The following is a 55,289-nucleotide window of genomic DNA, read 5'->3' on the forward strand; positions in this document are numbered from 1 at the left end:
CCTCGACCTCGTCCGGGGATGCCGAGGCGATACGCGGCAGCAGAGTGGCGCCGACCCTGGTAGCGCTGGCCAGGTCGGCCAACACGTCGAGCGGTACGAGTGGGTTGTGGGCGAGCCTGCGCCGCACTTCGTGGTCACGATCGGCTGCCAGCGCGCGGATCAGGGCGTCGTCGATCGCCGGATTCTCGGCGAGATCGGCTCGAACTCCGGCATTCGCATCCACGGCGAGCCGAGCGCAGACCTCCGATGGTAGATCGGGGCGGCCGGCGAGCGCCCAGCGCAACAGCAGCGAAGGGTGGTCGACGAAGCCGACGACGGCTTCAGTGGGTGTGGCCGGATTCCGAATCGCCATCTGCTGCATATTGTGCCTGGTGGACTCGTGGGAGCCGTCGCAGGAGGCGCCGGACGGCAGATCGCAGTCGAGTCGCGAGCATTGCGGATCGTGCACGAACGGCGCCTCTTCACGGTCGCAGACCAGGCATCGCTGTGCGGGCGGCAGGCCCTCGCCGGTGAGCAGCGCCGTCAGTACGGCCGGTGGCGTCGCCTCGTTGGCCGCCACCGCGCGACGGACCTCGGCATGCGGATGCGCCGCGAGTCTGGTGGCCGTCTCCGGTGTCGTCCACAACGCGAGCTCCGCGACGACCTGTGCGTCCGAGTCGGTGGCCAGCATCTCCACCACATCGAGCGGAAGGCCGGAGCAAGCGGCCAGCTTCTCCCGGCGCTCCACGACTGGATCTTCCGCGAGGAGACGCGCCCACTCCGGGCGTCCGGCACGCTCGGCCAGCAGTGCGAGCGCGACGTCCGGTTGCGTGGCGGGATTAACGTCTGCGGCGGTCAGCAGGCCTGCATACGCAAGCGACACAGCGCTTTCCTCGACACGCGAGCCCAGCACCATCGCCTGCGCGTGGGTGAGGTCGGCCCGATGCGCGAGGTGCGTAGCGATCTCGTCGTCCGCGACCGCGATCAGCCGGTCGACCAGCTCGGACGGCAGACTTACATTGGCGGCAAGCCCGCACAGAACATGGTTCACAGAGGCATCCTGCCTGGAACGTCACCGATTGGCTCCTGGATTTCGATGCCCAGGTGCTATCGGTGGAGAGGTGGCCCGGCCTGCGGCGGCAGGTGCCCGTCTGCTCATTCTCCCCTCGGACGGAAAGGCACGACATTGGCTGCTGCCTCCGCCGAGCTCTCGCTCAGATTGTGGCCCTGACGAGTGAGGACGGCGTTCGCGAGCGCGTCCTGAGTGACCTGGTGCCGAAGCGCCGTGATCTCGGCCCTCTGCGCGGCGACGGTTTCCTTAAGGTCGGACACAGTCTTGCGGAGCCGCTTTTCCGATCCGGGGGTTGCTTCGTCTCAATCCGGACGCGTTCGTAGCCCTGGGTGCTCACCTCGATCAGCCAGGCCCAGTTCTGGGACTGCGACTATTTCCCGGCCACCTACGGCGACGGAACAGTGGCCGATTGCTTGTCGTTGGACATCCCCTCCTGGGGCACCCCGGGCATCCTGTACGGCAGGCCGGCCCGTGAGTGCAGCCGGGCGCAGATTGCAGCCGAAGTCTGGGCGCAGCTGTGCGACGGGCTCAACGGATCTGGTCGAACCCGCCTGCACGAGGGGTTGCTGCATTCCTGGGAGCTGGAGCCGGGGTCGGTGTTGAAGCTCACCGGCCCCTTTGATCGCGTGATCGACCTTCACCTGCCAGTCGGTTGGGTAGTTGCCGGAACAGTCCGCCCTCGTCTGTCAGCTGCAGGCTCCCGCGCTCCCTGAAGAAGGGCCACGGGACACGCCGAGTCCGCCGTTGTTCCCGGCCAGCAGCCGTCCTGGGTTGCACAGTCGTCAGCCGCCCGTCCGTGCCGCGGTGCGCCGCCGCCGTTGCTCGGCCACGTCCGCCACCGGCGAGGAGAGCAGCAGAGTGCGGGTGTAGCTGTGGCTCGGTTGCGAGGTGACCGTCGCGGCGTCGCCCGCCTCGACGATCTCGCCTTGATGAATCACCGCCACTCGGTGGCTCATGAAGCGGATCACGGAGAGGTCGTGGGAGACGAAGAGGTACGAGACCCCCGTCTCCTCCTGGATCTCCAGGAGGAGGTCGAGAACGGTGCGCTGGGTGGTGAGGTCCAGTGCGGACACGGGCTCGTCGCAGATGACCAGCCGGGGGCGCAGGGCCAGTGCGCGGGCGATGGCGACACGTTGGCGCTGGCCGCCGGAGAACTCCCTGGGCAGGCGGTCCGCGGCGTTGGCGGGGAGGTGGACCCGGTCCAGTAGGTCGCCCACCCTGCCCCGGGCGTCCCGGGCGGCGGTGCCCTGGCCGATGAGGGGCTCGGCGAGGGTGTCGCCGATGGTGCGGGCGGGGTTCAGTGAGGTGTAGGGGTCCTGGAAGATCACCTGTAGGTCGCGGCTGAGGGCGCGGCGACGGCGTACGTCGGCCCGTTCGATCCGTTCTCCGTCGAAGGTGATGGAGCCTGAGCGTACGGGGACGAGGCCGAGGACCGCCCGGCCGATGGTGGACTTCCCCGAGCCGGACTCGCCGACCAGGCCCAGCGTTTCGCCCGGACGGACGGTGAGGTCGACGCCCTTGAGGACTTCGGTGTCCGGGGCGCGCCAGCCCTTGCCGGGAAAGGAGACTCTCAGGTCCCGCACGGCGAGCAGGTCGTCCGGAAGGCCGGCGTTCTCCGGGGTGTTCATGTGGTGGCGGTCCTTGCTGCTGGGTGTTGCCAGGGCGCGCGGGCGGGAGCGTCGTCGAGTACGGCGGCGAGCAGGGTGCGGGTGTACGGGTCCTCCGGTCGGCCGAGGACCTGTTCGGTGGTGCCGGTCTCCACGATGCGGCCGGTGTTCATCACCGCCACGCGGTCGCAGATGTCGGCGACGACTCCGAGGTTGTGCGTGACCAGGAGCACGCCGAGTCCGCGTTCCCTCTGGAGGCGGCGCAGCAGGCCGAGCACTTCGGCCTGGACCCGTACGTCGAGTGCGGTGGTGGGTTCGTCGGCGATGAGGAGTTCGGGGTCGCAGGACATTGCGCCGGCGATGAGGACGCGCTGGGCCATGCCGCCGGAGATCTCGTGCGGGTAGAGGCCCAGGGTGCGTTCCGGGTCGGGTATCTCCACGAGGCGCAGGAGTTCCAGGGCGCGGGCGGTTGCCGCCTTGCGGGAGAGTCCGCGGTGGTGGCGGACGGGTTCCATGAGCTGGCTGCCGATGGTGAACGCCGGGTCGAGATTGCTCATCGGTTCCTGCGGGATGTAGCCCACGGTTCTCCCGCGCAGGGCACGGTGGTCGCGTTCGCCCAGGCCGACCGTCTCCCGGCCGTCGACGGTGATGCTGCCGTGGGTGATGCGGCCGCCCTCGGGCAGGATGCCGAGGATCGAGAAGGCGGTCTGGCTCTTGCCGGAGCCGCTTTCGCCGACGAGTCCGACGATCTCGCCGGGGTGCACGTCGAGGTCGACGCCGTGCACGACCTCCGTGTCCGTGCCGTCGGGCTGTGCGTAGGCGACGGCCAGGCCGCGTACGGAGAGGAGGGGGGCGCGGGGCGGGGCAGGCCGGCCGGGGTCCCTCGAAGGCGCGGCCGCCGGTGCTGCGTGCCGGCGGTGTGCGGAGCGCGGCCGGGGGGCCTGTTCCTCCAGTGCGTCCCGCACGGCGACCGCCAGGAGGACGAGGGCGCAGTTGGTGAGGCCGAGGGCGAGTCCCGGCCACAGGATGAGCTGGGGTGCGCGCTGGATGTTCTGGAATGCCTCGTTGAGCATGGAGCCCCAGGTGGCCGCCGGTCCGCTGCCGACGCCGAGGAATTCGAGACCGGCCTGGAGTGCGATGGCGATGCCGGAGACGAGGGCCACCTGGATGATGATGGGGCCGCGCACGACGGTGAGGACGTGCCGGGCGACGATGCGGGTGTCGGACAGGCCGGAGACCTTCGCCGCGTCCACGTACAACTCGCTCCGTACGTGGGCGACGATGCCGCGTACCAGGCGGAAGAAGCTGGGCGCCACCAGGACACCGAGCACGGTCATCAGGACCCAGACCTTGGGGCCGAGGATGGCGCGGGAGGCCAGCAGGACGACCATGGCGGGCAGTGCCATGACGAGGTTGACGGCCCAGTTGGCGACGGCGTCGAACCGGCCGCCGTGGTAGCCGGCGAAGAGTCCGGACGGCACGCCGAGTGCCAGGGCGATGGCGAGGGCGAGCAGAGCGCCGCCGAGCGTGGTGCGCCCCCCGTACAGCAAGCGGGACAGGATGTCGCGCCCTGCCGAGTCCGTGCCGAGCGGGTGTCCGGCGCTCGGGTCGGCGAACGCGTCGGCGAGCGAGGAGGCGTCGGGTGCCTGCGGTGCGATGAATGGCGCCAGGAGGATGGCGAGGACGAGGATCAGCAGCAGGGCCGCGGACACTCCGCCCAGGGGGTTGCCCAGCACCCTTCGGATGGCGCCGCCGGTCCGGCGGGGGTGTGACTGGCTCGCCTTGCCGCCGGGTGGCGGGGCGGCGGTAGGGCCGGGGGCCGTGGCCGTCGTGAGGTTTTCGCTCATGCGACCCTCGCCTTGGGGTTGAGCCAGCCGATCAGGACGTCGACCAGCAGGTTGATCAGGACGACGCCGACCACGGTGAGCATGACGAGCGCCATGATCACGGGGATGTCGCCGCGGGTGGTGTAGGTGACGGTCATGCTGCCGATGCCGGGGAGGCCGAAGATCTGCTCGACGAGTACGGCCCCGCCGAGCAGTCCTACGAACTGCATGCCGAGCACGGACAGCGCGGGTGCGGAGGCGTTGCGGAGCACGTGCTTGAACACGATCCGGGAGGCCGGCAGTCCGCGCGCCCGCAGGGTGCGTACGTAGTCCTGCCTCAGGACGTCGATGACCGCGCCGCGCACCTGCTGGGAGACGCCCGCGACGGACGCCACGGACAGGGACAGGACGGGGAGGGTCACGGTCGACAGCCAACCGCTGGGCGAGTCGGTGAAGGCGGTGTAGCCGATGGCGGGGAACCAGTCCAGCCGGACCGCGAAGACGAGTACCAGGACGAGGGTCAGCAGGAACCCCGGCAGGGCGTACCCCAGCACGCCGAGTACCTGGACGAACCGGTCGACCGCTCCGCGACGCACGCCTGCCCACACGCCGAGGACGAAGGCGAGGACAGTGGTGACGGCCGTGACGCCGAGCATCAGGCTCGCCGTGACCGGCAACCGGTTGCCGACGGCCTGGCCCACGTCCTCACTCGTGAACCAGGAGGTGCCGAGATCCCCCCGGACGGCGTGCGACAACCAGCTCCCGTACTGCTGCAGCACCGGGCTGTCGAGGCCGAGCGAGGCGTTCTTGGCGTCGACGGCGTCCTGGGTGGCGCCCGTCCCGAGCAACTGCCGTCCCACGTCGATGTGCGGGATGGACAGGAGCAGGTAGGAGAGGAAGGAGATGACGATCAGGAGCACGGCGCCCGAGACGATCCTGCGGGCGATGAAATTCAGCATGACACTCGGTATCCGTCGGAGCGGGGCGCTACTTGGCCGGCGCGTAGTTGTAGATCGAGGGGACGGCCATGCCGGACTGCGGGGTGATCGTCACGGTCCCGTCCGAGACGTGGAGGTAGCTCATCCGGTAGAAGGGCACGAACCAGCCTTCCTGCACGAGGTGCCGGTTGAGCTCCTGCGCGGCCGTTGTGGCTTCGGCCTCGGTCCCCGTCTGGATGCGGGGCAGCAGCTTCTGGATGGTCGCGTCCGTGGTGCCGAACATGTTGAACGCACCCGGTGTGACCAGGTCGTTGGCCGCCGCCCAGTCGGAGGCGGGCTGGCCGATGTTCATGACCATGCCGGAGTAGGCCCGGTCCTTGAACACCTTCTGGACCGCCGATGCGCCGTCCAGGTCGTCCCACACGAGCTTCACGCCGATGGCCTTGAAATCCGTCTGGAGCGACGTGGCCAGTGCGTCGTTGACGATCGCCTGGATCCGGGGAAGCTTCAGGGTGAATCCGTCCTCGTACCCGGCCTCCTGGAGCAGGGCCTTACCCTTGGCCGGGTCGTGGGAGTAGTACGAGTCCAGCTTCTTGTCGTATCCCAGGGTCTCGGGGCCGAAGACCTGGTCGGTGGTCTCGCCGCGGCCCTGGCGTATCTTTCCGAGCATCGTGTCGCGGTCGACGGCGTAGTTGAGCGCCTGCCGTACGCGGGGGTCCCGCAGGGCCGGCGTCAGCTTGCCGCCCCGGTCGAAGAGCAGCAGGCCCTGGAAGTCGATCTCCTGCTTCTGCGTTCTGACCTGGGGGTCGGCCTCGATGGCCACCTGCTGGTCCGCCGTCTGCAGCAGCGCCGCGTCGACCTGCCCGGTCTTGAGGCCGTTGGAGATGGCGGTCTCGTTGTCGAAGAAGCTGAGGGTGATGTTCCTGTACGGGAGCTCCTTGCCCCAGTAGTCGGGGTTGCGCTCGTAGGACCACTTGGTGCCGACCGTCGTCCTGGCCTTGTCCAGGCGGTACGGACCCGTGCCGTCCGGTGTCGTCCTGAGGCTGTCGCCCTCGGCGAACCGCTCGGGGTTCGCCATCAGGCCGGGCGCATCGCTCAGGTAGAACTCCAGAGCCGGGTTGGCCTGCTTGAGCTTCAGCGTGACGTGGGAGGCGTCGACGACATCGACCGCCTCCAGGTCACTCAGCCACTTCGCGGAGGCTCCGCCGCCCTTCCGGAAGCGCTCCAGGTTGGCCTTGACGGCAGCACCGTCGAAGACGCTCCCGTCGGCGAACTTGACGTCCTCGCGCAGAGTCAGGGCGAGCTCGGTGCGGGTAGCGTCGTACTTCCAGGCGGTCGCCAGCATCGGGCTGAAGCTGCCGTCCGGCTCGCGCTTGATGAGGGTGTCGTACACCGTCTGGAAGAACGGCAGGGCACTCCCGGTGGCCACGGCGGGGTCGAGGCTCTGCGGGAGAGTCATCGTCGCGATGTTCAGTGTCGAGGATCCGGCGCCCCCGGCCCCGTTCCCGCCGCCTCCGCAACCCGCGAGGGCGAGTGATGCCGCCACGCAGGCGGCCGCCGTCGCGATTCGGGCTGTTCTGCTCATGTCTTTCACTCCGTCTGGAGAGCCGGGGAGTGTCCGCCCCGGGGAAGATTGCGGGTGAGCCTACACACGGAATTAACCACTTGGTAGGTTTTTGGTCTGCCGAAGCAACCGGTCGGTAAGGTCCGCCGGCCGAGCCCCCGGGTCGCGCCACAGAAAGGTCCCTCGCCTGCGGGCGCCGCACGCCGAGGCCGTAGCGTGACCCCACGAGATGCCCACGCGGCAACCGCATGACGCCGCCGGGCAACGACCGACTGCCGCAGGAGACCGCCGCGTTGAACGACCACAAGCCAGGCGTGCCGCACCGGCAGTCGAAGGGCGAACGCACTCGTGCCCGGATCCTCGGATCGGCGGCCGAACTCTTCGCCCGGTCCGGCTTCCATTCCGTTTCGCTGCGCGACATCGCCGCCCACGCCGGGCTCACCCACGCCGGTCTGCTGCATCACTTCCCCGGCAAGGAGGCACTGCTTCTCGAGGTGCTGAGTTTCCGGGACGAGGTCGACGCGCGACTGCTCTTCCCCGGCGTCCTCGGACCGGACGCGCCGGCAGCGGAGCCCGCCGAACGGCTTCGCCGGCTGGTCGAGGTCGTCGTCCGCAACACCAGGACGCCGGGACTCGTCGCCCTGTACGCGAAGCTGGCGGCGGAGGCGTCCGATCCGGAGCACCCCGCCCACCAGTACTTCGTGAAGCGCTACCGCGTCCTGCGCCGCGAGATGACCGAGCTCCTGGAGTCGCTGTTCGCGGCGGCGGGACCGGAGGCCACGGCGGACCCGGCGGCCGTGGCCCAGCAGTGGCTCGCCCTGATGGACGGGCTGCAGACGCAGTGGCTGCTGGAGCCGGACACCGTCGACATGGCGGGACAGGTCCGCGCCTTCCTCCGGATGCACGGTCTGCGCCCGGAGCGCGACGAAGCCGGAACGGACGTCAGCCGTTGAGGGTGGCGAGAACCGCATCGGCCATGCTCCTGTGCCCGGTCGCGTTCGGGTGGAATCCCGCACCCTCGGCGGAGTCCGCCGGCTCGATCCAGCGGTCTCCGGCCGGCCGGCAGGCATCGTGCCCGACGGACGGCCCGTAGGTGTCGACGTAGTCGGCGCCGTAGGCATCGGCCTGCTGCGCCAGCATGGTGTTGAGGTGCTTCTCCTTGTCCCGGACCCATCCGAAGTCCCCCACGGCCAGCGGGATCGTCGCCCGGCAGGACGTGCCGTCGTCCGGCAGGAGCGAGGGGTAGCCGACCAGCAGGACCCGGGCCTGCGGCGAACGGGCGTGTATCTCGTTCAGCACGGCGTCGATCTTCGGCGCCGTCGCCTTGATCCGGGAGCCGATCTCGTCCGTGCCGAACAGGGTGAAGCTCTGCTTGCACGGTGAGCCGTACGGAGACAGATAACCCACCAGCACACAGCGGGTGATGACGCCGGCCAGGTCGAGGTCGTTGCCGCCGACCCCCAGGGTGACCAGCGTGGTGTCGGGGCGCAGGGCGTCGAGCTGGGGCGGCGCCGACTCCTGTGGACCGGCCATGTGGGTGGTGTCGGCACCGGCGCACGTCACGTCGGTGAAGACGTCGACGCCGACCGCGCTCGCGACGAGCGACGGGTAGTTCCGGTCGGAACGGCCGCAGACCGCATCCGTCTGCTGCCCGATCCCCGGGCCGGAGCTGTACGAGTCGCCGAGCGCAACGTAGTGCTCCCCCTGCGCGGCCCGCTCACCGGCCGGGGCTGCGAAGGCGGGCGTCGCGGCCCCGGCCAACAGGGCCGCGGTGACCGCTACGGCGAAGGCCGACCGTGAGACGCGGGCGCCCACGGGCCGGGGACCCGGAGCGGGACGCACCGCCTCCGGATGCGCAGCGGTGAATGACCGACCGGATACGGGCATGACCGTTCCTCGATTCGTGACAGTGCGGAGCGGGCGGCTCGGTCAGCGGAAGAGAAATCATCGGAGCTGGCCGCCCGAGATTGAAAACCGTACGGTGATCGGTTTCTGATCGTCAAGGGTCCCGCGATGCTGAGTTCCGAGCCGGTGCACGACCCCCGGCCCCTCGCATGCGGACTCTTGACACTGAAAACCGATCACCATACGTTTTTGGGTCGCACGGTGTCTCGCTTGCCCCGATTCGCGGAACTGACGGGTCACGCCGGCGCCCCGTGCATGCCGCAGCGGTCGCCGGCCGCCTCTCTCCTGGGGCTCGCGCCGCCGCCCCGCCTCTACGAAAGCCTGATAGGTACGCCGTATGCCTCAGCAGAACCCGCTCCCCCCGTCGTCCGTCGCCGCTCTCTCCCTCGCCGAGAAGACCTCGCTCACCAGCGGCTCCGGAGACTTCGTCACCCAGGGGTGTGCGGCGGCCTCCGCTCCCGCCGTCGTACTGTCCGACGGGCCGCACGGCCTGCGCCTGCCCAAGGAGAGCGGTGACGGTGGCCAGCTCGATCTGCACAGCGCCGCCCCCGCGACCTGTTTCCCGCCCGCCGTCGCCCTCGCCAGCAGCTGGAACCCGGAACTCGCCGAGCAGGTGGCCGGCGCGATCGCGGCCGAAGCCACGGCGCACGGCGTCGGCCTCGTGCTCGGACCCGGCATCAACATCAAGCGGTCACCCCTGTGCGGACGCAACTTCGAGTACTTCTCCGAGGATCCGCTGGTGTCCTCCGAACTCGGCGGCGCCATGGTGCGCGGACTGCAGAACGCCGGCGTGGGCGCGGCCCTCAAGCACTACGCGGCCAACAACCAGGAGACGGACCGGATGCGGGTGAGCGCCGACGTCGACGAGCGCCCGCTGCGGGAGATCTATCTCCGCGCCTTCGAACGCGTCGTCCGCCGCGACCGCCCATGGTCGGTCATGGCCTCGTACAACGGTGTGAACGGCGTCCCCGTCTCGGAAAACGCCCGGCTGCTGACCGACATCCTGCGCGGCGAGTGGGGCTTCGACGGGATCGTCATGTCCGACTGGGGAGCGGTACGCGACCGGGTCGCCGCCCTGCGTGCGGGACTCGACCTCCAGATGCCCGGTACCGGCGGACGGACGGATCTGGAGGTGGCGGCCGCCGTCGAGTCGGGCGCATTGGACGAGGCGGTCCTCGATCTCGCCGTCGACCGGATCGTGCGGTTCGCGCAGCGCACGACGGACCCGGTCCGCTCCCCCGGAGATATCGACGTGGACGGTCACCACCGTCTGGCCGGCACGGTGGCCGACCAGTGCGTCGTGCTCCTGAAGAACGACGCGGCGCTGCTGCCGCTGGATCCGGCCGGCGGCAGTGTCGCGGTGATCGGTGAACTCGCCCGCACCCCGCGGTTCCAGGGAGCCGGCAGCTCGCAGGTGACACCGACCCGGCTCGACGTACCCCTGGACAGCCTGCGCGCACTGGCTACCGGCGCCGATGTACGCTTCGCCGCCGGGTACGCGCTCGCAGGCACCATGCCCGAGGCCGTCGGCTCCGAGGCACGGCTGTCGGAAGAAGCGGTGCGGTTGGCTTCGGGCAGCGAGACGGTGGTCATGTTCCTCGGGCTGCCCCCGCAGGACGAGTCGGAGGGGTTCGACCGCGATCACCTGGACCTTCCGGCCGCCCAGACCGAACTGCTGGAACGGGTGCTGGCGGTCAACCCCCGCGTCGTGGTGGTGCTCTCCAACGGTGGTGTGGTGCGCACGGCGCCGTGGCAGGAGCGGGTGCCCGCCCTCGTCGAGGGATGGCTCCTCGGTCAGGCGGGCGGCGGCGCACTGGCCCGGGTACTGTTCGGCGCGGTCAACCCGTCCGGCAAGCTCGCGGAGACCGTGCCGCTGCGGCTGGAGGACTCCCCCAGCCATCCGTCGTTCCCCGGGGAGGAGGGCAGGTCCCGCTACGGCGAGGGAATCTTTGTCGGATACCGCGGCTACGACGCGCGTCGTAGCGAGGTCGCCTTCCCCTTCGGTCACGGCCTGTCCTACACGGCGTTCGCCTACGGCGGCCTGCGGGTGGAGGAGGACGGTGAGGTGCTCCGCGTCGGCCTGAGCGTCACCAACACCGGTTCCCGGGCCGGCCGTGAGATCGTCCAGATCTACGCCGGCGGGCCGGCGGGCTCACGGGTGCTCCGCCCCGTACGCGAACTGCGCGGCTTCGTCACGCTGTTCCTGGATCCCGGCGAGAGCCGCGACGTGGTCGTGGAGCTGACGCGGCACGACCTCGCGTACTTCAGTGAGCGGGAGGGCGGGTGGAAGGTCGAGGGCGGCCGCTACCGCATCGAGGCAGGCGCCTCCTCGCGCGACATCCGCGGCTGCGTCGAGGTGGACGTCGAAGGTGATCCGTCCACGATCCGTCTGACCGGACGCAACACCCTCGCGGAGTGGCTCGGACACCCGGTGGGCGGGCCGCTGCTGAGGGAGTGGTTCGCCCGGGCCCGTGCGGACGCGTCCCAGGAGGGTCAGGGTGCCCTGGCGGATCCGGTGATGCGGCGGTTCCTCGCGGACGTACCCCTCGACGTGATCTGCGAGTTCCCGCAGAGTCCCGTACCGCCTGCGAGCCTGGGCGAACTGGTCGACGCGGTCGAGGCACGTACGGCCGAGGGCCGTGAACGGCGGGGAGCCTGACATGACGGGGGCAGCGGCGGTCAGCGGACGGGTGGCTCCCGGTTGGGAGGCGGTACGGGACGCCTTCGCCCGGGGTCAGGCGGACGACCCCGGTGCGGCGCAGCTGGCCGTCCACCACCACGGGCGGCTGGTGGTGGACCTCGCGTCGGCCGGCGTGAGGAGGGCCGGCGCCCCGCCGTACGGAACGGACTCGCTCGGCGTGCTGATGTCGGTCACGAAGGGCATGGTCGCCGTCTGCGCCCATCTGCTGAGCGAGCGTGGCGCGCTGGACCTCGACGCGCCCGTGGCCCGCTACTGGCCGGAGTTCGCCACCGCTGGAAAGGGCGCGACGACGGTGGCCGACCTCCTCACCCACCGCGCCGGGCTGCCGGCCTTCACCTCCGGCCCGGCAGGTGTCGGGCTGCCCGGGCTTCTCGACTGGAACAGCCGCGTCCGGGAGCTGGCGGCGATGCGGCCGCTGTGGATCCCCGGGTCCGCTTTCCTCTATCACTCCCTCACCTACGGGCATCTGGCCGGTGAGGTCGTCCGCCGGGTGGCCGGGGTAAGTGTCGGGGCGTTCTTGGCCGCCGAGGTGGCGGGCCCGCTCGGGCTCGACCTGTGGATCGGGTTGCCGCTGGAGGAGGAACACCGGTTCGTTCCCCAGTTCTCCGTCCGTCCGGAGCCCACGGCGGAGCAGATCCGCGGCTTCCTCGCGGGCCTCGGGCTCTCCCCGGCCGACCCGCTCTCCCTTGCGCTCCGCGCGTCGGCGGCGGAACTGGCCGCCGCCACCGAAGGACTGTCGACCCGGCAGGGGCGGGCGGCGGAGCTGCCGGGCGCCGGCGGCATCGGCAACGCCCGTTCCCTGTCCAGGCTGTACGCCGCGCTCATCGGGACGGTCGACGGTCTGCGGCTGCTGTCCCCCCGGACCGTCGACCGGGCCCGCACCTCGCGCAACGAGCATCTGGCACCGCCGCCCCCTCTGGGCGGCGGCGACGGATCGGGCCGTTCCCGCTTCGGACTCGGCTTCGAGCTGCCCCGTCCCGGTCTGCCCATGCTGGGCGAGGGCTCGTTCGGTCACGCCGGGGCGGGCGGACGGCTGGGCATGGCGCGCCCCGAGAGCGGTCTCGCCGTGGGTTACACCTGTACGGCGATGTCCTGGGAACCAGCGGCCGGCCCCGATCCCCGCTGGGCGGACTGGACCGAGGCCGTGGTGACCGCAGCCTCGGCGGCGGGCTGACCCCGGCAACGGCACGGTGGAGGCCACGCCTCCCGGGAGCGGTGCCGCGGGGCCCTGCGCCGGAGGGGGCGGGCCGGTCGGCTCCGGCGCTGCCCAGCCTCGTGTCCCGGCTCCTCGTGTTCCGGCTCCTCGTGTTCCGACGGCTCGGTGGCGGCCGGCTATGTGGCTGCCGGTTCAGGTCTCGTCGGGCTCCTGGCGCGGGTCGAGGATCCGCATGAGGTCCTCGATGGGCTGTTCCATGTCCGTCGACCGGTCGATCAGCCATTGCATCTGGATACCGTCCGCCACGGCGATGAGGAGTACGGCCAGCCGCTCCGGGGGGACGAGGGTACTGATCCGTCCTTCGTCCACCCGCGCCCGGACGAAGTCCGCCACGCGATCCCTCAGCACCGGGTAGCGCTCCGCGAAGTGGGCGTGGGCGGGATGCGCCGGGTCGCTGGCGGCCGCGGCCATGGACACGAACAGTTCGACCAGGCCCGGTGTCTTCGCGCTCTCCCGGATGATCTCGCGATAGCTCTTCGGATCGTCGCGTTCCACCTGGCGCACCCGCGCCGTCTCGTCCCGCATGCGCAGGACCTGCGTGAGCAGATCCTCCTTCGAGTCGAAGTAGTGCATCAGCCCCGGCAGGCTGAGATTGCTCCTGGCCGCCACCTTGCGCAATGACGTGCCCCGGTACCCCTCCGACGCGAAGATCTCCAGTGCCGCGTGCAGGATCTCGCTGCGCTTGGCCTCGCCCTTCTCGTACGGGCCCCGTTTCGCCATGCCGGTTACCTTAACGCCCCGACAGGACAGCGGCCGATCCCGGCGCCGGAGGGGCCGGCAACCTGCGGGCCCGTGACAGGGCGCCGAGCCAGCGTGCCGATTCCTTGGGCGTGCGGACGAACGTGGTCCGGTCGACCGCGATGAGCCCGAACGTGGGCCGGTAGGTGCCCCACTCGTAGTTGTCCAGCGCGCTCCAGTGCAGGTATCCGCGGACGTCGACGCCGTCGTTCATCGCCTCTCCCAGGCTCGTGAGCGCGGCGGCCGTGTAGGCGATGCGCTGCTCGTCGTCCTCGGTGGCGATGCCGTTCTCCGTGACGATGAGGGGGACGTGCGGGCCCACGACCCGCGCCGTATGCCGGACCGCCTCGCCGAGCGCCTGGGGGTAGACCTCCCAGCCGGTCAGTGTCGTCTCGGCGCCGGCGGGCGGCGGGAGTGCCCCGTCCACGTCCATGCGGTGACGTGTGTACGCCTGGACGCCGATCCAGTCGTCCTCCCGGGCGGCTTCGAGGAACACGTCCTCGCGCAGCCACGCGTAGGCGGCCGTCGCCTCCTCGGCGCCGGGCTCGGCCTGGTAGACCTGGTTGGCGACCGTCCAGCCGACCCGCAGGTGCGGGACCTCGGCCTTCAGGACCACGGTCGCGGCCCGGTGGGCCCGGACGAGCGCCTGCACCACCGCGGAATCGGGTTCCAGCGCGGCCGGGTCGACGGCAGCCGCTCCCCCTTCCCGAGCGGCGCGGGAACCGGGCGCCACGCTGTCCCACCCGTGCTCTACGGCATGCGCCTTCAGGGCGTACATCAGTGCCATGATGTTCGGCTCGTTGATGGTGGCCACGTAACGGACACCTTCGCGCAGGATCTCGGCGGCCGTCCGAGCGTAGTCCGCGAACAGGTCGGGCGCTTCCGGGGCCGCCCAGCCCCCGAGGTCGCTGAACCACTGCGGCGAGGTGAAGTGGTGGAGCGTCACCACCGGGGTCAGACCCCGCTCCAGCGCGCCGCGCACCATGGCCCTGTAGTGCTCGAGGGCGGCCCGGGAGATCATGCCGCGGCGCGGTTCGATCCGTGCCCACTCGATGCTGAACCGGTAGGCGTCGAAGCCCAGTTCACGCAGCAGGTCCATGTCCTGCGGCCACCGGTGGAAGCTGTCCGCCGCGTCCCCGCTGGGCTCGGCCACGAAACCGCCGGGACGGTTCTCCAGGGTCCACCAGTCACTGGAGACGTTGTTTCCCTCGATCTGGTGGGCCGAGGTCGAGGCGCCCATGAGGAAGCCTTCCGGCAGGGCGGGACCGGGTCCGGCCTCGTGTGCCATCGGGGTTCTCCTTTCGCTCGGAGACAGGGCTCGCCCACTCCGCAAAAAGCGTTCATTGATCGGTTTTCGTGTTAGCGTACAGGTGGCAGCGGTACGGGAGAAGAGGCGGCCGGTCCGGACTCGCCCCGAGGCCGCATCGAACCCCAGGGGGCCGAGCGCCGAACCTGACAACGCCGCTCCGGCTCCCTGGCCCCGCACGCGACAGGGAGAAGCCCATGAACGCAGTCATCCCCCGCACCTTCGCCAATCCGGCTTCTCGTGGCGGCGGCGATGCACTGCGCACCGCGGGCACCTGGCGGGTCGCGACGGCCGATCCCGCACTGGAAGAGCTCGCCGAAACCCTGCGGGCGCTGCTCTCACCGCACCTGCCCGGGCGCCCGCTGCCCGCGGGGGGCGACGCCCTCGCGGCCCACGCGCTGACCCTCGCCCTCGACGACGACCTTCCGGCTCCTCCGCGCGCGGTCGTGGGCGTCGCCCCGGACGGCGGTGCCCACCCGGCCGACGAGACGTACCGGCTCAGGGTCACCGCCGACGGCATCGAGTGCCTGGCCCGCACACCCCAAGGGGTGTTCCGGGCCGCTACATCGGCTGTCCAGCTGATCGCCACGGCCGGAGCACGTGGTGAGCTCCCCGCCCAGGAGGTGACGGACGCCCCGCGGTACGCCTGGCGCGGCCTCATGGTCGACCCGGCCCGCACCTTCCTCACCCCGGACGAGTTGCGTCGCATCATCGACCTCGCGGCGCTCTACAAACTCAACGTGCTGCACCTGCATCTCACCGACAACGAGGGTTGGCGCATCGAACTGCCGGCCACCCCCCGGCTGACGGAGAACGTCCCGGACGGGCCGGCGCGCCAGTTCTACACCGTGGCCGAGTTTCTCTCGCTTCAGGAGTACGCGGCCCGGCGCTTCGTCACCGTGGTCCCCGAGATCGATCTACCGGGCCACTGCCGGACACTGAGAGAGGCGGTGCCAGGACTCGGGGAGGCACCGGCGCCGCCCGGACTCGAGGGCCGCTTCCCGTTCGTCCCACCGCTGGACCTGACCGACGGGGCGACCCACGCCGCGGTCGCCCAGGTCCTCGCGGAGGTCTGCGACCTGACGGCCGGCCCCTTCGTGCACATCGGTGCGGACGAGGCGTTCGGCGCGACGGCGGAGAGCTTCGCCGCATCCGTACGCGCACTGCGCACGATGGTCCGCAGTTTCGGCAAGAGACCGATCGCCTGGCAGGAGTCCGCACGCGCCGGCGCCGGACCGCAGGACATCGTCCAGCACTGGGTGGACGTCGCCATGATGGACTTGCCCGACACCGAGGAGGAACTCGCCGGCCGCCCCGAACTCGTGGCCGCGGGCCACTCCATGGACTTCGTCAAGGCGCTCAAGAACTTCTTCGCCCCCACGGACCACGACCTGCGGCGGGCCGTCGAGGCCGGTGGGAAGGTCCTGCTGTCGCCCCAGTCCCACCTGTACCTGGACCGTCCCTACGCTGCCGAGTTCGCACCGCCCGAGCAGGCCGAGGCCGCCGGGCGTCTCGGTTTCGGTAACTACCGCCCCCTGGGCGTCCAACACGCCGCGGCCTGGGACCCCACCGCGTACCCGATTCCCGACACATGCGTCGCGGGGGTGGAGGCTACCGTGTTCGCCGAGCAGTTCGAGGGCTTCGACGACGTCACCGTACTGCTGCTGCCCCGACTGGCCTCGGTGGCGGAGGCCGCATGGTGCGGGCGGGCCCCTCGGTGGACTGAGTACCGCGAACGCCTGGCCCACCACGGGCGGCTGTGGAACCAGCGGAACCTGGCCTACTTCGCCAGCACCGAAGTTCCCTGGACCGAGTAGCCGAGGCACGAGCCCTCACACTCCGCTCCCCTCAGCACAGCCGAAAGAGCGGCGGGAGTCCTCTGGGACTTCCTGCTGCATCAGCTGGCATGGCCATGAAACAGTTAAAGCACCAGCTGCGCATGTCAGTGCCCGGCAGCCACTCATTGCGGCAGGTCACAGAACACCGTCCTCGACGACGTGATCAACTCCAGCCACCACAACCACAGCGTGCAAACCGGGCCCTGCACCCCTACCTGCGCTGACACCAGCACCCGCCACCCCGACATCCTCGCGGCGCAGCGTCGCGAACGTGCCCGCGTCCGAAGTGAGAAGGACATTCGCTGGGGCGGACGTTGCTTGCCGTCGCAACCTGAACGATCTGGCGAATCCATGCGGTCGCGGCCGAACGTGCAGCGGAGCACCGGACAGACGAATCACTCGCGCATACGGCCCGACGCGGGCGAGGCGAGCATCGCTTTGAGGATGCGTTGCAGCTCAACGCGGTCCTGGGGGGTGACCCTCTCCAACCTCCGGTCGTACTCCGCCGCGAGAGCTGCAAGCGCTCGATCGCGTGCTTGCGTGCCCTCAGCGGTCAGTACAAGCCGATGACGCCGCAAGTCCGCCTCGTCGATCTCGCGGCGGACAAAGCCCTTGGCGACGAGGTTGCGAACGTAGACGGTCACGCTCGCCTTGGGCAGCAGCAGCGCAGTGGCGATCTCAGCCGGGTACGGCGATGCCTCCACCTCGGCCAGGACGAAGAACTCCTTCGTCTCCAACCCGAGCTCGGCCAGCTCCCCCGTGCAGGCATCCATCACAACACCCAGCAGCCGCTGGTTCAACGTCCACAGCTGCGCCCCGTCGACTGACATGCGCCCCCTCCATTCATGTAGTACAGTTTCGTATTAGTTGCAGAACGTACAATATCTTTTTTGTACTGGACTCCTATGGAACAACAATCTCGCGAAGGAAGCCAGGCGTGCTTCAGCACCTCACGATCCCGCGCGGTCCCATCAACCTCGCCGCGGACCTCCACCTGCCCGACAACGCCGACAGCAGCGCACCGCTGCGCGCCGTGGTGCTCTCCACCCCAGGCAGCAGCGTGAAGGAGCAGATCGGCGCCGACTACGCCTCCCGTCTGGCCGCCCGCGGCATCGCGGCGCTCGTCTTCGACCCCGCCCATCAGGGCCGGAGCGAGGGCGAGCCCCGTGACCTCGAAGACCCCTACCGCCGAGGTGAGGACATCTCCTACGCCATCGACGTGCTCACCACGACCCCTGGCATCGACCCGCAGCGCATCGGCGTCCTCGGCATCTGCGCCGGTGGAGGCTACGCCGTGCACACCGCCCGCACGGACCACCGCATCAAAGCGGTCGGCACGGTCGCCCCCGTCAACATCGGCGCCTCATTCCGCAGCTTCCAGCCCGACGGTCCGGCCGCAGCACTCGACGCCCTCGCGGACTCACGCACCGAAGACGCCCGCTCGGGCGGGACGACCCGCGTGAACTGGCTGCCCGACACCCTCGAGGACGCCACGGCAGCGGGCCTGACCGACATCGACACCACTCAGGCCGTCACCTACTACCGCACCGAGCGCGGCGGTAACGAACACTCCACGAACCGGCGCCTCTTGCGCAGCGACTCCCTCCTGCTGGGCTACGACGCGTTCCACCTGGCCGATCAGCTCATGACCCAGCCACTCCAGGTCATCCTCGCCGGACGCATCGGCAACACCGGTTCCTACGACACCGGCATGCAGCTGTGGAAGCTGGCCCCCGACCCCGTCGACCTCATGGTGATCGACGGCGCCGGCCACTACGAGATGTACGACGAACCCGAACACGTCGACAGTGCCGTCGAACGACTCACCAGCTTCTATGCGAACAACCTGTAAGACATCCGAACCGGCGAACCTGTGCGGTCACAGCACACCGAGGAACAGCTCCGGCAAGGAGTCAACGACGCGACGGACCAGATGGGGCAAGCGCGTCGCACCGGCGAGAACGTTCCGCAGGTCAGGACCCGGAAGTGACGCGCGGGCAGTGGGGCTGTGTGGCCGCCCCCGTAGGCGGCCTGGCCACCGGTGTGATCGGGTCTGTACTTCTTTCTGCCGCCTGGCGGGCGTGCGACGTCGGAGTCAGCATCACCGGCCGCTCCGCGTAGCGCACGGCGTTGGTCACCGCCTCGCACTACCGGCCCCCCACCCGGTCGAGCACGCAGACGGACGCGAAGTGGCTCGACACCGTGCTCCCTACCACCCGCGGAGAAGCGCGCGGGCTGTTCGCGCCCTACCTGCACAGATGGCCCAGGTGCGCCCCTTGGCTCGGCACACACCCGCCTACGCCCGGAGGGTCGAAGCTGAACACTGCCGGCGCCGCCTGGCCAACGCCGCCCACTTCCTCACGCACACCGCCGCCGACACCTCGCACCGCACCCCCAGCGCGTGGCCGCCACCCTCACTGAAGCCGACACCGTTGCCACCGTGGGGACGCCATCGCCGCCCGGTTTCCCCCCGCGTCCCGGATTCCTGCCCCGCACGGCCGCTCCCGCGCCAGCCAGGCCCAAGCCCCGCCCGACAGGCTCACCCCGCACGAGTCCGCCGCCACTTGCAGCACCTCCGCACCAAGGCCGCCTGCCCAGCCGGAGCACCGAAAAGCGCCCGACCCGGCCCAGGACGTCCACCTGGCGGCAGAAACGACCAACCCACTGCCCGCCATGACGTACACACAGTTGACAGACCAGGCTCCGCGAAGCCACTCACGAAGAAGTCAACGACCCCGCGTCCACGCCGCACAGGTTAAAGATCAAGTTAGGCTTCCGCGCTGACATGCACTTGTACTGGGATCACTCCAAGGTGCACGGTAAACCAGATACACAACCTTGGCTGAGGACCGCCGATCTCGGCCGGCTTGATCTTGATCCGCGTCGTGAACTCGACCTTCTCCTGTGGCGAGTCCTCGACCCGTTTCGTCGTCTCCAGGAGGATCGCCTCGGCCAAATTGCGGCCGAAGGACTCAAAGTTCTGCACACCCGCCATGTGGTTCTCGATGTAGGCCTTGTCGAGCATGACCATCGCGCTGCTCCTTGTCGGTTATACGGCTGGTGGGGCGAGGTGAGGGTTACTGTTCGCCCGTGAAGATGTGGACCCACATTTCGATGCCTCCGACGACCATGCGTACGTGAAGGCAGAGTCGCGGCTCCGGGCCGCCGTAGTCGATCTCCACGGGTGTGACAGTCACTGTTGCCTCGAGCTCCACCTCGCCCTTGGGTGACCCGTCGACCTGAGCGAGAGCCGTGCGGAGCCCGCTCTCGACAACGTTCCTCCCGAAGGACTGGTAGTTCTGCACGGTCGGCATGTGGTTTTCGATGTATGCCTTGTCGAGCATGACCATGGACGCGACCTCCTTATTCGACTGGGAGCCTTTTCAGCGCTCCCAGAAGCGGTCCCCGCCGTCCAGCCTGATACAAGGGCTAGAGGGTGGCATCAGGTGCGCGGCTGTTCGGTGCTCAGGTGAACCCAACCGGCACCTGCAACGTCACCGCGGGGGCGCGCAGTGACAGCCCAGGGCGGCACTGAAGACGATCCGGCTACCCGTATCGGGCTGGGCCCGACCGCGGGTTCATCCGTTGCAGCCGTGGCTACGAGGTCGTCCGTCGCGACGCCACTCGTGAGAGCGATCCGCCCGAGCACCCGTCCGTGGCGGCGGCGCGGCATGATGTGCAGTGCCGGACCGGTGATCACTCCTCGCCGGTCCGGCTATCTCCCCTGCTCCGCAGGAGCGGGCTCAATGAAACCGGTGCGACCCTCCGAGGGCGGCTGACAGCATGAGCGAATGACCGAGCACACACGACGACGGGTTGTCCTCGCCGTCGGCTGATCAGCCCCCGGTGGCCCGTGGTGCTGTCGCGTGCGCGGCAGCACCACGGGCCACCGAGGCCGGGTTACCGATCACCCCCGTTGACCCCGACACCGACCGCGACGGGACTTCCCGTGCCGTCCGGATTCCTCAGGGTGGTAAGCGACCCGATGTCCGCCGCGTCCGACGCCGCGGTGCGAGCGCTCGGTGAAAGGTTCAGCGCACTGCCGCCGGGGTTGGTCGGCGCGCTGCCGTCGGGATGGGGCGGGATCACGCAGTTGGACTTGCCGGACTCGAGGGAGCCGTTGACGGCCGTCACGCAGAACTCGTAGTTCCACACGCCCGGGAACAGGAAGCCGACGCCGTAGTGGGTGTCTTCGATGATGTTTTCGTCGGCCTTCGGCGGGGTGGTGCCGCCGTCCTTGATGTTGGAGACCCACAGCCGGTAGCCGGCCGCCGACTTCGCGCCGTTCCAGTCCAGTTCCACCGTGGTGGGATCGACGGTGGTCACCCGCAGGCCGGTCGGGGTGGCAGGGATGCCGCCGCCGACCGTCACCGGCCGGGCCAGTGCGGGCAGCCCGCCGCCGGCGGCGTTCCAGGTGGCCGCCGCGACGAGGTAGCGGTGACCCGGTTTCAGCCCGTAGACCTTGACGCTGTTGCCGCGGAAGCCGGTGCCGGTGAGCCAGGCGCCGGGCGTGTCCTTGTCGAAGAGGATCAATTCGTACCGGTCGATGGTGGTGGGGTAGTCAGGTGGTGCGATTTCGAGCTCGATGCCGTCCTGTCCGATGGGCCGGCTGGCCAGGATCCGCGGCGGCGGCGCGGTCTTCGGGTGGGCGACCGCGCTGACCGTGCCGGACCAGGGGCCCTCGACGTTGTCACCGCCGACGGTGCGCACCTGGTACTCCCACTGGATGCCGTCGACGGTCCAGGTGGTGTCGGTCCGGTTGCTGTTGACGCGGCCCTCGCCCCAGGTCGTCTGGCCGGCGATTCGCGACCGCACGTCGTAGCCGAAGGCCCCGTACACCGGGTTCCAGGTGACGGTCACGCCCTGGGGGCTGGACTCGGCCTTCAGGCCGGTCGGCACGGGTGTCGGCCGGACCGGCAGGTTCTCGGGCGGGAAGGGGATCGGGCTCCGGCCCAGGCCGTACCGGTCGTGCAGGGTCTGCTCGAAGGCGATGGCGAGCTGGTACTCGCCGAAGGCGTTGGGGTGCAGGCCGTCATAGGCGGCCGGGCAGGCGGCGGGGGCGCAGGAGTACTTTTTCTGCCAGTCGACGACCTCCACCTGGGAGATGGATTTGCTCCACCGGGGGGCCGCGTTCGCGAGCAGCCGGTTGAAGTTGTCGGTCTTGGTGATCAGGTCGTCCCGGCCGCCGATCTTCGACCGGTGCGGCACGGTGGCCACCGCGAAGTCGACCCCCGGCCGGGCCGCGCGGGCCTGGTCGATGATGGTCTCGACGCTGTCCAGGGTGCCGTTCTCGTCGCTGACGAACCAGCCCATGTCGTTGAAGCCGGCCGCGAGCAGGACAAGGTCCGGCTTGTAGGTCTCGACCTGCCGGCGGATGTCGTCCTTGATCTGTGCGGCCTGTCTGCCCCAGTGCGCGTAGTGGTCGCTGTCGAAGGCGACCCCGGCCGCGTAGCCGCCGTCGACGCGGATGCCCTGGTCCGCCGGCTTCTCACCGACGAAGAGCGGCGGTTTCGGCGGGGAGGGCTGGTCAGGGGTGAACGTGCCGTGGTAGGGGCCCACGAAGTCGACCGAGATGTTGTTCTCCTGGGACCACTGCCACAACCGGTAGCGCCAGGTGTAGTCGCCCTCGTGGCCCTGGCTGATCGAGTCGCCGACCACCATCACCCGGATCGTCGACGGCCAGGCGGTGGCTCGCCCGCCCTGGAACACTCGTTCGATGGCCGACCTCAACCCCTGCGCGAAGCCGGTAGTGAACAGGCTGCTGACGTACGCCAACGGGTTCGGCCACGAGCCGAGCCGGGTACTGAGGTTCCGCGCGGTCTTCCCCACCGCTTCGACCACCCAGACCAACCCCTTCGAGGCCCATGCCACCAGCCTCTCGCGTTCCAACGCGCCCCACCCGGCCGCCGCGCTCCCCACGAATACGGCGATCGCCTCCTCCCAGACGTCCGCGCTGCCCAGCGACCGCCCGTCGAAGGCGGAGTTCATCAGGTCACCGGTGAGCCCGCCCAGTCCAGCAGAGATGGCCGTGCAGATCGGTACGACGAGAGGCGCGGCGGGACCGAAGGAGATTTCGCACACCTCATAGGCCACTAGCCACACCGCGTAGCCGACCGCGAGGGCGATCAACTTCTGCCACCAGTTCGCCGAAGCGTTCACCTCGCCCGCGGGTATGACGATGATGAGGCTGTCGCCGACGACCTGGATACTGCCGTCGAACCGGGCGTCGTTGTGCCGGTCGTAGAAGTCCACGCTGTTCTTCTGCGCCTGCAAGTCGAACGACTCGCTGAGCGTGAGCCCCTTGTCCTTGTCGGCACGCACCGCGTCGACAATCTGCGACATCTGCCGCCGCCACGCGTCCGGCCGCTGCGCGGTGTTGAAATCGATGGCGGCCACCATGTCGGTGTCACTGCCCGCCAGCGGCCGCAGCGATCCCGCGTCACGGGCGCACCCCATCCGCAACGCCGCCGTGCTCTCCGCGATCGACTGGCTGGCGAAGTTCGATCCAGCCGTGGCACACGCCTCCCCCGCCGCCTCGGCCGGTTCCGCCGTCCCTGCCGTCATCAGCGTCACTGCTAAGACGAGCGCGGTCAGCCACCCGGGTCTTCTCATGAACGTCCCCTCAATCAGCGCGGTCAACATCCGCGAACCTGAAAATCCTACGGATTCGGCATCCCCCAGGGCGTCACCCCACAGTGGACATCCGCGTGTAGCTCGCGCGGGGGACAGCACGCCGGTGGTCCACCTGTGAGGTTGCTGTTCGTGAGGAACGCGGTGACGTCGGCGGGTGTGCGGAACCTGACTGTCGTGGGTCGAACGGCGCAGCCGTGGTGGGCGGGGAGGGGCTGGGCCTGGCGAACAGCCCTGGTGATGGTGCTGCCGTTGACGCCGAGGTGCTTGGCGATCAGGTCTCGTGTTCCGAGTTTGCGCAGGTAGAAGACGGTGACCAGGACTCGGTCGGCGGTGGTCAGCTTGTGATTGGCGTCGGCTCCGCGAAGATGCCGAACGCCTGACCCGCGAGCGACGAGCGTCGCGGGCGCGTTTGGAGTCCGGCAGGGCTGAGCAGCCTGAGCCGTGAGCCGTTTCGACCCGACGGGTGGTCGGACCGGCAGCCCTGGCTGCGGGCATGAGGATAGCTCCTGGTAGACGGGTTCACTCCGCCAGGAGCTTTCGCGTATCTGCCTGCCGTCCGGTGTCGATCTGTCCATCCGCGTCCTGCAACACCTCTCCGGCCTCCTCGCGGATCACCGCCGGCGCATCGGCTCCCGATGGCGTCGCCTGGCTTGTGGCCGGCAGGCCTTGCTTGTCCGGGCTCACCTGCGCTGCGGCGACACCTACGCCCGCCTCGCAGCAGGATTCCGCATCGGTGTCGCAACATGGGCCACGAGACGCACGCCGTTCTCAGCATGACCATCCACCGCTCACAGTGCTGCAAGCGCTGCATGCTCCACCCAGACGAAGCCGATCCGGAAACGATGTTCTGGGACTCCCTGTTCTGAACAATCGGGCTACGACTCGCGTATAGGAGTTGTCCACAGGGCCAACTACAGTGCACGTCACAGCCGCGTGTTGTGACCGAGCACCGCATCTGTCCATGAGCACTGAACTCGTCACGCTGCGCATTCGAATAGGCGGGCAAGGCGGCCCTCATCGAGGCTGAGCGGGTGGGGTCACACACGCGTGATTGGTGGACCGAAAGGGTTTGGCACGCAGGTCACGTTCGACGATGATCACCTCATGACGACCAGAAAGGGCCATGCCCTGTAGGCGCTCCGCTTCCCTCTCCACCGCACGCGCACCGCCGACTGCCGCTCACCCCAGCGTCCGAACGCCGTGACCGCCCACCCAGGAGAGCCCGCCCGTGCAGAAGACCGCCCTCGTTCCCTACGCCCATCTCCCCCGAACGCACCACGACCGCCACGTCCTGACCAGTACCGTCGACGTCTTCGGCGTCGCCCACTGGCTGCTTGCCGACCGCGCTCCGCAGCCCGGCCGCGATGTCCTGCCCATCGACGCGCTGGTCGTCTCCATCCACCCGGGCGGCAACGTCGAACTCACCGAGCTGAGCGCCCTGCGGGCCCGCTGGCCGCACCTGGACCGCATGCCCGACGGCGGGTTCGTCGTCGCAGCCTCCCGCGCCCCCCGGTACCAGGACGCGGAACAGGTCCAAGTCTTCGACACGCTCGGCCGCGAGACCTTGTCCTTCTCCGTCGGGGACGCCATCGAGCACCTGCTCGTGGACGAGGCCGGCCACATCTGGGTAGGGCACTTCGACGAGAACCCGGCCGGAATACGCCGCTGGAGTCCCACAGGCCATATCGACTGGACGTCAGACGGTGCAGGCATCCCCGGCCTCTTCGACTGCTACGCCCTGAACGTGTCGGGCACCACCGCCTGGGCGTGCCCGTACACGGACTTCCCACTCGTCGAGATACGCCCCGACCGGCCCGTGCAGGTGTGGGCGAATCGTGTACGGGGCGCCAAGGCGGTGGCCGTCCACGACGAGCGGGTCGCCTTCTACGGCGGCTACGGCGAGGAACTGGACCGGCTCGCCCACGGAGAGCTCACCGAAACATCCGTCGAGCCAACGGACGTCGGCCTGCTCACCCTGCCCGACGGACCCCTCCCCGGCCGCCGCCGGGTCGTCGGCCGAGGAAGCAGGATCTACGTCCAGGCCCAGCCGTTCACCGCGTGGGGCGTTTTCGACCTCGCAGGCTGAATACCCAGAGGCTGGTCGACCATTTCCACCCGGTCACAACCATCGGACGACCCATCCGGCAAGGAGCTTGCCGCAGCGCGTACCAGCAAGGGTCAGACGGTCCTCGAGCAGTTGACCGACATCATCGGCGGGCAGGTGCGCAGCGATCATCTGCTGCGTTGTTCCCCTCAGCTCGGGCGGTACCACAGGCAGACGCACCAGCTTGCGCTCAGCGTCACCGTGGGGCCGAGTCCCTGCATCGGAGTTGTCCATCCGGGCCAGGTACCGCGTTCGGTCACAGCGAGCTGTTACTGGGTGCTGTAGATGGCCCAACGGGCCAAGTGCGCGCTCATCGACCACTCGACAGACGCAGCTCCCGACGCCGAGGGCTTCACCCCGGCGAGCGGTACCTGGGCCGTGTTCCGCTGCCGATCTTCGCCCGGCCTGTCGCTCCTCCCCCAAGTTCCGGCTGGTGTCCCTGTAGCGTCCGTTCCATGGTCACCCTCGATGCGCTCGTCCGCCTCTGCCCGCCGCCGGCCAATCCGCCACCCGCGGTGGACTGGGCGCAAGCCGAGCGCGCCCTCGGGCTGGCTCTGCCCGCCGACTGCAAGCAGCTCGTCGAGATATACGGCGACGGCATCTTCGACGAGACGATCTGGCTACTCGTCCCCGACTCCGCCCACGACGACTGTGACCTGCACGCGCAGACGACGGAACGGCGCCAGATCCTGGCCGACCTGTGGGCGTTCGAGGACAAGCCCGCCGGCCTGCAGGAGGCGGGGGCGAGGATCCTGCCGTGGGCATTCGAGGAGGGCACGGGAGCGTTCCTGCACGATCCCTGTTTGCCCAGGCCGCCCCGGGCCCCCGGCTGCTGTTCCCGGGCCTTGTCGCAGGGAAGCGCATCTCGACCCACGCCATGACGCAGAAGCCTTACCGCCACGGAGTTTTGTTCCGCGCGGCCGGCAACTCCGCCCTCGCCGCGCTCGCCGCCGACCTCCCCAGCCCCATCCTCGCCGACCTGACCGGCATGCACCGCCACACCGCGATCCGCTGGGTAACCTACGCCCGACGCGACTGAGCTGAGTACCTCGCGGCACCCGCCGAGGACCAACAGGAAGACAGACGATGACCGACCCGACCGGACGCAACGACGGGCGCACAGCCCAAGAAGTGCTCGACTACCTGGTCACGCACTTGAACGGCGCCCTACGTCGCCCGGGAACGTACGGCGGTGAGATCGCCATCAGGCTCTACCTTGACGCTGTGGCATTCGCGGACGCCTCCGAGCAGGAATGGCAGCAGGAACTGCAGGACCTGCAAACCCGCCGAGGATTCTCCGCCACCGGCGTGCGCGGCGCCTTTCAAGATCTCTGGGGTGATGCACACGAGGGCGCTGTGGCCTCGGTCTACGCCGAGACCGCATACCGCAAGGGATGGCTGCAACTCGACCGGACCCTCACCTCGGCCGAGCACCACGAGATGCGTCGCGTCAGCGAGACCTGGTGCCGCAAGGACCGTCTCCTCAGCGACGTCGTCACGGCGTTCGGTCCGCCCTCGGTCCTCTTCGGGGGAAGCAACCCCAACTACCCCAAGACGTTGGCCTATGCGACCGGCCAACGCAACGACACCTTGCTCTGCTTCCATCTCTGGAACAGCTTCGCGGCGGATCAAAGCTCGTCATTGGCCTCCGTCCATGCCGAACCCGTCCTCTGGGCCTTCCGGTACGGCGGCACCCTGTTCACGGACAGCTTCACCTTCACCCCGGAGGGATCTGCCCGCCGCTTGCCAGACGCCAGCCGCACCGAACCCGAGAGCAGGAGAGGGAGTAGTGCACGGCCGGAATAGCCCCCTCCCGCCAGTAGTCCGGGAGCTCACCCTCGACTGCGCGTCTACCGATAACGGTCCGGGCGGCCGTGTCCGCCACAAGCTGCGCGGCAGGGCCCTCAAGGTCCGCGAGCTCACCGGTGAGGAGGCCGGATGGGTCGTGCAGGCGACCCGCGCCGATTAGAAGCTGCCCAAGAGGGGCTTCGAGCCGTGGGCGCGGGTTACCGTCCGGCTAAGGGATCGGACCGCCAGTGCTCGCAGCTGCTGCAACCGCCTAGGAGCGAGTGCAGCAGCGTGACCGGCAACGAGTCCAGCCCGGCACGGAGTGCCGGGTCAATTCGACTCTCCCTCGCGTCGGCGGTTGTGACCCGCCGTGGCGGAGATGGCGTTGTCGATGAGGAAGGCGGCGGCGGTGGGGAAGGCGTCGACGTCGAGGACCCGGGTGCGGGCCGCGGTGCCGTCGATGAGCAGGGCGAGCTGCTCGCCGAGCTGTTCGGGGTCGGCGGCACCGGCTTCGCGGGCGGTGTCGGCGAGCCGCGCGACGACGGCCTTCTTGTAGTCGCGTGCGTACTGGGACGCGGGGTGTCGGGGGTCGTGTAGTTTCACGGCGGCGGCGATGTACGGGCACAGGGGTGTGCCTGGGGAGATGTCGAAGGCGGCGAGGAGCCGTTCGCGGGGTGTGAGGTCGGTGCGGTCGAACACGCCGGAAAGAACGGCGGGGTCGAACCGGCGCAGGTACTCGGCGACGAATTCGTGCTTGCCGGTGAAGTGCTGGTAGGCCGTGCACTTGGATACCTCGGCCGCCGCGCAGAGCTCGTTCATGCCGGTGCGGTTGATGCCCTGCTCGCGGAACAACTGCTGGGACGCGTTGATGATGCGCCCCGGTCACGGCGGCTGCCTGGTGGGCGGCTGGTCCTCTCTACCCTCGGCCATCACATGAACGGCGCTCCGCCGGTAAGAGGGTGAGCCGGCCGCCGTTCCATCCCGCCTCGCAGACAGTTCCCCCAGCACCATGCAGCAGTGGGTGCTCGACACGCCGGTCTGGGAGAAGCTGCTGGACAGGTGCGGGTTCGACCTCGCTGGTTCGGATGCCGTCGTTGACGCAGGCCCCGGCGGCGGAGCCCCGATGACCACCCGGATCTTCGTCGCTAGCAGGCGGGCAGAGCCGTTTCTCTAATCCGTGCAGAGAGTGGATCGGTCGTGCAGAACATGGCCGTGGCCCCCTCTCGTCACCAGAGGCTGCCACGGCCCACTGCCCCTTGATCAGTTGCTGATGTGGGCGATGAAGGCGGTTCAGGGGGTCCCCGGACCCGTCAACCCTGACGATCGGCAGGGGTCGCTGTTGCCCTGCGGCTCGGGTAAAGAGATCAGAGCTGGTCGCCCGGGCGGTGACTCGGACGGTGACAGATGCGCCCCCGTGGCTGGGCCCGCTCCTGGAATTGCCCACCGAGAGCACTCTGGTGCTTCTCGGAATGTTGCTGGCCTGGACGCGGTGGACAGCAGTCCGCCGAAAAGATCTGCGAGGTACCGCCGGAGCGGTGTTGACCGGTCTCGCCACCATCGCGGCCTACACGGTGAGCGAAGCAGGTCGTGGACTAGGAGCGGCCTTGCCGCGCGCTGCGCATGAAGGCCGACGTCGTCGTGAAATGCCCCGACGCGGGAGACTGGTCTTTCCCGAGCAACCACGCCACCCTGGCCGCCGGGCCGGCCGTCGGCCTGGCCGTGATTCGGCCGCGACTTGCCGCAGCCGCACTGCCGCCGGCCGGGGCCGCCGCGCTGCTACGCGCGTTGGTGGGGGTCCACCACCCGCACGATGTACTCGCTGGCGCGTTCCTTGGCGCGACTGCGGTGGTGGCCGTATTGCTCACGGTGCTGCCGCCGGCTCAGCGGTGGGCATCCCGGAAGGCTGCGCGGTCAGCGACGTCGGCCACCGCCGATTCGGCGGTCGTCGGCCAGTGCGGTAAGCGGGCCGAACTCCCGAGCAAGCTGGTTCCACGTCAGAACCTCGCCACAGCGGGCCGGGAACTCCTTCGGGTCGAACTCGGGCATGGTCCAGGTGCCAGTGCCCCGGTCTCGCAGCCAGAGGTCCCCGTCACCGTCGACCACGGTCGGCGGAACCGGTACGGGCTCAGCCTGTTCAGTGGGCTCCCAGGTGAGCCGGCCCGGGTGGGAAACGCGGCGCAGCTCGGTGGTGGCCAACCGCGCGGCCAAGTCACGGGTGGACTCTTCGGCGTCCTTGACCGACGTGAGTCGGAACGCGTCGTCAAGTATGGGCAGAGCTGGATTCTTACTGCGCTTTGAACTCATACGCTGGCTACCTCCGGTGGGGGGCGTCACATCCGTTATGGCACCCCGTAGAGGAACACGGTATCCGAGCCGGGAGCCGGACCAGGTACGACCCCTGTCCAGGTGGAGGCGCTGGCACAGCACAGCGATTCCCACCACGACCCAACGTGTGGACCGTCGGCGTCTCTAGCGCTGTGACCGAGAAGGTTCACCGGGTGCGAGAGCTGTGAGGGACCGGACGAACGGTTGAGACGATCGCGCCGTGACCATCCACCTTCATGACTTCAATGGCGAGCACTCCCTGACGTTGGATGCTGGAAGCCTCCGATGCCGCAGTAGTAGCCTTCGGGCACCAGCCGAACGGGTGCTTCTGGGAGGCTCTCGTGCGGTTTGCCTGGCCGGATACTGCCGAGCACGTCGATTGCGACAGCGAGGCCGGCATGTTCTGCGCGGTCGGCAAATCGAGCGACGCCGCGCGAGCGTCGTCACGAGCCCCGAGGCAGTCCGCCGTGCGGGCTTTGCGCGCTTGAGATCTCATGCCTCGGAGAAGCCGTTTCCCGAGCAGTTCGACGCATTGTTCGCGGTCAACGCCAAGGCCTCGCTCTTCATCACCCAGCGGGCGCGCGCGCTGATGCCCGACGGGGGCGGATCATCAACACCTCCTCCGGAACGACCCGGATGGCCAATCCTTCGCAGACACAACGCGCGATGACCGAGGGCGCCCGCGAACAACTCACGAGGGGTTTCGCGCGGCACCTCACCCCCGTCGCCGAGCGCATCACAGGCGTACGTCTGACTCCTGCGCTCTTCGCCTCGGCGGAGTACACCTGTGCCCGGGTGCCGGATCCGTTCGGGTAGTTCCGGGCAGACACATTGGCCGCGCAGGTGACAGTAGAGACCGCCTGTCGGTGGGCTTCGAGGTCGACGAGGAGGCAGCTGCCTCGCGGGCAGCAGAGAGCAGTCGTGTGGTACGCGTCGGCTCGACAGCAGGCGTGCAGCGATAGTCAGGTCAGCCCGAGGGGTGCTGCTCTCAACGGTTGGCCGTTGAGTTCCTCGCAGCCGTCTTCGTCCCACCAAAGGTCACCTTGGGTGGTGAGATAGGGGTACAGCCCGCGCACGTCCCCGCCTTCGTGAAGCGCCTGCGCGACTGAGTGGAGAAGGCTTGCCAGATCAGGCCAGGAGTCGGTGAAGTCGCCACCCCCGCTGTGGCCTGCCCAGCCGATGCGGCCGGTGTCCGGGCTGGGACGTTGGTCGATCACCTGCGCAGCACCATCGGCGCTCTCGGCCCACGGAACCCAGAGAGGGTGCCACCAGGGCTCGTCGTCCCAGGGGCGAGGGGTCAGGCCGTCGTTCTCCGCCGCGACATCCATGCAGGTTTGCCAACGGGTCACGATGCCGCTCAGTGTGAGGGGTGACTGCTCTGGCAGAAAGGCCGTCCAGGCGCTCACCCCGTCATGGCACTGCAGAGACTCAGCAAGATCACCGGGCAGCGGGGTGCCGAGAAGCTGCTCCGCATGCTGCATGTCGCTTCGTTTCGCAGGAGGATTGAGCAGTGCGAATTCGGACGCAGAGTGGATTGCCAGCCAGGTGTCGATCCGGCGCCACGATTCCGAGGGGGGCGAGATCTGCTGTGCCATGACGCCATCCTGCCCCACGTCTGTGACGAGACAGACCAGGGCCCTGCTCCCGATGAAGCGACGTGCGCGAACCCGGGCGCCTCAACGGCTTGCCGGTAGGGTGCCAGGTGGCAGCGCAGATCGGAGCTCACCGCGCAGGTGCCCAAGCCCTTGCATGTCTGGCGAATCGGAGTGTCGCGGTGCGCCCGGCCAGGAGCCTGCCGGCCGGGTCGGCTCCCGCCCACACGAGGTACACCACGGCGTCGGCCTGGTCGCTGTTGTCGCAGCGGGTGATCAGCGCCTGAATACGGACCCGGGGTAGGCGGCCGCGGAAGGCGAGTCGGGGAAGTAGCCGGGCCACTTGGACCGACCTGCGCCGGTGAGTCCGGCCCTCCACACGGCGCGTCCCAGGGCGATCAGCTGTTCTTCGTCGGCCGGGTCAAGGTCGGCGGGGACTGCTTGTTCCAGGGCATCTTGGACGAGTGGGTCGCCGGGGGGGCCGCTCCCGGCTCCGGCAGGGCCCGCGCGGCGGCCGGAAATGGCGGGCGTAGACGGTCTCCCACCGCCCGAACCGCTCCGACAGACCCCGCCATTGCACACCCGTCCGCACCCGGCCGCACCCGGCCGAGAATCCAACACCCGCGCACGTCAGAAGATCCGAAAAACAGTCCCTGGTGCAAGCTCTCTACTGTGGCGATCTCGCAGCTGACAAGCCTGCCCGCCCCCTGACGACAGCAGAAGACGAAGCGCCCGTGATCCGTCGGCGCTGGACTCCTGCTGTCAGTTCGCCTCCGGCCCGAACCGACGCTTGTACGCCGACGGTGTGATGCCGGTCTCGCGGCGCATCAGCGTGCGCAGATGAGCAGCGGTGCCAAGCCCGCTGCGTCGCGCGACCACCTCGAACCGGGACTCACCTCGCTCGATCAACCGGCACGCCAGAGCAAGCCGTTCCCCCGTCAGCCACGCCAGCGGCGTCGTCCCCAGTTGCGCCTGGAACCGGCGATGCAGAGTCGCCGGACTGACCGCCGCACGCGCCGCAAGACCAGACACGGTGAGCGGTGAGTCCAACCGTTCCTGAGCCCAGGCCAGGACAGGCGCCAAGGATTCGTCCGGCAGATCGGGCATGGGACGCTCCACGAACTGCCGCTGCCCACCGTCCCGGTGCGCCGCGAAGACCAGCCGCCGGCTCACAGAGTTGGCGATCTCCGCGCCGTAGTCGCGGCGGACCACATGCAGCCCAAGATCGAGCGCCGCTGCACTCCCTGCCGCGGTGAGGGTGTCACCGTCATCCACGAACAGCACGTCTGCTTCGAGCTGGACAGAGGGGAAGCGGGCCCGGAAGGAATCCCCCCACTGCCAGTGCACGGTGGCCCGGCGCCCGTCGAGGACTCCGGCCTCGGCCAGCGTAAAGGCGCCGCTGCAGAAGCCGACCAGGCGCGCACCTCGGGCGTGCGCCCGGCGGACGGCATCGAGCACGGCGGGACGGCGGGGCACTTCGATGTCAGGGCGGTTGGGGACAATCAAGGTGTCCGCCTCGTCGGCCGCTTCCAGATCGGCGACTCCCGTCAGGGTGAAGAAGCCGTCTCGCATCAGGGTTCGGGGCTCGGGGGAACAGAGCCTGAAGTCATAGAGAGCACGACCGATCTCTGGTCTGCGTAGACCGAAGACCTCGGTCGCGCAGCCGAGCTCGAAGGGATTCGAGTTCTCGTCCACGATCACGACAACCCGGTGTACGTCCGCCGCGAGAGCTGCGTGCGAGGATTCTTTCGCCATGTGCGATTCCTAGCACTCACGGCGGCCATGCGAAACGGCTCAAGATGATCCCATGAACAGCGTACCCATCCCTCTCAGCAAGGCTCTGGCCTCCTTCGATGCCTTGTGGAGCCCTCGTATCGTCACGCGCGTCAACGACTACGACGTCCGCATCGCCAAGGTCGAGGGCGAACACATCTGGCACGTCCACAACGACACCGACGAGTTCTTCCTGGTACTCGACGGCGAGCTGCACATCTCCCTGCGGGAGCCCGACGGGGAGCGAACGGTCCAGCTCCCACGGGGAGCGGTCTTCACCGTCCCCCGCGGCACAGAGCACAAGCCCCACGCTCCCTCCGGCGCCGCCATCCTCATGTTCGAGCCCGCCGGGACACCGACCGTAGGCGATCGCCACGACGACATCCCGGAGCACGTCGACTCAACAACCGGACACGCACTCAGCACCTGACCCGACAGGCTTCGGACACGCCACTGCTCATCTCACCAGCCTGCCGCCCGGGTCGGTCACGTTTCACCGACTGCCCAGCGAGAGCGTCGCCGCACTCAGTCCTCGCCAGTGTCCGGATCGTGCAGAGAGCGCATTCTGCCAAGCAGGTCGGGGAGCTCGAAGGAGTACCGGCCGAGCACGTTGATGTGGTGGCGCACGAACAGCGAGAGCCGGACGAAGGCTGCTCGTCGGGCGTGTCGTGGGGCGTCGACCCAGCGACATCACGCATCCGTAGTCACACCGCGACCGGCATCCTTGCCCCGGCATACCCGGCTCATGGCGTCGACTGTCGGTCAGTAGAGGATGAGTCGCCAACGCTCGGCCCAAAACAGCCGCTCCCCGCCCGAAACGCGTACCTGGACACGGTCTTCTTCCACCTGCCAAACGGTGCCGTAGAGCGTGGCGCCGGGGAGATCCACCCTGACGATGTCGTAGACCTCCAAATCGCCCTCGACAGGCCGGTTCCACACATTCGTGCATTGCTCGCAGAGGTAGCCGACCACATCGCAGCCCTCAACAGTTATTGGGACGCCCGGGCGGAATGCTTCAAAGAAGCACCGAGGACACGGGTCAGCAGTGTGAGGGCCTACTGATCGGGACATGGCCCGATCCTGCTGCACAACGACGAAGCACGGCAACCTCCATTTCAGGTGACATCAACGGCGGTGAGAACAGACGTTGGCTGACGAACCGCCCTCTGAGTACGCTCCACGCGAAACCGGGGCCTGACCTGCGGTTGAGCGGGCAGCGGGCGTGACGTGCGCGCCTGATGGTGGAGGGGATGGTGGGCGCGCCCTGAACGGTGTCTGATCGCCCTGCGGTGCCCCTCGGGCCGCCGCAGTCCTGTGAAGCCGGCGCAGCGCCGGCCCGCCTTCCCTGAGACCACGCCCGCCCACCGCCACCGCACCACGCATGGCCAGGCAGCCAGGTAGACGAGGGTCAAGGCGGCAGGATCGTCGGTTGCGCCGCCGGTTCCGGGGGAGCTGAACGCGCCGGGCGGTGGGTCGGGAGTGCGGGACGGCCTGGGTGGCCGAGGTGGACCGGCGGTCGGACGCCGTCTACTGCTCGTGGCGGTGCCTCATATGGGCCTGTACGTGCCGAGTTCTTGGTACTCAGAACCCGTCGCCCCATCCGAAGGTGACGTTGTACGCGCGCTGGAGTGCGTGTCGGCCATGGTCCCCGTCGGCGTAGGCCCGTACGAGGGCTGCGGAGAACCAGAGCGCAAGGACTCCGCTGACGACGCCCAGAGCAACCAGTTTGCCGTACCAGCTGAGGAGAAGCAGGGCGATGGCCACGATGGCTACGCCGACGTGGGCTCCGCGGGAGTCGAGTGGCGCAGCGTTGCGTCTTCCTCTGCGCACGGCCCGTTCCGCGGCAAGGCGCTCCTCTCGAACAGACTGTGGTTCAGTTTCGTCGAAGCTCATTTCCGCCCCCGGGCCCTGACGCCACATGGATCCGGACCGCAGAGGCAGAGGAGTACGGGTTTCGGTGAACTGGCCGCCGTCGTCGAGGGCGGGTGCGGTCCAGGTGATGGTCCACCTCGCGGTCGCGGCGCCCTGGTACCGGCCGCCCGGCTGGTATGGAGGAGGGCCTCTCGTAGACGTGCCCGTAGTCCGCGACATGGCCTTTCCCCGGAACTTCGCGTACGGCGTGCCGGGGCCGTGGCAGGTGACGGTGGTGCCGTCACGTCCGAGCCTGCAGGGCACCGACGGTCCAGTCGAGGACCGGCCGCAGGCTCTCCGGTTCCGGCCAGCCGTTGATCACAGCGAGCAGTGAGAGGTATCGCTCTCTGCGGGGGTCATTCATACGTTCCAGCCGGGCCTGGAGATGTCTGCGGGACGTGGCGTCGTCAGAGCGGTCGAGGAGATGTGCGCAGCGGTTCATGAGGGCTGTGACGGTCGGGTCGGCCTGGAGCGAGGCCGGTTCGACGCCCGCTGCCACGGCCGGCGTGATCTGGTCACGGACGATCGCAGCCACGTCGTTGTGCCGCGCGGGTGGGCCACCCTGGTCGTACCCGGCCGTCTGCTCCTGGGCCAGGTGGCGTACGAGGGCGCGGAAGTCTGCGTCCTGCGACAGCTCGGCCAGTTCCACCCACGCCTGGACCTGCTCCGTGTCGGGGTTGGCCGGCAGTTCCGGAGTCATCGAGCGCATGGCTCCCGTGAACATGGAGCCGGCACCCACATCTCCGAAGACTGCGCCGAGGAAGTCGCCGACCAGCTGTTGGCGTTCGGTTTCGGAGAGTGTGGCCAGTTTGTGCATCAGATGTGTCTCCTCAGGAGTAGCCCCGCGCCTCGCCACGGCGGTCAGCACCGCACGCCGCAGCCGCAGGATCCGGATCTGGACGTCCAGCGCCTCGGCATGTACCTCGGCAACGTCAGACAGTGGGAGTTCCCGGTCCATGACCTTCCGGATGGCAGCAAGATCCAGTCCCAGGTCGCGCAGGGTCCGCACCAAATCCAGGCGTGCGACGGCATCGCTGTCGTAAAGGCGGTAGCCGGCCGGGCTGCGGTCAGCGGGCGGTATGAGCCCGTAGTCGGAGTAGAACCGGATGGTCTTGACCGTGGTACCAGTGCGCCGGGCCAGCTCGCCGATCGAGTAGAGGGTGCGGGCGTTCATGTTCCCAGCTTCTGGTCTCCCCCTGCTGGAGACTCAAGCTTGTGCGTTCGAGACGGTCGGATTCTCACACTCGGCAGCACACATTCCGGCCTCTCTGCTGAGTTGATCTCGTTGCAGCGGAGCGCAGGTGTCAGCCAGGGCGAGCAATCGGATGCCGAGCTGCTCGACCTGCGCGGTCTCTGATGCGTTCAAGGGCTCGCGGCCGGTGGCCTTACGCGGGAAGCGCGGCGTGCTCCAGACCGATGTGTTGGCGGCCGCTGTCTGCTCTGCGCCGAGAAGCAGCTCCAGTACGGCGTCACCGGCTGACGAGGTGAGCCAGGGTTCGCGTCCGCGTGTATCGGCCAGGTCGAGGCCGTGGACAGCGACTTCGACGGCTCGGGTGAGCAGGAAGTCGGACAAGAGCCTGGCGTCACCATGACGCGTCCAGACGGTACGGCTGGCCGACTGGGCCCGGCACAGCAGGTCGGCTCGTCGCCAGGTCGCGGTGAAGCCATCGGCGGAGGTGGCATCGTCGGCCGGCTCTGCTGTCCGGTCCTGGGCCGGCACGATCCGGGCACTGTTGGCTTGGGGTGAGAAGCGATCGTCCGGGCGGTAGTACTCCGCTGCTCAGATTCCGGCCTCACCCGGGGCCGATGCTTCGAGCATGCCCGGGAGCCAGTGGATCACGACGCACACGTGCCCAAGCAGGTCACCTACGGTCCACGGAGCGCAGCGTGTCGGGAGAACTCCATTCAGCCTCGGACAGGTCTGTCACAGCATCAGTGAGCGCCTCCGCTCCCGACGAAACGCCTCGAGCCCACGGTCCGAATTCATTACAGAGACGCTACCAACCGGGCGCCAACCGGCATCCGGTTGCCTTGACCTGCAGCTCGGCGCGTGGGCTTCTCGACGGCGCAGACTCGTCCGCCCGTATGAGTAGTCCCGTGAGATCGTGTGGCGGAGGAAGACCTGCTGGGGTCGTCACCGAGGGCTTCCAACAGGCTGAGCGGGGGGGGCGACGTCGGTCCGCTGGCAACGACGGATCTGGCGCAGGACTCCAGAGGTCGCTGTCGTCGAAGTGTCAGGCCGTGACTACGCTCGACCGACCGGGCGCGAGGGCGTCCGAAGCCGACGGGTGCTGACCACACGGAGGCTTGGGGAGGAGCGTGGGGGTTTTGTGCACGGGATCGTCGCGGGTGTCGTCGGCGAGTACGCGGGTGACCGGGATTCTGATGGTGGTGGCCGTGAGCGCCACGCTGATCGTGGGCATCCTGCCGTTGCAACCGCGTGCGGAGACACGGGATCTGCGGCTGGCGATGTTCGGTTGCTCGCTGTTGTGCGGAATGATGTGGATGACGGTCTCCGTGCGCTCACGACGTGCGGGCGGCGTCGACCTGGACAAGCCCGTGCGGCCGGGGCGACGTCCCTCCCGCGGCCTGCCCGTCCTCCTTGCCGTCCTGCTCCCGTTGGCGAGTGGTGCGGCGCTGGTTCAGGCAGTCGGCCCGGACGGTGAGCCGGGTCGTTGGGTCTCGGAGGTGTACACGGCCGGAGGGGGCGTCCACGAGGTTCCTGTGAAGAGGATCGTGAGCGAGCCACGGCCGACCGGCGTGAACGTGAATGGCGTCGACGAGTATGAGGTGGACGTCGTCGTGACCCTGTCCTTCGACGACCGCCCCCGAAGGATCACCGTAGAGGGCGTGAGGAGCCTCGAAGTACCGGAGGAGGGGGACACGGTGGCCGTCATGTACTCCCCCGGCCGTCCCGAGCTCGGTGGGCGATATCACGAGGCCGGCTTCTTCCCCGGAGGCGCCGCACTTCTGTGGATCTGGGCGGTGGTCTTGTTCATCGCTGCGTTCGGCTCCGGGATCTTCGACCGCGCCGAGGTCCACTCCGCCCGGAGGTTCCGCGTTGAAGTCCACGGAGTAGCAGCGCTGGTGCTCTGCCTCGGGGTGCTCCTTCTACTGCCCGGCGCGTTCTTCCAGACGTCCACCTGGGCGGGCTGGCTCCTGGCCTTCTTCGCTGCCGGCACTCCCTGGCTGGCCCTGACCTGGGTCATCAAGCGCGTCTGAAGCGTGTTGCGGAAGTCCGGCGTCGGGCAGGTACAGCCGGGTTCTGTTCCCCTGTAGATCATGCGGCCAGGGCGTGCCGCAGCATGAACGCCCTGGACTACTCCTGTGCAGCCGTCGACGGCTGCCACATCCGGGCGTAAAAGGGGGCTCCAAGACCGGACGAGGCACTGTCAACCGGCGTAGAACGGGCGGCAAGCACCAACTGATCACCGATGCCACCGGCATTCCGCTCACTGTCGCCTTGACTGGGGGCAACCGCACTGACGTGACCCAACTCGTTCCGCTGCTCGAAGCCGTTCCGTCGGTGCGGGACAAACGTGGTCGGCCCCGGCGTCGCCCGGACGTCGTGCTCGGTGACCGCGGGTACGACCACGACAAGTACCGCCGTCTCGTGTGTGGGCTTGGGGTGAGACCGGTGATCGCCCGCCGCGGGACCGAGCACGGTTCCGGGCTCGGTCCCGCGGCTGGGCCGTGGAGCGCGCCTTCACCCAAGGGCCCTGGCTCCGCCGCCTGCGGATCCGGTGGGAGATCCGCGACGACATCACGAAGCCTTCCTCAAGCTCGCCTCCTGCATCATCTGCTGGCGGCGCCTGACGAAGCTCGTGCCTCAGTTGCCGCGGTCCGAGTTGAAGCCGCGGTCTTGAATCACCGGAAGCGTCTTCTCCGCATCGCCTAGCCACGCATCGATCTCTTCGTGGGAGGACCGGATGGCGCTGATCAGCTCCATGAGGGCGTCCAGCTTCTGCCTGCCGACGTTCAGGCGCAGCTCTTCAAGCGAGACTTCCTGGTACGGCATGCTCAGCTGCCACCAGAAGCGCATCAGGTAGCGACACTCCTGCGGTTCTCGGTCATCCGCGAGTCGACTGTGAACGACCGCTTGGACGCACTGCCGCTGGTCGTCATCGCGAAATCCATCCCGCAGGTCAGTCAAAGTCACGGTCGGACAGTACCAACCGTGCTCACCACCAGGCGCTATGAGGTCATTCCGTCAGAGCTCCTACTGGTGCACCAATCTGACGCTACGGTTCGCCCCGCTGTTCGACGTCAAAGTCCACGGCCGGCCGAGTCATCAACCGCCTCGCACCCCTGCTCGCGTTTCAGCCCCGCAAGCGGTTCACCAAGGACACCGTGCTCATCATGGACGGCATCCTGGTCCCCATCCGTGACCACACCACCGCAGAGCGGTCGAAGAACTATCGGGTACTCCACCAACCACCAAGTCGTCATCGACGCCGACCCCCCGCCTGGTCGACGTGGTCGGCCGGCCACTCGACGGGAACCGCAACGACTGCAAGGCATGGGAGAAATCCGGCGCCAAGGCCGCTGTCGGCAAAACAACGGCGATCGCCGACGGCGGCCACCCGGGCATCTCACTCGTCGCCCTGCACCGTCGACAGCGCGGCCAGAGTGCCCTTCCAGACGAGCTTCTTGGCGTCGGTGACGCCGGCCTCGTCGTAGAGCGAGGCCCAGGTTCCCTCGGTAACCGCGCACCGGTCACCCTGCCCCGGCTTCGTGACGGCCACGGCCGGGAGCACCGTCACGCCGGGGTGTCACAACCGTCGTCGTCTTCGTCGATCCAGTGGTGGAATCTGTCGCGTTCGCACCCTGACTGGCTTTCCTCCCCGACTGGCAGCAGCGCGAACGCATTACGAAGTGGGCCTCCCTGCCGCCCGCAGCAGCTCCGGGCACGACCGCGTCCGAGGCGGAGACCACAGGGCTGGCGGGCTTGGACCATGGCATCGCCGAGTTCCTGCACCGGACCGGGGCACGGAGCAGCTGCTGGACCAGCGCGCGTGGATGGAGTGGTGGGGCGGGGGTGTTCACACGTACGCGGTGGCTTTGACGCGTCCCGGTCAGTCCGGCGCTCGTTCTGAAGGAACAGCCAGAGGCCGTCGTCGAGGAACTGCTCTGCTCCCATGGCTGACGCCCGACATGGCCACGGCCGGCCGCCGACCGCCCTGCACGCTCGACGCCCTTTCCCTGGCGAACGACCAGCTGCGGGAGGTCGCGGCTGCGATGCCGAGCCTTCAGAATCCTCTGTACCTATTAGTCTGTACACTGCCTGCATGAGCACTGCCGATCGTCTTATCGAGAGCACCCGCGAGCTGCTGTGGGAACGGGGATACACCGGCACCAGCCCGAAGGCGATCCAGCAGCGGGCCGGCGCCGGACAAGGAAGCATGTACCACCACTTCGCCGGGAAACCGGACTTGGCGCTCGCCGCGATCCGGCGCACCGCCGAGGAGATGCGCGCCAGAGCCGAGGAGCAGTTCTCCACACCGGGGACCGCGGTGGATCGCATCACGGCGTACCTGCGCCGGGAGCGGGACGTTCTCAAGGGTTGCCCGATCGGGCGCCTCACCCAGGACCCGGATGTCATGGCCGACCCTGAGCTGCGGGCCCCCGTCGACGAAACCCTCGCCTGGCTGCGGGAACGCCTTGCCGACTTGCTGGCCGAGGGGCGCGAGCGGGGCGAGCTGGGTGCCGCACTGGACCCGCAGGCGACCGCGGCGACTGTCGTCGCGGTCCTGCAGGGCGGCTACGTCCTGGCTCGCGCTGCCGACTCGGTGCAGCCGTTCGACCAGGCGATCACAGGAGTGCTGGGCCTCCTGGCCGCACGTATCTCCGCCACCCACGAGTAGAGAGGCAACCTGCGCTTCATGCATGTCTCCCGTACGCCGCAGCCCATCGCCGTCGCACCACCCGAGTGGGTTTCCGGCGCGGCATGGGTCGACGAACTCGCCACGCCCAGGGAACCCTCGCGGGTTGCGGATTGACAGTGTTCACTTCGCGCGCGGGCGCTAGCACCGCGGGGCATCGCCATCCCCTCGGCCAGGTTCTGCACGTCACGGAGGGGGCCGGGCTCGTCCGGTGCCGCGGCGGAGAGGCGCACGCCATTCGTGCCGGAGACAGTGTGCGCGTCGCGACGGGCGAGTGGCATCGGCACGGCGCCTCTCCCCGGACCATCATGACGCATCGGGCTGTCCAGGAAGTCACCGAGGACGGTACCGAAGCCGAACGCGGCCCTCATGTCACCGAGGCCGAATACCTCACCGACCTGCTCGCCCACTGATTACCCACGAAGAAAGGCGTCCTCGTCCGTGTACGCGCAGCAATACGAGCTCACCCTGCCCGCCGACTACGACATGACGATCATCCGTAAGCGGGTCGCCGAGGGCGGCCACGTCCTCGACAATCGAGCCGGACTAGGTCTGAAGGCCTATGTCATCCGTGAACGCGGCATCGACGGCTCACCGGTCAACCAGTACGCCCCCTTCTACCTGTGGAACGACATCGGTGCGATGGCTCACTTCCTCGTCGGTGGCGGAGGATTCCAGAACATCGTTCGGGACTTCGGCCGCCCCGTCGCCCGGCATTGGACCGGCATCGCCTGCCATGCCGGCCCTGCCCGCACAGCACCTCCCAAGGCAGCCTCGCGCCGTCTCACCCCGATACCTTCCGACGTGGACCTGGACGGCACCGGACTGGGCCTGTCCGCGCTGATCGGACGGGAAGTCGAACAACTGCAACGGCTTGCCGCACAGGACGGCGTACACACCGCTGCACTGGCCGTCGACCCCCACCATTGGCAGCTGCTGCGGTTCGTGGTGTGGGCGGACTCCTCCACGCTGGACGAAATGGCGACCGAGCGCTACGAGGTGTTGCACCTGTCCGCCCCCGGCCTGGGTGACCTGCCGGAGGGACAGGGCTGGTAGCGCCCCCGCTACCCGCGCTCGCTTCACCTCGACTGTATGGACGGCGAACCGGCCGACGAGGGCCCCAGCGCGCTTAAGTTCTTCGCAGGACGGCCCACTTGGTGGACAATGATGCGATGCCTGGCCGAGCTGAGGCCGTGGCGTGGGACCCGGAATGGCCTGCCCCCGCCGTCTCGTCCTCATGCGGTCGGCGTCCACGGCTGATCGCCACACCGGCTGAGTACGATCACCTGCGCCGGTCTTCATGGCGCCCGAACACCGGCGACAGCCGCACGACAGCTGCTGCCCGCTGAGCGACGGCAGACGGCAGGGCGGCCAAGGCCGTCCTCCAGACACTCGTGGGCTTCCATGCTTGCACGCCGGAGCCCACAGCCGACGAAGAGTAGGGCTTCCCGCCATGCGATACGCACGACGCGCCAAGGGGGCCCTGACCGTCACCGTCGCCACCGTGGCCAGTCACACCCTCATGTCTTTCGGCTACACGTGGGCCCGCCACGCTGCTGGTCGCCGGTGGGCTGTTCTGGGTAGGGCTATCCGGTTACTTCATCGACGACATCGACCGCACGGGCAGATACCGAGCCTGGCTCTGGCTGCATGCGTTCTTCTCTGCACGGGGCTTGCAGGCGCTGACTCCAGCCACCGCGGCTGAGACGGCAACGGAGCTCGACGTCCGTTGAAGATGAAGACTTGTGAGGCGGCACGGGCGCTGTGCGGCAGATGATCGCGTCGCGGCAGACGACCTGCCCAAGGCGGTCGACTGAAAGCTTCGGCCGGCCAGTGAATGCCCGGGTCACCAGGTGCGGGCCGCGAAGCAGGTCGGCGCTCCTGTGCGACTGGGGTCGATCGGCGACCCAGTTCTCTGCCTCGCGTCACCCCCAGTTCGAGCCGTGCTCACCTCGTGCACCAGGCAATCGCCTCGGCCTCAGCACCCCAGCGCGAAACCCAGAACCATCCATCGGGCTGCGGAGTCGAGGCCGCCTACCAGCGCCATGCTGTTTCGTCGTATACCACCGCCCACGGGCGGGGCGGATCGGTCTTCGCGGGCGCGCCCTCGTCGCGGTGCAGGTTCATCGTGCGGTCGCGGTGCAGGATCGACGTTCGGTCGCGGGCGAGCACGTCGGCTGCGAGCTCGGCGAAGTGAGGGGCGGCCGGGTGGGAGGACCGCCCGGCGGACCAGACTGCGCTGGTCCGCCGGGCGAGGGGGCGGTCGGCCAGTGGCCGCCAGACGACGCGGGGCTCCTTGCCGGCCACCGGCCTCTGATCGAAGGCGATGCCGTGCCCCGCGCTGACCAGGGCGAGCAGAAGCTCGGGGCGCGAGGCATGCCGCAGACCAGTGGGATCGAAGCCTCCGGCTCGGCAGGTGTCCAGAATCCGGTCGTACCAGCCCGGAGCCTGCGCGCGTGGAAGGAGCACGAGGTCGTGACCGGCCAGCTCGGCGAGTGCGACCTCCGGAAGCCGGGCCAGCGGTGAGACGCGAGGCAGGACGACGCCGAGCTCTATGAACACCTCCGGACCGAGGTGGAGCCCTGTGACGTCCACAGGCTGGTGGACGATTCCGATGTCGAGCCCGCCGGACGCGATCAGCCGCAATTGCTCGTCGGTGGTGATCTCCTGGAGCTCGACGGACATGCCCGGATAGTGTTCCGCGCATGCGCCGAGCAGCAGGGACAGGGTGGCGACCGTCGTGCCGGGAGGCACGCCCGCGTGCAGGGTGCCCAAGTCCCCTTCACCGGCGCGGCGGGCCAGCGCCCGCAACCGCTCTTCACCGGTCAGCAGTGCGCGGGCTTCGTCCAGCAGCGCTGTGCCTGCGGGCGTCAGTTCGACCTGGCGGCGCGACCGGTCGAACAACGTGGTGCCGAGATCCTCCTCCAGCCTGCGCACCGCCTGACTCAGGGGTGGCTGGGCCATGCCGAGCCGGTCGGCGGCCCGGCTGAAATGCAGCTCTTCGGCAACAGCGACAAAGATGCGCAGGTGGCGCAAGAGATTCACAGCCAGGGACCTTACGGGAGGGGCGAAGTGATGGTCGAGGACCGGATCCGTGAGGTTTTCGCGGGGGCGGGAGCCGAGGGGTTGTTGCACGCGCTTCCCCTCGGTCGAGGGCCGGACTGCGAGGAGGTGGCCCTCAGCACGCGTTCGGCAGGCGACGAGAGGGACGACGGTGAGTGCGCGGCGGCCGACGAGGTGGCCGTCGGCGCTGATCAGCCCGTCGTGATCGCCTCGATCTTCAAGGTATTGCTGGTTTTGGAGTTCGCGCGTCAGGTCGCCGCCGGCCAACTCGACCCCCGTGAGCGGGTTCGCGTGACGGCGGCAGACCGGCTCGGGGGCTGGGGTACGGCCGGTTGTGCGGACGACGTCGAGCTGTCCCTGCGCGACCTGGCCCATTTCGCGCTCACGGTGAGTGACAACTCGGCGGCGGACCTGCTGCTGGCCCAGGTCGGTCTCGACACGGTACGGCTTCTGGTCCAGGAGCTCCGCCTCGAACGGACCAGGATCGTGGGCGGCCCTCGCGATGTGCTGCAATCGATGCTCACCGAGGTCGGCGCTCGCGACGAGGCGGAATTCGCCCTCCGCTACCCGGCTCTCCCGGACGAGCGCAAGAGACGGATGAGCGTGCTCGACCCGTCGCGGACCAACGCCAGCACGCCACGCGAGATCACCCGGCTACTGGGTCTGGTCTGGCGCGACGAGGCGGGCCCTCCACAAGCCTGTGCGCATGTGCGGGGACTGATGTCCCGCCAGGTGTTCCGACACAGACTGGTGTCGGGGTTTCCCGACGAGGTGACGGTCTCGGCGAAGACCGGAACTCTGCCCGGCCTGCACATGGAAGCGGGCGTCGTCCGGTATCCCGACGGCAGCCGCTACGCAGTTTCCGTCTTCGCCCGCACGCGGGAGCTCGCCACATCACGGCCGGCCGTTGACGCGGCGATCGGCGCGACGGCTCGGCTCGCTGTCGAATTCCTACGCAGCCGTGGCAGCTGACGTGGCCTCATACGGCTCCGCCTATGGGACCGCCAACTTTCTGATCTTGGACCGCGGCGGGTGCCTCCTGATCTCATGGCCCCATGAACGACGACGCAGACGCACCGCGCCCGACGCGGCGCATCCAGGGTTTCGGCAGACGCACGGTGCTGCGCGGCGCAGCGTTCGGTGCGGCGGCTCCGCTTCTCGCCTCCTCCGCCCCCGCCGCCGCCGCGAGGACACACAGGGCTTCGCCGACTGGTTCGTCGTCCTTCCGCTGGCTGGGCACGTCCGGCTGGCGCATCGACGTCGAGGGGCGGACGGTGCTCTTCGACCCATACATCACCCGGTTCAAGACGGGCCTGTTCGAAGGGGCCTTCAATCCGTGTACAAAGCTGAGGTCCGATCCGGAGCGGGTACGCGAGAGCATCGGCCGCCCTGAGATCGTGCTGGTCAGCCACTCCCACTGGGACCACATCGCCGACGTACCCCATATCGCCAAGGCCACCGGTGCCCGGGTCGTCGGCACCGAGACCACGTTCCACCTGTTGGTCGCGTTCGGTGTCGACCCCGCGCAGATCTCGGTGGTCAAGGGCGGTGAGGTACTGGACTTCGACGGGATCACGGTCGAGGTCGTGTCGAGCCTGCACAGCCGCAACAAACAGCACACATACTTCGCTCCGGGAACGTTGCACCAGCCACCGCCGGCTGCCCCCCGCACGATTGCCGACCTGCCGGAGGGCGACACGCTCGCTTTCCAGGTAACGGCCGGCAGCGGCGCGCCCTCGGCCTTCCTGATGGGCGCCAGCGACTTCTCCGAGCGGGCGGTCCAAGGACTGAGGCCCGATGTCGCCATGATCGCGGTGCCGTCCAGCGCCTCGACGTCCCGCTACGTGCCCCGGTTGCTGCGAGCGCTCGGGCAGCCCGCTGTTGTCGTACCAGTCCACTGGGACAACTTCGAAGAGCCCCTGAGCGAACCACCGCGCCGTGACCCTGCGATGGACCTGGACGCGTTCGTCGCGCTGGTCGAGGAGGAGTCTTCACTGAGCCGCGTCGTTGTCCCGGACTACCACACCACCTACGGCGGAGACATGCGACCCGAGCCGCGTCGCCAGGAGCACCGGCGGCCGTGAAACGACCGTGGGCGGCGCCCCCGCGAGCGGTCACCGGTTGGCTTCGGCGAGCCGCAGCTCGCGGCGCACAGCCTTTGAGCAGCAGGGGCTTGCACACGCTGTACGACAGCACGAGGTGATTTCTCTTATGGGCGGCCCCACGGAGCAGGGCGGAGACCACGCGGTCGCGGGGCGAGCGTCTTCATTTCAACGGTCTGCCGTGCTGGCGGCCTTGATGCTGGCTGCTTTCACCATCAATACGGCCGAGAACCTGCCGATCGGCCTGTTGGAGCTCATTTCCGAAAGCCTGCGGGTGTCAGTGTCGGCAGTCGGCCTCCTGGTCACCGGATACGGCGTGACCGTCGCCGTCGCATCTGTGCCGCTTGCCCAGGTCACACGGGCCGTGCCCCGACGTCATGTGCTCACCGGGTTGCTGGCCGCGCTGGTCGTGTCGGGCCTGATCGCATCGCTGGCCAACTCCTACTGGCTGCTCTTCGTGGCACGGCTGATGACCGCACTCGCTCAGGCGCTGTTCTGGGCCGTGATGGGACCGACCGCGGTCGGCCTGTTCGCGCCCGAGGTCCGCGGGCGTGTAGTCGGAGCGCTTTCGGCCGCCGGTTCGCTCGCCCTCGTACTCGGTGTTCCCGCCGGGACCTGGCTGGGCCATCAGATCGAATGGCCAGTGCCCTTCGCAGTACTCGCCGGTCTGGGGCTCATCTCCCTCATGACGATCGCTGCCCTGCTGCCGACCTCCCGTCCGGAAGCGGAGCCCGCCGCCTACGGCAGAGATCCCGACGCACGCCGGTTCAAGATCGTGCTGGTAGCCGGGGCGCTGTCGGCCACCGGGGCGTTCGCGGGATTCACCTACCTCGTGAAGTTCCTGCGCGAGGTCAGCGGGTTCGCCCCGAGCACGATCAGCGTCCTGCTCCTGGCTTTCGGCGCTGCCTGCCTGGTCGGGGTGAGCATCACGGGGGCGCTACTGGACCGCTCTCCGCACGCCGCGCTGACCACTGCGGTAGCCACGCAGGCGGTGGGCATGCTCGGCCTGTATGTGGCAGGCTCCGACCAGATCGCCGCGGTGGTGTTTCTGATGCTGATGGGCGGTGCCCTCGGGCCCATTTTCATGACCACTCAGAACGAGATGCTCCGCTGCGCTCCAGGCCGCACGGATATCGCACTCGCAGCGAACTCCGGTGCCTACAACGCCGGAATCGCGGCGGGCGCCGCGCTCGGCGGGCTGGTCCTTCCGCTCGCTGACGTGCGGGGCGCCTTTCTCACAGGCGGGCTGCTGACCGTTGGGGCCTATGCGGTGCTTTGTGGCAAACAGCCGCCGCGTAGCCGATAGACGTGTGTCGAGTGCGATCTTCATTCCCTTGTCCCTGCGGGCGGAAGACAGATGGACCGGCGCTCACTCCTCGCCGGCCCACTGTTCGCCTGCCATGCGGGAGTGGCCGGCCGGACGCTCACCACGCCTTTGGCCTACTCACCATGGCGGGACCATTTCACCGCTCAAACCGACCATGGCAGGTCAGCGGCCTGCCAGTATCCGTTGACGACCCGAACCTCACACACAGGTCGGCGGTGAAATCCGAGGCGCGGGTCTCGGTGAATGTCCCGCCGATGTCGCGGGGGCAGCTCATCTGACGGTCCGAGCCTTTCCACGCGCTCTGACCGCGCGGGAAGAGTTTACCGGCGCCGAGGCTGTCGGTGCTCCTTGCTAGCGTCGCCACCATGGCAAACCGTTCCTATCTCTACTCCGCAGGGTCCATGCCGAACGAGGCGGAGATCCCCAAGCCGATCCGCTGCATATCCGAGCACAACTGGGACATCCCGCTCGCGCACAAGCTCTTGGCTGGACGCGGAACAACGATCGTCCCGTCCTTGATCTGGAATCCTCCGATCGGCATCGCCGCGGACTACGCCGACGGGGCGGCCCTGCTCCGTAGCCTCTTGCGCGCGGTCGGCAAGGGCCTGCAGCAAGACGCCGAGTTCGCCGAATGCGTGGCCAGGACCACCGCCCACCTCGAGAAGCAGCAGGCGAAGTACTTCCTTCTCGAGACCGGGGAGATCATCTCGATGACGGGCGACGATCCGGCAGCGAGCGTGCGGCGTCTGGCGGCCGAGGACATACCCGATGCCGTCGCCAAGGCAGAGGCTGCGATCGCCGGCCAGAACGACGACTGGCTGGCCTCGGTCCGAGCCGACTGGCAGAAGCACTTTGCGTCCTTCTACAGCGATGCCCTCTACTTCTCCTTCCCCGACTCATGAGACCCGCGGCGCGGTCCCGGGCGAGCCCGGCTTGATACGAGAGACAGGCCCTGTGCCCACAGTCGCCCGGGGCCTCCCCTCCGTGCGCACGCGTGCACACCACACGCGCGCAACCCTCCTTCGGGGACACGTCAGGGAGCGGGTTACGGGTACGCCATCTGTTGATGAGCGTCAGCAAGAGCCCGTCGCCGGAGTCGGCGTGATCCTGCTCCAGACGTTGGACAGCCCGCTGCACGGGTGCCGACCCAGCGCTCTGACCCGCAGGTTCACCGGGTCGGGAGCCCGTGCGCTTGCTGATGCTGTAAGTCCCTCCAGGGGTGTGACTGGCACTTCACCACACGGGCCCCTGGCAGAATCTCCGGGTGATACAGAAGAAGCTCGACGCGCTCGCGCAGATGATGGAGGAGTACCGGGCCATGCCGTTCCCGCCCGGGTTCCGCGGCTTGGACGTTGAAGCCCAAGACATGGTCATGCTCGACGCGGACACCGCGGGTTATGTCTACCGCGTCCTCGATGGCCCCCTCCCCGCACCTGCCAGAGGGGGCTTGACCAGGTTGGTGGGGGTTTTCGAGAAGGTCCTCCCGGCGATCGACAGCGAGTACGCGAGCAGGTACTACACGCAGGCACGCGACGTGGCCGCGCTGGCTGCCGAGATCGAAGCCATGCGCGACAAGTAGTCTCCATCGGGGGTTCGCCAGGCTGGCGGTTGTGGCAGTTGGATGTGCAGCGATACCCGATCCGACAGCTGAAGGTGGGTGGCCGAGCCTGTCAGAACTGTCCGAGGCGGTGGCAGTTGGGCGGCCTGCCGCATCAGGACACGACTCCGGACAAGTGGCCGGCCGCCGATCCGGCCGATGCCCCACCCGGACGGTGGGAGCCCGTGTCCTCCGGACCGGATCATGACATCCCGCTGCCGCCGGTCGCCGCGGCCGTGTTGGGTAGGTACGAACGGACCGGCCCCTCCAAGGCAGCTACAGCCCCTACGACGCCTACGCCGCACCGTACTGGGTGGCTCAGCTGCCGCACAGGATCCAGTCAGACAGTGAAGCACGCCAGACTGCTCCGTGACGTCCTGCGCGACGCGCCTGCAGCACCACCGGCTGTCCGTCCTCGACCGGGCTGGACAGCAGGCACCGATTGCGGGCAGCCGGGTCCCGTAGGTCAGTCGGCGGTGCCGGGTTTTGTGCCCCACACGTAAATGCTGTCGTCGACGGCGAGCAGGTCCCACAGCGTGGCGGCGTCGTCAAGGGCGAGGTTGACGCAGCCCGCCGACCCTCCGCCGTCATACAGGTCGCCAGGGCGTCCGTGCAGGGCCTGTCCGCCGTCGAAGAACTGTGCGTACGGCATGGGGGCGTTGTCGTAGATGGTGGAGACGTGGTCTCGGTTGCGCCAGTAGATCTCGTGCCACCCGGGGCGGGTCTCCTGCGCGTCGCGCCCGGTGCGGACCGGTACCGGGCCGAAGTCGACCTTCTTGTCGGTCTGTACCCAGAGGAGTTGGCGGTCCATGTCGATGCAGGTCACGCGGTGGGAGCGGATCGGACAGCGGCCGGCAGCGTTGGGGGCCGGGGTGGCTTCGACGGCGACCGAGGTGCGGTATGTCGCGAGATCGGCGAAGCCGTCCTGTCGGGGCAGGCCGTGCTTGGTCTGGAAGGCCCGGAGGGCACGGCAGTCGGCCTCCGACTGCCGGCCGTCGGCCGCCAGGCCAAGGTGCTTCTCCAGCTGACGCTGGTAGGGGCCGGTCGCTGCCGTGCACGGGCTGCCGCCGCCCGGGGCGGCCGTGGCGGGCATGACCGGGTACAGCAGTGCCATGACTGCTGTGGCGGCCAGGGCACCGGGGAGGCGGTAAGGAAAGCGCACGTGAGGACCTCCTTGCGGAGCGAGTTCTTCCCGCCAGTCGATCAGTCGGCCGCCCGGCCGCCCACCGATGGGCGGCCGGGCGGGTGACGAGGTCACACGTGCGTGGCGCTGTGGAGGCGGTGCTCGCCGTCCTTGCACTTCCCGGCCTTGCACTCCTTACCCTTGCAGGGCTCGCCGCGCTCGTTGTCGATCTCGACGGTGACGCCTTCCTCGTTGTTGGCCTCGGTGATCTCGTACGGCCCGAAGACCGGATCGGCCGGCAGGACGTACCCCTCCGGGACTGCGGTCTCGAGGAGGTAGTACTCGCCGAGCGGCAGGTCCTCGAAGATGCACTCACCCTGCTCGTCGGTGGAGCATCCGGCACCGGTGCGAGTGTCCGGGGATCCTCCAGTGGTCTGAAGTCCGGGGACGTCGTTCGTCTCACGCCACAGCTCGAAGACGGCACCGGACAGCGCGTCACCGTTCTTGGCATCCGTCTTCACCACAGTGAGCTCGCCGGGTTCCGACGGTGCGGGCGTCCGGGAGTTGGTGGCGGTGACGGTGACCCCTTCGTCGGCGTTGGCCTCGGTCAGCACCAGAGGGCCGAAGACTGCGGGATCGGGCAGTTCGTAGCCGTCGGGGGCGACTGTCTCCTGCCAGTAGTAGGTGCCGGTCTCGACCTCTTCCTCGCACGTGCCGTCTGCTCCGGTCGTGCACGGGCCATCGACCTGGGTGTCGGGGTCAGCCCCCGAGGTCTGGAGGCCGGTGGTGCCGTTGGTCTCCTCCCACAACTGGAAGACAGCACCCGCCAGCGCATCCCCGGTCTCGGCGTCGGTCTTCTCCACCTCGACCGTGCCGGTGGCGGGCGGTGTGGGGTCGGTGTCGCAGTTCAGATCGGCGTCGAACGGGAAGTAATGGATCTCCCCGGCGTTCGCGGGCCCGCCAGGGGTGCCGGCGAGTGGTCCCGCGATCAGTTCGCGGGCGATGATGTCGCCTTCGATGTTGGCCGGGTCGAGGTCTGTGAGGCTGGCTCGGGGGGCGTAGACGGTGCCCTCCAGGCTGTCGCCGTCGGCAATGGTGATGTCGGTCGCGTCAGCGAAGTTCCACAGGATGTACGGAGCCTGTTCACCCGACACACCGGCCATGGTCGGCGTGCTCCAGATGAACTCGCTGTCCGTGCCCGTGGTGTCGACGGTGACCAGCAGCGGCGTGTCCGCGGTCGGCGGGTCCAGGAAGGTGAGGATGTCGATGTTGTTCAGCTGCTCGCCGGTCAGCCGCAGCACGTTGGTCTGTCCCTCGGTGAGGGCGATCTTGATGTTGGACCCGGGAGGGATGGTGCCCTGATCGGGCAGTGGTACTTCGTTTCCGTCGAGGAGGGTGACGTTGGCCGCGCAGGTGGCCATGGTGTCGGAGCGGTTGCGGTAGGTGGAGAAGAGGGACGTGAAATCCATCAGCCCGCCCTGGGCGACGGAGGCGGCCGGCTGCTGGGTGGTCAGCCCGATCCGAGGGGTGGAGTTGTAGGCCGCGCCGTCGGCGACCACCTGTGTGTTGACGCTGGCACCGTTGCTGTCCTGGATCAGTGCGTCGCTGCCCGTCATGTCGCCGATCTTGACGTATCCGTCCTGCAGAACGCTCAGCACACCGGTGGGGCTGCTGCCCGCGTAGTCGACGGCACCTCCGACGAGCAGAGCCGTCGGCTCGCTGTCTCCCGGCGCGGTGAACGTTCCGGGTGTGTGGAGCGCGACGTTGTAGCCGTCGCCGTAGGCGAGATCGCCGCCTACCGCGACGGGGCCCTCCGACTCGGTGCTGCCGAGAGTGGCGTCCTCTTCGACGACCACCCCGAAGCCGTTGTTGCCGGCAACCGGGTTCCCGACGGCGACCGGCACACGGGCTGCGGCGCCCGCCGGGCCGCCGGTCAGTACGGCGGCCGCCAGCACCCCGGAACACGCGGCACCGGCCGCTGCTTTGCGGAGAGCTTTGCGTGCCGTGAACGATCTGTACACGCTGAGGGGCTGAGTCACATCTGTCATAGAGGAAAACTAGACATTCACCCCTCCCATGAGTGGGGGCGCACGGCCGTGCCTGCCGGACCGACACCCGAATGGCCAGCAGCCAGCAGCGGCCCAGCAGCACTCCTTGCGGCATGGACGCCGCAGGTCGGCGTCGAGGGTGTGGAGTTGCTGCCGACGGCCCTCCCGCACCGTCGGCCTTGGCCAGGTCACCCGCGCTGTGAAGCGCAAGCTCAGGATGCTGCAGTACAGGCCGGAGGCGGATCACCCCCTCCCGGCTCCCGACGCGCCTCTGACAAGCCGCTGACTCGGGGGGCCACGACCGACACGTGCCTCCGGGGGGGGCGCCACCGGCATCAAGAAGACGTCGAAGACTGCCTGGTTACGGCAATGCGGAGCAAGGCGCCCCCGCTTCAGGATGGTCGTCGCAAGGGCACGGGCGTTGGCCCGGTGCCGGGAGACGGAAACCGTGACACGTCAGGAGGAGAGCCATGGGAGAACTCCTGTACGCCGCTTTCGGCTTCCCCTCGTTGTCGTTCAGTGCGGCCGTGGTCGCCGTGGCGGTGTTCTGGCTGCTGGTGCTGTTCCGCGCCGTGGAGTGCGACGGCTGCTACGGCGCCGTGGACACCGAAGCCCTGCACCTCGGCCCGGTGCCCGGATCGGTGGCGGCCTCCCTGTTCATCGTGGGCAGCTGGATCCTGAGCATGTCGGGCTTCGTGGTTCTCCGTCTCGCCGGTGCGTTCCGGTCGTTCTCCGCTCTGCTCCCGCTCACCTTGCCGGTACTCGCTCCCGTCGTCTCCTCGTGGACGACCCGACGCCTCGCGGGGCCGCTGGTGCAATCTGCCGACGAACCCGGGCCGCATCGGGAGGACCTCACCCACCGGGCTGAGTTCCTCGAACGGGATCGGCTCGCCGCTGTCGGGCGGCGTGCTCTACCTGCGCCGGCACGGCGACGCAGGTAGCCCTCCTCGGGGAGCATCCGCCGTCCGGTGCTCGCCCACCTGTCCCGCAGCCCCGGCCTGCGGCTCCCGCTTCCTTCATCGACACGGGGTTTCTCATGGATGCCATCACCGTGGGCATCGGCGCGCTCGTCGCCGTTGTCCTGCTCGTCACCGTCGTCCTGCTGTTCGTGGTCAGCCGGCTGTTCCGGAAGGTGGAACAGGGCAAGGCTCTGATCGTCTCGAAGATGCGGAAGGTAGACGTCACGTTCACCGGGCAGGTCGTCCTGCCCGTCCTGCACAAGGCCGAGGTCATGGACATCTCGGTGAAGACCATCGAGATCTCCCGGACCGGACGCGACGGCCTGATCTGCCGGGACAACATCCGCGCCGACATCCGCATCTCGTTCTTCGTCCGCGTCAACAAGACCGTCGAGGACGTCATCAAGGTCGCGCAGGCCATCGGCACCGCCCGGGCCAGCGACAAGGAGACCTTGCAGGAGCTGTTCAACGCCAAGTTCTCCGAGGCCCTCAAGACCGTCGGCAAGCAGCTCGACTTCACCGACCTCTACACCAAGCGCGAGGAACTGCGGTTCCGGATCATCGAGATCATCGGCATCGACCTCAACGGCTACAGCCTGGAGGACGCGGCCATCGACTACCTGGAGCAGACCCCGCTCACCCAGCTCGATCCCGGCAACATCCTCGACGCCCAGGGCATCCGCAAGATCACCGAGCTGACCGCCGTGGAGAACGTCCGGACGAACGAGTTCCGCCAGCACGAGCAGAAGGAGATCACCCGGCAGAACGTCGACGCCCGCGAGGCCATCCTGGAACTGGAGCGCCGCCAGGCCGACGCCGAGATCAAGCAGAAGCGCGAGATCGACACCGTACGGGCGCGTGAGGAGGCCGAGACCGCACGGGTCGTCGAGGAGGAGCGGCTGCGGGCCCAGAGCGCCTTCCTGAAGACGGAGGAGCAGCTCGGGATCCAGCGGGAGAACCAGGCCCGCGAGGTGGCGGTCGCGCAGAAGAACCGCGAGCGGGTCATCGCCGTCGAGAACGAGCGGATCGAGAAGGACCGCCTCCTCGAGGTCATCGGCAGGGACCGGGAGACCGAACTGACCCGCATCTCCGCGGAGAAGGAGGTCGAGGCGGAGCGCAGGGACATCGCCGAGGTGATCCGCGAACGGGTGGCGGTGGACCGTACGGTCGCCGAGCAGGAGGAGTCGATCAAGCGGCTGCGGACGGTCGAGGAGGCCGAGCGCACCCGGCAGGCGGTCGTCATCGCGGCCGAGGCCGAGGCTCAGGAGAAGCTGGTCAAGGACATCAAGGCGGCCGAGGCCGCCGAGCAGGCCGCCGTGCACCGGGCCGCCGAGCAGCTCACCCTGGCCGAGGCCCGCAACAAGGCAGCCGACATGGACGCCCGCGCCAAGATCCGCCTCGCCGAGGGAGTGCAGGCCGAGGCCGCCGCCGACGGGCTCGCCGCAGCTCAGGTCCGCGAGAAGGAGGCTGACGCGATCGGGAAGACGGGTCGCGCGGAGGCCGAGGCCACCGAGGCGCGGCTGCGTGCCGAGGCTGTCGGCACTCGCGAGAAGGCCCTTGCCGAGGCGACCGCTATCGGCGAGAAGCTGAAGGCGGAGGCCGCCGGTCTGACGGAGAAGGCGGCGGCTATGGCGGCTCTCGACGAGGCCTCCCGCGCCCATGAGGAGTACCGCCTGCGGCTGGAGACGGAGAAGGAGATCCGGCTCGCCGGCCTCGACGTGCAGCGTCAGGTCGCCGAGGCGCAGGCCACCGTGCTCGCCACCGGCCTGGAGAACGCCGACATCAACATCGTCGGCGGCGAGTCGGTCTTCCTTGACCGGCTCGTGCAGTCCGTCGCGCTCGGCAAGTCCGTCGACGGCTTCATGGACCACTCGGAGACCGCGCAGGCGCTGGCGGGTCCGTGGCTGAACGGGGAGGGATCCTTCACCGAGGACCTCACCAAGGTGCTCGGTTCGCTCTCCAGCGCCGACGTGCAGAACCTCAGCGTCTCCGCGCTGCTCGCGAAGGTCATGAAGTCCGGCGTGCTCGACGCGCACGTCCCCGGCCCGGCCACCGCCGCCCCGGCCGAGACGCCCGCGCTGAACGGCTCGGCCACGAACTGACCGCCCCGGGGGGGAGCGGTCACAGCGGTCCGGTGCCGGCACACGGGGGTGTCGGCACCGGACCCGCAACCATCAGGGGACAAGGAGCGGATTGACATGAGCGCCGGAATGGACCACGACACGTACGCGGTGCTGCGCGACCGCCTTGCGGCGCAGGCGGCCGAGCTGGCCGGGCGTGCCGAGGCGCTCAACACCGCCCGTACCGCCGCCTTCGGATCCGGTGGGCTGTCTCTCACCGGCACCGGCAGCGTCCGCACCGAGGGTGCCGGG

51 protein-coding genes and 6 pseudogenes (2 of these 57 only partly in view) are annotated in these 55,289 nt (G+C 68.8%); 30 read left to right on the forward strand and 27 right to left on the reverse strand.

The window, feature by feature from the left end; genetic code table 11:
- A protein-coding gene (locus ACHFIV_RS12395) for a hypothetical protein (protein WP_398966912.1) crosses the window boundary here: on the reverse strand, positions 1–1,030 show its 5' portion. The gene continues 488 nt to the left of window position 1, outside the view; the window shows 1,030 of its 1,518 coding nt (coding positions 1–1,030); the start codon lies at positions 1,028–1,030; its stop codon lies beyond the left edge, outside the window.
- 350 nt (positions 1,031–1,380) lie between these two features.
- Between ACHFIV_RS12395 and ACHFIV_RS12400 the strand changes: the two genes are divergently transcribed.
- A complete protein-coding gene (locus ACHFIV_RS12400) occupies positions 1,381–1,764 on the forward strand; it encodes a hypothetical protein (RefSeq protein ID WP_398966915.1) in 384 nt (127 codons plus the stop codon).
- Between the two features lie 69 nt (positions 1,765–1,833).
- Here the strand turns inward: ACHFIV_RS12400 and ACHFIV_RS12405 are convergent, their stop codons facing one another.
- Genes ACHFIV_RS12405 through ACHFIV_RS12420 form a run of 4 tightly spaced genes read right to left on the reverse strand, consistent with a single transcriptional unit; the run spans position 1,834 to position 7,007 of the window.
- A complete protein-coding gene (locus ACHFIV_RS12405; RefSeq protein ID WP_398966916.1) occupies positions 1,834–2,679 on the reverse strand; it encodes an ABC transporter ATP-binding protein in 846 nt (281 codons plus the stop codon).
- Entirely contained in the window at positions 2,676–4,505 is a 1,830-nt protein-coding gene (locus tag ACHFIV_RS12410) for a dipeptide/oligopeptide/nickel ABC transporter permease/ATP-binding protein (RefSeq protein ID WP_398966918.1), read from the reverse strand. Before ACHFIV_RS12410 ends, ACHFIV_RS12405 begins: the two co-directional genes overlap by 4 nt.
- On the reverse strand, positions 4,502–5,443 hold the full coding sequence (locus ACHFIV_RS12415; RefSeq protein WP_398966921.1) for an ABC transporter permease: 942 nt from the start codon (positions 5,441–5,443) through the stop codon (positions 4,502–4,504). The genes ACHFIV_RS12410 and ACHFIV_RS12415 overlap by 4 nt, the downstream gene beginning before the upstream one ends.
- Before the next feature lie 28 nt (positions 5,444–5,471).
- Positions 5,472–7,007, reverse strand: a complete 1,536-nt coding sequence (locus tag ACHFIV_RS12420; protein WP_398966923.1) for an ABC transporter substrate-binding protein — start codon at positions 7,005–7,007, stop codon at positions 5,472–5,474.
- Between the two features lie 272 nt (positions 7,008–7,279).
- On the opposite strand from ACHFIV_RS12420, the gene ACHFIV_RS12425 reads away from it, so the two are divergent.
- Positions 7,280–7,939, forward strand: coding sequence for a TetR/AcrR family transcriptional regulator (locus ACHFIV_RS12425; RefSeq protein WP_398966926.1), 660 nt, complete (start codon positions 7,280–7,282; stop codon positions 7,937–7,939).
- Here ACHFIV_RS12425 and ACHFIV_RS12430 read toward each other — a convergent pair.
- Positions 7,929–8,873, reverse strand: coding sequence for an SGNH/GDSL hydrolase family protein (locus ACHFIV_RS12430; protein ID WP_398966929.1), 945 nt, complete (start codon positions 8,871–8,873; stop codon positions 7,929–7,931). The two genes, ACHFIV_RS12425 and ACHFIV_RS12430, sit on opposite strands and share 11 nt — an antisense overlap.
- Before the next feature lie 355 nt (positions 8,874–9,228).
- Here ACHFIV_RS12430 and ACHFIV_RS12435 point away from each other — a divergent pair, with 355 nt between their 5' ends.
- A complete protein-coding gene (locus tag ACHFIV_RS12435; RefSeq protein WP_398966932.1) occupies positions 9,229–11,550 on the forward strand; it encodes a glycoside hydrolase family 3 C-terminal domain-containing protein in 2,322 nt (773 codons plus the stop codon).
- A 1-nt stretch (position 11,551) separates the two neighbouring features.
- Positions 11,552–12,766, forward strand: a complete 1,215-nt coding sequence (locus ACHFIV_RS12440; RefSeq protein WP_398966934.1) for a serine hydrolase domain-containing protein — start codon at positions 11,552–11,554, stop codon at positions 12,764–12,766.
- A gap of 174 nt (positions 12,767–12,940) precedes the next feature.
- Here the strand turns inward: ACHFIV_RS12440 and ACHFIV_RS12445 are convergent, their stop codons facing one another.
- Both ACHFIV_RS12445 and ACHFIV_RS12450 read right to left on the reverse strand, forming a co-directional pair.
- Positions 12,941–13,528, reverse strand: coding sequence for a TetR/AcrR family transcriptional regulator (locus ACHFIV_RS12445; protein WP_398966937.1), 588 nt, complete (start codon positions 13,526–13,528; stop codon positions 12,941–12,943).
- A gap of 10 nt (positions 13,529–13,538) precedes the next feature.
- On the reverse strand, positions 13,539–14,834 hold the full coding sequence (locus ACHFIV_RS12450; protein ID WP_398966940.1) for a glycoside hydrolase family 1 protein: 1,296 nt from the start codon (positions 14,832–14,834) through the stop codon (positions 13,539–13,541).
- Between the two features lie 215 nt (positions 14,835–15,049).
- Here ACHFIV_RS12450 and ACHFIV_RS12455 point away from each other — a divergent pair, with 215 nt between their 5' ends.
- Positions 15,050–16,669 (forward strand): family 20 glycosylhydrolase, encoded by a 1,620-nt coding sequence (locus ACHFIV_RS12455; RefSeq protein WP_398966942.1) that lies wholly within the window; start codon positions 15,050–15,052, stop codon positions 16,667–16,669.
- 416 nt (positions 16,670–17,085) lie between these two features.
- Here the strand turns inward: ACHFIV_RS12455 and ACHFIV_RS12460 are convergent, their stop codons facing one another.
- Positions 17,086–17,520, reverse strand: coding sequence for a MarR family winged helix-turn-helix transcriptional regulator (locus ACHFIV_RS12460; protein WP_398966945.1), 435 nt, complete (start codon positions 17,518–17,520; stop codon positions 17,086–17,088).
- A 107-nt stretch (positions 17,521–17,627) separates the two neighbouring features.
- Here ACHFIV_RS12460 and ACHFIV_RS12465 point away from each other — a divergent pair, with 107 nt between their 5' ends.
- Positions 17,628–18,542 (forward strand): alpha/beta hydrolase, encoded by a 915-nt coding sequence (locus ACHFIV_RS12465; RefSeq protein WP_398966948.1) that lies wholly within the window; start codon positions 17,628–17,630, stop codon positions 18,540–18,542.
- A gap of 640 nt (positions 18,543–19,182) precedes the next feature.
- Positions 19,183–19,449: pseudogene (locus ACHFIV_RS33180) on the forward strand (NF041680 family putative transposase); the annotation flags it as partial.
- Positions 19,450–19,457: 8 nt separating this feature from the next.
- On the opposite strand, the gene ACHFIV_RS12470 reads toward ACHFIV_RS33180, so the two are convergent.
- The 4 genes and pseudogenes from ACHFIV_RS12470 to ACHFIV_RS12485 all read right to left on the reverse strand — a co-directional run.
- Positions 19,458–19,721, reverse strand: a complete 264-nt coding sequence (locus ACHFIV_RS12470) for a hypothetical protein (protein ID WP_398966951.1) — start codon at positions 19,719–19,721, stop codon at positions 19,458–19,460.
- A 46-nt stretch (positions 19,722–19,767) separates the two neighbouring features.
- Positions 19,768–20,040: a hypothetical protein gene (locus tag ACHFIV_RS12475; RefSeq protein ID WP_398966953.1), complete on the reverse strand. Its 273-nt coding sequence runs from the start codon at positions 20,038–20,040 to the stop codon at positions 19,768–19,770.
- Positions 20,041–20,590: 550 nt separating this feature from the next.
- Entirely contained in the window at positions 20,591–23,302 is a 2,712-nt protein-coding gene (locus tag ACHFIV_RS12480; protein ID WP_398966956.1) for a GDSL-type esterase/lipase family protein, read from the reverse strand.
- A gap of 116 nt (positions 23,303–23,418) precedes the next feature.
- Positions 23,419–23,709 (reverse strand): annotated as a pseudogene (locus ACHFIV_RS12485) (transposase family protein); the annotation flags it as partial.
- A 157-nt stretch (positions 23,710–23,866) separates the two neighbouring features.
- On the opposite strand from ACHFIV_RS12485, the pseudogene ACHFIV_RS12490 reads away from it, so the two are divergent.
- The 5 genes and pseudogenes from ACHFIV_RS12490 to ACHFIV_RS12510 all read left to right on the forward strand — a co-directional run.
- Positions 23,867–24,067 (forward strand): annotated as a pseudogene (locus ACHFIV_RS12490) (IS5/IS1182 family transposase); the annotation flags it as partial.
- 484 nt (positions 24,068–24,551) lie between these two features.
- Entirely contained in the window at positions 24,552–25,409 is an 858-nt protein-coding gene (locus ACHFIV_RS12495) for a hypothetical protein (RefSeq protein WP_398966959.1), read from the forward strand.
- 473 nt (positions 25,410–25,882) lie between these two features.
- Complete coding sequence (locus ACHFIV_RS12500; protein WP_398966962.1) at positions 25,883–26,308, forward strand: SMI1/KNR4 family protein; 426 nt, start codon at positions 25,883–25,885, stop codon at positions 26,306–26,308.
- Positions 26,305–26,466, forward strand: a complete 162-nt coding sequence (locus ACHFIV_RS12505; protein ID WP_398966964.1) for a hypothetical protein — start codon at positions 26,305–26,307, stop codon at positions 26,464–26,466. Before ACHFIV_RS12500 ends, ACHFIV_RS12505 begins: the two co-directional genes overlap by 4 nt.
- A gap of 47 nt (positions 26,467–26,513) precedes the next feature.
- Entirely contained in the window at positions 26,514–27,233 is a 720-nt protein-coding gene (locus ACHFIV_RS12510; protein ID WP_398966967.1) for a hypothetical protein, read from the forward strand.
- 312 nt (positions 27,234–27,545) lie between these two features.
- On the opposite strand, the gene ACHFIV_RS12515 is transcribed toward ACHFIV_RS12510, so the two are convergent.
- Positions 27,546–28,067, reverse strand: a complete 522-nt coding sequence (locus tag ACHFIV_RS12515; RefSeq protein WP_398966969.1) for a TetR/AcrR family transcriptional regulator — start codon at positions 28,065–28,067, stop codon at positions 27,546–27,548.
- A gap of 527 nt (positions 28,068–28,594) precedes the next feature.
- Here ACHFIV_RS12515 and ACHFIV_RS33185 point away from each other — a divergent pair.
- Positions 28,595–29,141 (forward strand): annotated as a pseudogene (locus tag ACHFIV_RS33185) (phosphatase PAP2 family protein); the annotation flags it as partial.
- Here ACHFIV_RS33185 and ACHFIV_RS12525 read toward each other — a convergent pair.
- Positions 29,127–29,519 carry a hypothetical protein gene (locus ACHFIV_RS12525; protein ID WP_398966971.1) on the reverse strand — a complete coding sequence of 131 codons (393 nt, stop codon included), beginning with the start codon at positions 29,517–29,519 and terminating at the stop codon, positions 29,127–29,129. The pseudogene ACHFIV_RS33185 and the gene ACHFIV_RS12525 overlap by 15 nt on opposite strands.
- 290 nt (positions 29,520–29,809) lie before the next feature.
- On the opposite strand from ACHFIV_RS12525, the gene ACHFIV_RS12530 reads away from it, so the two are divergent.
- Entirely contained in the window at positions 29,810–30,028 is a 219-nt protein-coding gene (locus ACHFIV_RS12530) for an Imm51 family immunity protein (RefSeq protein ID WP_398966974.1), read from the forward strand.
- Between the two features lie 148 nt (positions 30,029–30,176).
- Complete coding sequence (locus tag ACHFIV_RS12535) at positions 30,177–30,356, forward strand: DUF6461 domain-containing protein (RefSeq protein WP_398966977.1); 180 nt, start codon at positions 30,177–30,179, stop codon at positions 30,354–30,356.
- Between the two features lie 146 nt (positions 30,357–30,502).
- On the opposite strand, the gene ACHFIV_RS12540 is transcribed toward ACHFIV_RS12535, so the two are convergent.
- Both ACHFIV_RS12540 and ACHFIV_RS12545 read right to left on the reverse strand, forming a co-directional pair.
- Positions 30,503–31,135 (reverse strand): SMI1/KNR4 family protein, encoded by a 633-nt coding sequence (locus tag ACHFIV_RS12540; protein WP_398966979.1) that lies wholly within the window; start codon positions 31,133–31,135, stop codon positions 30,503–30,505.
- A gap of 759 nt (positions 31,136–31,894) precedes the next feature.
- Positions 31,895–32,887 (reverse strand): GlxA family transcriptional regulator, encoded by a 993-nt coding sequence (locus ACHFIV_RS12545; RefSeq protein WP_398966982.1) that lies wholly within the window; start codon positions 32,885–32,887, stop codon positions 31,895–31,897.
- A 52-nt stretch (positions 32,888–32,939) separates the two neighbouring features.
- Between ACHFIV_RS12545 and ACHFIV_RS12550 the strand changes: the two genes are divergently transcribed.
- A complete protein-coding gene (locus ACHFIV_RS12550) occupies positions 32,940–33,335 on the forward strand; it encodes a cupin domain-containing protein (RefSeq protein ID WP_398966984.1) in 396 nt (131 codons plus the stop codon).
- Between the two features lie 332 nt (positions 33,336–33,667).
- On the opposite strand, the gene ACHFIV_RS12555 is transcribed toward ACHFIV_RS12550, so the two are convergent.
- From ACHFIV_RS12555 to ACHFIV_RS12575, 5 genes are all read right to left on the reverse strand, one after another.
- Positions 33,668–33,877: a hypothetical protein gene (locus ACHFIV_RS12555; protein ID WP_398966987.1), complete on the reverse strand. Its 210-nt coding sequence runs from the start codon at positions 33,875–33,877 to the stop codon at positions 33,668–33,670.
- 609 nt (positions 33,878–34,486) lie between these two features.
- Entirely contained in the window at positions 34,487–34,735 is a 249-nt protein-coding gene (locus ACHFIV_RS12560) for a hypothetical protein (protein ID WP_398966990.1), read from the reverse strand.
- A gap of 322 nt (positions 34,736–35,057) precedes the next feature.
- A complete protein-coding gene (locus tag ACHFIV_RS12565) occupies positions 35,058–35,990 on the reverse strand; it encodes a MerR family transcriptional regulator (protein WP_398966993.1) in 933 nt (310 codons plus the stop codon).
- 33 nt (positions 35,991–36,023) lie between these two features.
- A complete protein-coding gene (locus ACHFIV_RS12570; RefSeq protein WP_398966995.1) occupies positions 36,024–36,536 on the reverse strand; it encodes a hypothetical protein in 513 nt (170 codons plus the stop codon).
- A gap of 60 nt (positions 36,537–36,596) precedes the next feature.
- The gene (locus tag ACHFIV_RS12575) at positions 36,597–36,725 is read right to left on the reverse strand and encodes a maleylpyruvate isomerase N-terminal domain-containing protein (protein WP_398968178.1); all 129 of its coding nucleotides are present in this window, start codon (positions 36,723–36,725) and stop codon (positions 36,597–36,599) included.
- A 488-nt stretch (positions 36,726–37,213) separates the two neighbouring features.
- Between ACHFIV_RS12575 and ACHFIV_RS12580 the strand changes: the two genes are divergently transcribed.
- Positions 37,214–38,038, forward strand: a complete 825-nt coding sequence (locus ACHFIV_RS12580; protein ID WP_398966998.1) for a hypothetical protein — start codon at positions 37,214–37,216, stop codon at positions 38,036–38,038.
- A 73-nt stretch (positions 38,039–38,111) separates the two neighbouring features.
- Complete coding sequence (locus ACHFIV_RS12585; protein ID WP_398967001.1) at positions 38,112–38,714, forward strand: transposase; 603 nt, start codon at positions 38,112–38,114, stop codon at positions 38,712–38,714.
- Here ACHFIV_RS12585 and ACHFIV_RS12590 read toward each other — a convergent pair.
- Positions 38,646–38,975 carry a hypothetical protein gene (locus tag ACHFIV_RS12590; RefSeq protein ID WP_398967003.1) on the reverse strand — a complete coding sequence of 110 codons (330 nt, stop codon included), beginning with the start codon at positions 38,973–38,975 and terminating at the stop codon, positions 38,646–38,648. The two genes, ACHFIV_RS12585 and ACHFIV_RS12590, sit on opposite strands and share 69 nt — an antisense overlap.
- A 61-nt stretch (positions 38,976–39,036) precedes the next feature.
- Here ACHFIV_RS12590 and ACHFIV_RS12595 point away from each other — a divergent pair.
- Positions 39,037–39,459 (forward strand): annotated as a pseudogene (locus ACHFIV_RS12595) (IS5/IS1182 family transposase); the annotation flags it as partial.
- Here ACHFIV_RS12595 and ACHFIV_RS12600 read toward each other — a convergent pair.
- Positions 39,409–39,561 (reverse strand): hypothetical protein, encoded by a 153-nt coding sequence (locus tag ACHFIV_RS12600; protein WP_398968256.1) that lies wholly within the window; start codon positions 39,559–39,561, stop codon positions 39,409–39,411. The pseudogene ACHFIV_RS12595 and the gene ACHFIV_RS12600 sit on opposite strands and share 51 nt — an antisense overlap.
- 543 nt (positions 39,562–40,104) lie before the next feature.
- Between ACHFIV_RS12600 and ACHFIV_RS12605 the strand changes: the two genes are divergently transcribed.
- The 3 genes and pseudogenes from ACHFIV_RS12605 to ACHFIV_RS12615 all read left to right on the forward strand — a co-directional run bounded on the left by ACHFIV_RS12605 (position 40,105) and on the right by ACHFIV_RS12615 (position 41,754).
- Complete coding sequence (locus ACHFIV_RS12605; protein WP_398967006.1) at positions 40,105–40,680, forward strand: TetR/AcrR family transcriptional regulator; 576 nt, start codon at positions 40,105–40,107, stop codon at positions 40,678–40,680.
- 83 nt (positions 40,681–40,763) lie between these two features.
- Positions 40,764–40,940, forward strand: a pseudogene (locus ACHFIV_RS12610) (cupin domain-containing protein); the annotation flags it as partial.
- Positions 40,941–41,139: 199 nt separating this feature from the next.
- The gene (locus ACHFIV_RS12615) at positions 41,140–41,754 is read left to right on the forward strand and encodes a DUF4865 family protein (protein WP_398967009.1); all 615 of its coding nucleotides are present in this window, start codon (positions 41,140–41,142) and stop codon (positions 41,752–41,754) included.
- Between the two features lie 978 nt (positions 41,755–42,732).
- On the opposite strand, the gene ACHFIV_RS12620 is transcribed toward ACHFIV_RS12615, so the two are convergent.
- Positions 42,733–43,734: a LysR family transcriptional regulator gene (locus ACHFIV_RS12620; protein WP_398968181.1), complete on the reverse strand. Its 1,002-nt coding sequence runs from the start codon at positions 43,732–43,734 to the stop codon at positions 42,733–42,735.
- Positions 43,735–43,773: 39 nt separating this feature from the next.
- On the opposite strand from ACHFIV_RS12620, the gene ACHFIV_RS12625 reads away from it, so the two are divergent.
- From ACHFIV_RS12625 to ACHFIV_RS12645, 5 genes are all read left to right on the forward strand, one after another.
- On the forward strand, positions 43,774–44,733 hold the full coding sequence (locus ACHFIV_RS12625) for a serine hydrolase (RefSeq protein WP_398968183.1): 960 nt from the start codon (positions 43,774–43,776) through the stop codon (positions 44,731–44,733).
- Between the two features lie 83 nt (positions 44,734–44,816).
- Positions 44,817–45,845, forward strand: a complete 1,029-nt coding sequence (locus ACHFIV_RS12630; RefSeq protein ID WP_398967011.1) for an MBL fold metallo-hydrolase — start codon at positions 44,817–44,819, stop codon at positions 45,843–45,845.
- A gap of 214 nt (positions 45,846–46,059) precedes the next feature.
- The gene (locus ACHFIV_RS12635) at positions 46,060–47,169 is read left to right on the forward strand and encodes an MFS transporter (protein ID WP_398968186.1); all 1,110 of its coding nucleotides are present in this window, start codon (positions 46,060–46,062) and stop codon (positions 47,167–47,169) included.
- A gap of 386 nt (positions 47,170–47,555) precedes the next feature.
- Positions 47,556–48,092, forward strand: coding sequence for a DUF7822 domain-containing protein (locus ACHFIV_RS12640; protein WP_398967013.1), 537 nt, complete (start codon positions 47,556–47,558; stop codon positions 48,090–48,092).
- A 362-nt stretch (positions 48,093–48,454) separates the two neighbouring features.
- On the forward strand, positions 48,455–48,769 hold the full coding sequence (locus ACHFIV_RS12645) for a hypothetical protein (RefSeq protein WP_398967015.1): 315 nt from the start codon (positions 48,455–48,457) through the stop codon (positions 48,767–48,769).
- A gap of 484 nt (positions 48,770–49,253) precedes the next feature.
- Here the strand turns inward: ACHFIV_RS12645 and ACHFIV_RS12650 are convergent, their stop codons facing one another.
- Positions 49,254–49,949, reverse strand: a complete 696-nt coding sequence (locus ACHFIV_RS12650) for a L,D-transpeptidase family protein (RefSeq protein ID WP_398967018.1) — start codon at positions 49,947–49,949, stop codon at positions 49,254–49,256.
- 92 nt (positions 49,950–50,041) lie between these two features.
- Entirely contained in the window at positions 50,042–51,958 is a 1,917-nt protein-coding gene (locus ACHFIV_RS12655; RefSeq protein ID WP_398967019.1) for a collagen-binding domain-containing protein, read from the reverse strand.
- Positions 51,959–52,428: 470 nt separating this feature from the next.
- Between ACHFIV_RS12655 and ACHFIV_RS12660 the strand changes: the two genes are divergently transcribed.
- From ACHFIV_RS12660 to ACHFIV_RS12670, 3 genes are all read left to right on the forward strand, one after another.
- Positions 52,429–52,899 carry a hypothetical protein gene (locus tag ACHFIV_RS12660; protein WP_398967022.1) on the forward strand — a complete coding sequence of 157 codons (471 nt, stop codon included), beginning with the start codon at positions 52,429–52,431 and terminating at the stop codon, positions 52,897–52,899.
- 95 nt (positions 52,900–52,994) lie between these two features.
- Positions 52,995–55,019 (forward strand): flotillin family protein, encoded by a 2,025-nt coding sequence (locus ACHFIV_RS12665; RefSeq protein ID WP_398967023.1) that lies wholly within the window; start codon positions 52,995–52,997, stop codon positions 55,017–55,019.
- A gap of 96 nt (positions 55,020–55,115) precedes the next feature.
- Positions 55,116–55,289 carry the beginning of a DNA repair ATPase gene (locus ACHFIV_RS12670; RefSeq protein ID WP_398967026.1) on the forward strand. 4,683 nt of this gene lie beyond the right edge of the window, so 174 of the gene's 4,857 nt are visible here — the first part of the coding sequence; the start codon lies at positions 55,116–55,118; its stop codon lies off the right edge, out of view.

Source organism: Streptomyces sp. ALB3 (genome assembly GCF_044385685.1).
In the GTDB taxonomy this organism is placed as follows: domain Bacteria; phylum Actinomycetota; class Actinomycetes; order Streptomycetales; family Streptomycetaceae; genus Streptomyces.

What these genes read in the sequence shown, in the direction of transcription:
- ACHFIV_RS12405 (WP_398966916.1), bottom strand. Translation starts at nt 2,679, where the DNA reads ATGAACACCCCGGAGAACGCCGGCCTTCCGGACGACCTGCTCGCCGTG.
- ACHFIV_RS12410 (WP_398966918.1), bottom strand. Translation starts at nt 4,505, where the DNA reads ATGAGCGAAAACCTCACGACGGCCACGGCCCCCGGCCCTACCGCCGCC.
- ACHFIV_RS12415 (WP_398966921.1), bottom strand. Translation starts at nt 5,443, where the DNA reads ATGCTGAATTTCATCGCCCGCAGGATCGTCTCGGGCGCCGTGCTCCTG.
- ACHFIV_RS12420 (WP_398966923.1), bottom strand. Translation starts at nt 7,007, where the DNA reads ATGAGCAGAACAGCCCGAATCGCGACGGCGGCCGCCTGCGTGGCGGCA.
- ACHFIV_RS12430 (WP_398966929.1), bottom strand. Translation starts at nt 8,873, where the DNA reads ATGCCCGTATCCGGTCGGTCATTCACCGCTGCGCATCCGGAGGCGGTG.
- ACHFIV_RS12435 (WP_398966932.1), top strand. Translation starts at nt 9,229, where the DNA reads ATGCCTCAGCAGAACCCGCTCCCCCCGTCGTCCGTCGCCGCTCTCTCC.
- ACHFIV_RS12440 (WP_398966934.1), top strand. Translation starts at nt 11,552, where the DNA reads ATGACGGGGGCAGCGGCGGTCAGCGGACGGGTGGCTCCCGGTTGGGAG.
- ACHFIV_RS12445 (WP_398966937.1), bottom strand. Translation starts at nt 13,528, where the DNA reads ATGGCGAAACGGGGCCCGTACGAGAAGGGCGAGGCCAAGCGCAGCGAG.
- ACHFIV_RS12450 (WP_398966940.1), bottom strand. Translation starts at nt 14,834, where the DNA reads ATGGCACACGAGGCCGGACCCGGTCCCGCCCTGCCGGAAGGCTTCCTC.
- ACHFIV_RS12455 (WP_398966942.1), top strand. Translation starts at nt 15,050, where the DNA reads ATGAACGCAGTCATCCCCCGCACCTTCGCCAATCCGGCTTCTCGTGGC.
- ACHFIV_RS12460 (WP_398966945.1), bottom strand. Translation starts at nt 17,520, where the DNA reads ATGTCAGTCGACGGGGCGCAGCTGTGGACGTTGAACCAGCGGCTGCTG.
- ACHFIV_RS12470 (WP_398966951.1), bottom strand. Translation starts at nt 19,721, where the DNA reads ATGGTCATGCTCGACAAGGCCTACATCGAGAACCACATGGCGGGTGTG.
- ACHFIV_RS12475 (WP_398966953.1), bottom strand. Translation starts at nt 20,040, where the DNA reads ATGGTCATGCTCGACAAGGCATACATCGAAAACCACATGCCGACCGTG.
- ACHFIV_RS12480 (WP_398966956.1), bottom strand. Translation starts at nt 23,302, where the DNA reads ATGAGAAGACCCGGGTGGCTGACCGCGCTCGTCTTAGCAGTGACGCTG.
- ACHFIV_RS12500 (WP_398966962.1), top strand. Translation starts at nt 25,883, where the DNA reads ATGGTCACCCTCGATGCGCTCGTCCGCCTCTGCCCGCCGCCGGCCAAT.
- ACHFIV_RS12505 (WP_398966964.1), top strand. Translation starts at nt 26,305, where the DNA reads ATGACGCAGAAGCCTTACCGCCACGGAGTTTTGTTCCGCGCGGCCGGC.
- ACHFIV_RS12510 (WP_398966967.1), top strand. Translation starts at nt 26,514, where the DNA reads ATGACCGACCCGACCGGACGCAACGACGGGCGCACAGCCCAAGAAGTG.
- ACHFIV_RS12525 (WP_398966971.1), bottom strand. Translation starts at nt 29,519, where the DNA reads ATGAGTTCAAAGCGCAGTAAGAATCCAGCTCTGCCCATACTTGACGAC.
- ACHFIV_RS12530 (WP_398966974.1), top strand. Translation starts at nt 29,810, where the DNA reads ATGCTGGAAGCCTCCGATGCCGCAGTAGTAGCCTTCGGGCACCAGCCG.
- ACHFIV_RS12535 (WP_398966977.1), top strand. Translation starts at nt 30,177, where the DNA reads ATGGCCAATCCTTCGCAGACACAACGCGCGATGACCGAGGGCGCCCGC.
- ACHFIV_RS12540 (WP_398966979.1), bottom strand. Translation starts at nt 31,135, where the DNA reads ATGGCACAGCAGATCTCGCCCCCCTCGGAATCGTGGCGCCGGATCGAC.
- ACHFIV_RS12545 (WP_398966982.1), bottom strand. Translation starts at nt 32,887, where the DNA reads ATGGCGAAAGAATCCTCGCACGCAGCTCTCGCGGCGGACGTACACCGG.
- ACHFIV_RS12550 (WP_398966984.1), top strand. Translation starts at nt 32,940, where the DNA reads ATGAACAGCGTACCCATCCCTCTCAGCAAGGCTCTGGCCTCCTTCGAT.
- ACHFIV_RS12565 (WP_398966993.1), bottom strand. Translation starts at nt 35,990, where the DNA reads ATGAACGCCCGCACCCTCTACTCGATCGGCGAGCTGGCCCGGCGCACT.
- ACHFIV_RS12605 (WP_398967006.1), top strand. Translation starts at nt 40,105, where the DNA reads ATGAGCACTGCCGATCGTCTTATCGAGAGCACCCGCGAGCTGCTGTGG.
- ACHFIV_RS12625 (WP_398968183.1), top strand. Translation starts at nt 43,774, where the DNA reads ATGGTCGAGGACCGGATCCGTGAGGTTTTCGCGGGGGCGGGAGCCGAG.
- ACHFIV_RS12630 (WP_398967011.1), top strand. Translation starts at nt 44,817, where the DNA reads ATGAACGACGACGCAGACGCACCGCGCCCGACGCGGCGCATCCAGGGT.
- ACHFIV_RS12635 (WP_398968186.1), top strand. Translation starts at nt 46,060, where the DNA reads ATGCTGGCTGCTTTCACCATCAATACGGCCGAGAACCTGCCGATCGGC.
- ACHFIV_RS12640 (WP_398967013.1), top strand. Translation starts at nt 47,556, where the DNA reads ATGGCAAACCGTTCCTATCTCTACTCCGCAGGGTCCATGCCGAACGAG.
- ACHFIV_RS12655 (WP_398967019.1), bottom strand. Translation starts at nt 51,958, where the DNA reads ATGACAGATGTGACTCAGCCCCTCAGCGTGTACAGATCGTTCACGGCA.
- ACHFIV_RS12660 (WP_398967022.1), top strand. Translation starts at nt 52,429, where the DNA reads ATGGGAGAACTCCTGTACGCCGCTTTCGGCTTCCCCTCGTTGTCGTTC.
- ACHFIV_RS12665 (WP_398967023.1), top strand. Translation starts at nt 52,995, where the DNA reads ATGGATGCCATCACCGTGGGCATCGGCGCGCTCGTCGCCGTTGTCCTG.